Below are 57671 nucleotides of genomic sequence, written 5' to 3' on the forward strand. Positions count from 1 at the left end.
CTGACGCCGGCGTTCTGCTCCGGCACGCTCATCGATGACGACCTGGTGCTGACGGCCGGCCACTGCATCACCAGCGCCTCGGCCTGCACCAGCACGCGCGTGGTGTTCAACTTCTACAAGACGGCGGCGAATACGCTCAAGCAGGTGACGAGCGCGGACATCTTCTCCTGCCAGTCCATCGTGGTGCGCCAGCAGACCTCCGGCACGCCCAACCTGGACTACGCCATCATCAAGCTGGACCGCGCCGCCACGCCGCGCTTCGTGCCCGCGCCCATCCGCGCTGGCAGCGCCGCGCTGCCGGTGGGCACGGGCGTGACGGTCATCGGCTCGGGCAGCGGCATCCCGTTCAAGATCGACGCGGGCGGCAAGGTGCGCGACGCGCGCGCGGGCTCGCTGGACTACTTCGTGGCGACCACGGACACCTTCGGTGGCAACTCCGGCTCCGGCGTGTACGAGAACACCGGCTACACGGTGGCGGGCATCCTGGTGCGCGGCGAGACGGACTACGTGACGAGCGGCAGCTGCCGCATCGTCAACGCGTGCGCGGAGACGGGCTGCCGCGGCGAGGACATCACCTACGTGCGCCCCGCGGTGAACGCGTACTGCGCGGTGGCCGGCAGCCTGCGGCTGTGCGGCACCACCCAGCCCCCGCCGTCCACCACGTTCACCTTCACCGCCACCAACACCAACAACGCGCAGCAGAACACCACCAACCGCACGGTGACGCTGGCGGCGGGCCAGACGATTCGCGTGGGCACCTGCTCGGTGACGGGCGCCTCCGGCACGGGTGACACCTACCTGCGGCTGGCCAACGCGGCCGGCACGTCGGTGGCGAGCAACGACGACTCCTGCGGCACGCTGTCGTTCTTCTCGTACACGGCCACCGCGGCGGGCACGTTCACCATCCGCGCGGGCTGCTACTCGAGCAACAGCTGCAGCGGCACGGTGGCGTACACCATCCAGTAGCCGCTCATGTCCTGGGCACGGGGCCAGCAAGCGCCCGTGCCCCGCGTCACACGCTCGGGCCGTCCCTCTTCGCGAAAGTCGGGAGGGCCCGGGCGTTCGTTTTTCACCCCGGCCCGCGCGGACGGCGGCGCGGGGGTGAGGGCTTCGCTCAGGCGCAGCGGTCGCAGAGGCCGCGCAGCTGCACGTCCACGCTCTTCTGGGCCACCGCGCGAGGCACGCCCTTGGACGCGGCGATGCGGATGGACTCCTCCGGCAGACACGCGACGGTGCCGCAGTCGGTGCAGGTGAAGTGCGGGTGGTTGCCGCTGTGCTCGTCGCCCGAGCGTCGCAGCTCGAAGCGCCACACGTGGTCTCCCAGGTCCGCGCGCACCACCAGCCCGGCCTCCGTGAGGTCCGTGAGGTTGCGGTAGATGGTCACCCGGTCATAGCCCTCGTCACCCAGCGCATCCACCAGGTCGGCGTGGCTCATTGGCGCGGTGGCCGACTCCAGCTCCCGGAGCACCGCCACGCGGGGCGCGGTGCTGCGCAGACCCGACGCGCGGATCCTCTCCTGGAAATCAGCGAGCTTCGGCTGCACGGCGATTCGTTTTGCTCCCATGATGTCTTTTCGCATAACCCATCTGCGGGACACTTTCACCTCGCCCGGAGTACGACGTCCGGTCGTGTGGACTGGAGTGGCTTGCCCGCCGGGTCCCCCCAGACTCCTGGATACGAGAGTGAGCACCAGGAGTCCAGGATACTGGTGCAATCCTTGTGCGTAATGATTCACCGCGCTTCCCGACTTCCGGTCAGTCACGGCTGGACGTCGGTGGACCCCGGACGTGCCCAAGCGGCCACGCCAACGTCGTGAGCCCGCGCGTGGATGTCCGGCGCACGACAGTTGCCACCGGGTGTCCTGGGGACTCCAAGGGCGCGGGGCGGTGTCCGGGAGTCCAGTGATTCCAGGGTGCAGTTGCAACTCATGAGTCACCGGTGACGCGGCGCCCCGAGCGTGGCGATGTCCGGGTGGGTGCTGCCGCTCCCGGGCGCGTCGCGATGGCCCCGGCCGAGTGGAGCGGGGGCTGGCGGAGCGGGCGGTGCCGCGGGGGCGGGGGGGCCGGAGGGGTTTCATTTCGTATCTGGATTGTAAAAGCATCATGGGTGTTGTTGTCGCGAGATTCCGCTGGGAAGAGGAGAGGAGGGCCCCCTGGGGTCGCCTGGAGGGCGGCGGCGGGTGTTGGACCGGCGAACAGTCCATCCCGCGCTCCTTGACTGGGAGCGACGAGTGCCCACACTTGCGCCTTTGTCGTTCGTCGGGGCCTCGCGAAGGCCCTGCTGCTCGTGTCTCCGGGTCCCCTCGCCGTGACGAAGCCCAGCCTGCTGCTCATCGAAGAATCCAGTGTGGCCCGGGAGCTCCAGGTGCTCGCGCTGGAGAGCCAGGGATGGCAGGTCGTGGCCCTGGCGGACGTGGCGGCGGCCGCCTCGGTCCTGGTGACGCAGCCGGTGTTGCTCGTGGTGGCGGCGGCGGGGGTGCTGGCGGCGGGCAGGGAGGCGCTGGAGGCGTTCCGGCGAGCGCTGGAGGCGGCGTCGGTGGGGTTGTACGTGCAGGCCTTCCCCGCCGAGGAGGAGGTGGTGCGCCGGCTGGCGCTGCCGCTCACCGGCTTCTTCTGGCGGCCCCTGTCGCTGGGCGGGCTGGTGGAGAAGGTCCGGCGCGTGGTGCCGGAGGAGGGCCCCCCGGAGGCGCGGCCGCTGGTGCTGGTGGCGGATGACGACCCGGTGTCGCGCAAGCTCTTGCAGTTGATGATGGTGCCCTTCCGCTTCCGGGTGGTGTCCGCGGACGATGGGGCGCAGGCGCTGGAGGTCGCGAGGCGGCGGCGGCCCGACGTGGTGCTGGCGGACGCGCTGATGCCGCGCATGGACGGCTACAAGCTGTGCATGGCGCTGCGGCAGGAGTCCCGCTTCGCGCGCGTGCCGGTCATCCTCACGCACGCGCTGACGCCGGATGAGCTGGATTTGCGCATGGCCCACAACGTGGGGGCCAATGGCTTCGTGCGCCGGGCGCAGGATGGGGACGAGCTGGTGGGCGTGCTGCTGCGCGCGCTGAAGGCCGGGCCGCCCACGCCGCTGGGCGCCGCGCCGCCAGTGGGGTCTCCGACGGAGCTGAACACCGAGGACCACCTGTATCGGATGGTGCGTCAGCTCGAGCGGCGCGTGGGGTTGCTCGAGCAGGCGGAGCGGGGCACGCGCGAGAGCGAGGAGCGCTTCCGGCTGGTGGTGGAGGGCTCCTATGACGGCATCTGGGACTGGGACTTGCGGCGGGGCACGCTGTACTGGAGCCCGCGCCTGTTGGAGATGTTGGGGCTGACGCCCGCGACGTTCGCCGGCACGCACGAGGCCTTCGTGGAGCTCTTGCACCCGGAGGACCGCGCCGGGGTGCTCGCGGCCATGACGGAGCACCTGGAGCGCGGGGCGCCGTACGACGTGGCCTTCCGGCTGCGGCACGCGACGGGCGGCTATCGCTCGTGCGTGGGGCGGGGGCGCGCGCTGCGCGACGAGCAGGGCCGGCCGGTGCGCATGGCGGGCATCATCGGCGACGTGACCGAGCAGCTGCGGCTCTACCGCGAGGCGAACGAGGCGGTGCGCGTGCGCGACGACTTCCTCAGCGTGGCGGCGCACGAGCTGCGCACGCCCCTGGCCGCGCTGCGGCTTCGCGTGCAGGGCGCTCAGGGGGCGCTGCGCATGCTGGGGGCGGCCCAGGCGGCGCCCCGGCTGGAGCGCGCGCTGGAGGCCGCGGACCGTCAGGTGCAGCGGATGTCGGACCTGGTGGAGTCGCTCCTGGACGTGTCCCAGGCGCAGGGGGGACCGCCCCGGCTGCAACTGGAGGTCGTGGACCTGTCCAACGTCGTGCGCGACGCGGTGACGCGCTCGGAGCCGGCCGCGGCGCGCGCCGGGTGTGAGCTGGTGCTCGGGCCCATGCCGCCCATGCCGGGCCGGTGGGACAGCGCCCGGCTGGGGCAGGTGGTGCGCCACCTGTTGTCCAACGCGATGAAGTTCGGCCCCGGCCGGCCCGTGGAGGTGGCGCTGGAGCAGGAGGATGCCATGGCCACGTTGGTGGTGAAGGACCACGGCATCGGCATCGCCCCGGAGCGGGTGGACGGGCTGTTCCGCCGCTTCGAGCGCGCGGTGCCGGTGCGGCACTACGGCGGCCTGGGGCTGGGCCTGTACCGCCTGCGCCGCATCGTCGAGGCGCACGGCGGCCAGGTGTCCGTGGACAGCACGCCGGGCGAGGGCTCCACGTTCCGCGTCCGGCTGCCCCTGGGCGGCCCCCCCGTCGCCCGCGCCTGACTCAGAGCGAGTCGAGGAAGGCCACCAGCGCCTCGCGCTCCACGCGCGACAGCGCCTTCACCTTCTCGCGCGAGGACTCGGCCTCGCCTCCGTGCCAGAGCACGGCCTCCAGCGGCGTGCGCGCGCGCCCGTCATGCAACAGGCGCGAGTGTCCGCTCACCGTTTGCGTCAGGCCCAGGCCCCACAAGGGCGAGGTGCGCCACTCGCGGCCGCTGGCGAGGAAGTCCGGACGTCCGTCCGCGAGCTCGTCGCCCATGTCGTGCAGCAAGAGGTCCGAGTACGGCCAGATGAGCTGATTCGACAGCTCCGGGTAGCCCTCCAGCGCGCCGGTGGTGACCGACGGCTTGTGGCACCGGGCGCAGCCCACGCGGTGGAACACGGCCTTGCCCTGGAGCACCTGGGCGTCGTCGACGCCTTCGCGCGTGGGGAGCGCCACCGTGTGCGAGTAGAAGTCGAGCGCCATCAGCTGCCGGTCCGTCACCTCGGGCTCGCCGCCCTGGGGCGCCGCGAGGCACACGGCCTGCGCCTGTGTGCACGTGTCCTTCGGGAACAGCGTGGTGGTGAGGCCCAGATCTCCGAGCAGCGCGGACGCGTTCTGGTGCTCGATGTCCGGCTGGTTGGCCTTCCAGCCGAAGCGGCCCAGCGCCACCCGGTTCGTGCGCCCGTTCCACACGCGGTTGACCCGGCCGGACACGCCGTCACCGTCCGCGTCGTCCGGGTCCGCCCACGCCAGCAACGTCTCGTTGGGGATGGCCGCCAGCAGGCCCAGGCCCACCATGTTCTGGGCCACGCGCGCGGACGTCATCGTGTCCGCGGACAGGGGCCCGTAGGCCAGGTCGGTCAGCACCAGCGTGGGGGACTGGAGCGTGTAGGGCTCGCCGTCCGCGAAGGTGCCGGAGACTTCGGTCCACTCCATCCGCGCCTGGCCTTCCGCGGGCACGCCGGGGATGCCCCGGGGCTGGAGCTGGTCTCCATAGGTGGGCTCGGGCACGGGCTCGCCGTGGGGGCCGGTGCCCGGAAGGGACAGGCGCACGAGCAGCGTGTCCGCCACCTCGTCGGCCTCGGGGGGGCGGCCGCGGCCGTTGCCCACGTGGCAGGCGAGGCACGAGACGGAGTGGAACAGAGGTCCCAGGCCGTCCCGGTCCTGCTGCGAGTTGCTGGGCGCGCGCACCCAGTCCGCCTCGAAGACGGACTCGCCCACGAAGAACTCGGCGCGCCGGGCCAGGCTGAGATTGGCCGCCGGCTGGGTGAAGGCGCTCGCGCCCGTCACCGTCACGCTGGTGGCTCCACCGGGGTGGTCCTCCCCCTCTTCCACCACGTCGAAGCGGGGCGGAGGGGGCGGCTCGGGAGGAGGCGGCTCCGGGGGCGGCTCACCCGGAGGCGTGAGGGGCGGGGCCCCGGAGTCGCCGCACGCGGCGGCGGCCCCGAGGAGCGCCAGCAACAGACCCAGACCGACGGCGTGTTTCACGGCAGGGGGACCGGGATGGGGTCGGTGTAGGACCAGCGGTCGATGACGCCGTCCGGGCCGAGCGAGCCGTTGAGGTTCCAGCCCCAGGCGAACACGGAGCCGTCCTCGCGCACGGCGATGACGTGGGTGGCGCCCATGCCCATGGCCGTCAGCGGCGTCAGCTTCTCGGAGGAGGCGCGCGCCTCCAGCTCGTTCGTCTCCTTGATGCCCACGCCCAGCTGGCCGTTGAAGTTCTGGCCCCAGCCCATGAGCGAGCCGTTCGCGCGGCGCGCGAAGCTGTAGTTGCCGTTGGCGAAGACGGCCGTCGCGTCGGTGACGCCCTTCACCTTCACCGGGGTGGCGCTCTCGCCGCCCGCGCTGAGCGCGCCCGTGCCCAGCTGGCCGCTGACGTCCAGGCCCCACGAGGACACGGTGCCGTCCTTGTGCACCGCGAGGATGTGGTCGCGGCCGTTGGCGATGTCCACCACGTCCGCGATTCCCGGCACCTGGTTGGGCAGCGGGTGGCTGACGGTGTCGACCACGCCCGTGCCCAGGTTGCCGTAGTCGTTGCGGCCCCACACCCAGACGGTGCCGTCGGCCTTGAGCGCCACCGAGTGCATGGAGCCGCCCAGCACCTTCACCACGTTCGTCAGGCCCTGCACCGGCATGGGGTAGCCACGCGCCACGGTGGTGCCGTCGCCCAGCTGGCCGTTGGCGTTGTTGCCGAAGCTCTGCACGGTGCCGTCCTCCATCAGGATGAGCACATGGCGGAAGCCGTTCGCCACGGACACCGCGCCCGTCAGGTTGGGAATCTTCGTCGCCACGTAGCGCGGGGTGATGTCGGGGATGCCCGGCGTCTCCCCCGAGGGCGGGGTGGACAGGCCCAGCTGGCTGTCGTTGTTCTCGCCCCAGGACCACACGCTGCCGTCGGCCGTCAGCGCCATGGCGAAGTTCTGGTTGAAGGCGATGGCCGTCGCGTTCTCCAGGCCCGGCACCGGCCGGGGCTGGGTCTGGTCCGTGCGCACGTCGTCACCCAGGCCCAGCTGGCCCCGGTTGTTGCGGCCCCACGTGTAGACCCGTCCGTCCTTGAGCGTGCCGCTGTGCAGGCCGCCGGCCGAGGCAATCTGGCCGAAGTGGAACGACACCGTCTGCTCCGCCTCGTTGCCCGCCGCGTCCCGGGCGTGCAGCACCACGGTGTTGCGGCCGGCGCGCGGCGTCACCTCGAAGGACACGGGCTCGCCCGCGGTGGCCGGCAGCGTGAGCGTCTGCGCCGCGCCGTCGTTGAGCGTGTACGTCAGCCCCGTCACCGCCACGTTGTCCGTGGCCACGAACTCCACGTGCATCCGGCGCACCGTGGTGGCCACGCCCTCGCGGGGCGAGCGCACCTCGACCACCGGCGCCTCGTCGAAGCGCAGCGCCAGCGTGCGCTCCGTGCGCGCGCCCGTCTGGTCCACCGCGGCCAGCAGGATTTCGTTGTCACCCTCCACCAGGGTGACTTCCAGCGTGAAGCTCGCGCTGGTGGGCGTGCTCGTCTGGAACTCCACCGCGCGGGGCTCGCCGCCGTTGAGCCGCGCCGTGAGCTCCGCGAGCTTGCCCGGCGCGCTCACCGAGCCCTGCAGCTTCACCACCGCGCTCTCGGCGCTGGCGCCGGAGACGTGGGAGTGCAGCTGGACGTACGGCGCCACGGGGATGCCGGCCGTGGTCTCCACATCCGACCCACACGCCGCCAGCCACACGGCCGCCAGCGCGGGGATACAGGCTCGGAACTTCATCGGGACTCCTGGTTTGTTGGGTTTTGTTGAGATTGATTTGCAGAGTCAGAAAGTGCTGGGGCTCTTACCCCCCGAGCCTCGGGGCACGCAAGCGGCCGGCGGCTCAATTTGACGTTTGCTCCCGGGGATTTCCCGAGGGAGAAGCACCTGCCGGAAAGCCGGTGAAGTGCTTCAGCTTCCACGGGGTGGGGCTGAAGTCGGGGTACACGGGGCTGGGATCAGGAGAAGTTGGTGCCGCACGGGAAGCGTGAGACCTTCCGAGGGCTCGCACTGCCGGTGACTGTCCCAACGTACGATTGTCAGCCACTGGAAGGTGGCGGACGGGGGGCCTCGCCGTTCTCTTTCCAGCCCGAGAAATCGCTCTAGGTTCGCGGTCCGTCTTCAGGGGAATCCATGGCAGAGGTGCTCGTCGTCGATGACAGCAAGGTGATGCGGGACATGGTGGTGGCCTGCCTGAGGCCCTATCCGGGGCTGAACTTCACCCATGCCTCGAGCGGGCTGGAGGCCATCGAGCGCTTGTCGCTGAGCCCGTACGACCTGCTGGTGCTGGACCTGAACATGCCGGACATCGGAGGCATCGAGGTGGTGGAGTTCGTGCGGGGGCAGGACAAGCTGCGCGCGCTGCCCATCATCATCGTGACCACGCGGGGTGACGAGGCGTCGCGCGCGAGGGCGCTGGAGGCGGGCGCCACCCGCTTCATGACCAAACCCTTCACCCCCGACGCCATCCTCGCGGAGGCGCGGGGGCTGCTGGAAGAGAAGCGGGCTTGACCGCTTCCGTGGACCTCGCGGACTTCCTCCCCGCCTATCTGGCGGAGGTGGAGGAGCTGCTCGACTCGGCGCACCGCCACCTGCTCGCGGTGGAGGCCAGCGCGCGCCGTGGCGCGGCCCACCCCAAGGCCGTGCGGGAGCTGTTCCGCGCGCTGCACACCATCAAGGGCCTGTCCGCCATGGTGGACGTGGAGCCCATCGTCTCCATCTCCCACTGGATGGAGACGTCCTTGCGTCAGGCGGACCAGGCCGGCGGGCGGCTCCCCGAGGCCAGCGTGGAGCCGCTCATGGAGGGCCTGCGCGCGGTGGAGCAGCGCATGCGCCAGCTCGCCTCCGGCAAGCCCGCGGCCGCGGTGCCCTCGGGGCTGCTGGAGCGGCTGGAGGCGCTGGAGTCCTCGACGACGGCGCCGGGGACCTCGCGGCCCGTCGCGGCGGTGCTCGACGAGACGCTGGCGCTCGGCTCGAAGCTGACGCCCACCGAGCGCGAGCAGCTCACCGCCTCCGCGGGTGGCCGCCGCCCCGTGCGGGTGGACTTCATCCCTGGCGCCGAGCGCGCCGCCAAGGGCGTCACCATCAACAGCGTGCGCGAGCGGCTGGCGGCGCTGGGGGACCTGGTGAAGGTCGTCCCGCTGTCGGGGCCCGTGCCTGGGGGCGGCTCGCTCACCTTCGTGCTGCTCTTGAGCACCGAGGCCGCGGACGCAGTGCTGCTGGATGCCGCCGGGGGCGAGCCCGCCCTGGTGCGCCCGCTGGCCGGCGAGCAGGCCCCGGCGCCCGTGCCCGCTGTGAGCACCCCGGCGCGGCTCGATGGAGACCTGGACGAGGAGCCGGAGGAGACGCGGCGCGGGAGCGGCACCCTGCGGGTGGAGGTGTCCCGGCTGGACGAGGCGCTGGAGCGGCTGGCGGCGCTCGTCGTCAACCGCTCGCGGCTGCAGCGCGCGGTGGCGGACCTGACGGCGGCGGGCGCGCCCACGCGCGAGTTGCGCGCCATCCTCCAGGAGAATGCGCGCCAGCTGCGCGACATGCGCGCGGCCATCCTCCGGCTGCGCATGGTGCGCGTGGGGGATGTGCTGGAGCGGCTGCCCCTCCTGGTGCGCGGGCTGCGCCGGGCCACGGGCAAGGCGGTGCGGCTGGAGCTGGACGTGGGCGACGCGGAGCTGGACAAGGCGGTGGCGGACCGGCTGATGCCCGCGCTGGTGCACCTGGTGCGCAACGCGGTGGACCACGCGCTGGAGTCGCCCGAGGAGCGCCGCGCGGCGGGCAAGGCCCCGGAGGGGCTGGTGCGCCTGGCGTGTCATGCGCAGGCCAACGGCTTCGTGGAGCTGCTCGTGCGCGACGACGGGCGCGGCGTGGACGGGGCGGCGGTGGCGAAGCGCGCGGGCGCGCCGACGCCGCGCACGGAGGATGACGTGCTGGAGCTGCTCTGCCGGCCGGGCTTCTCCACGCGCGAGTCGGTCACCGCCACCAGCGGGCGCGGCATGGGCATGGACATCGTCCGGCGCATCGTCGTGGACCAGCTGGGCGGGGAGCTGCGCATGGAGACGCGGCCCGGTGTGGGCACCACGTTCCGGCTGCGCGTGCCGCTGACGATTACGCTGCTGGACGCCATCGTCTTCGAGTGCGCCGGCGGGCGCTACGCGGTGGCGGTGTCGTGCGTGGAGGAGCTCTTCGAGGTGGACGCCTCGCGCGTGGTGCGCCCCCCGGGCGGGCGGGGCGTGGCCCTGGTGGAGCGGCGGGGGCAGGCGGTGCCGCTCGTGTGGCTCGAGCGGCTCTTGGGGCAGGGGACGGCCGTCGCGGCGGACGCGGTGCCCGCGCGGGCGCTGTTGGTGCGTCAGCGCGGGGAGCTGGTGGCGTTCGGCGTGGGGCGGCTGCTCGGGCAGCAGGAAATCGTCCTGCGTCCGCTGGAGGACCCGTTGGTGAGGGTGCCCGGAGTGTCGGGCGCCACGGACCTGGGGGATGGCCAGCCCACGCTGGTGCTGGACCTGCCCACGCTCGGCGCGTCGCGCCGGTCGGGGGGCGGGGGACGAGAGGAGCGCGCGACATGAGCGTGCTGCATGTGGTGTTCAAGGTGGACGGCGCCGAGTACGTGCTGCCGGCGTCGAACGTCCTCCAGATGGAGTCCTTCAACGGCGCCACGCCCGTGCCGGGCGCACCCGCGCACGTGGCGGGGCTGGTGCAGGTGCGCGGCCGGGTCATCCCGGTGGTGGACGCGCGGCGCCGCTTCGGGCTGCCGCCCGTGGAGCGCTCGCTGGACACGCGGGTGGTGGTGGGGCAGCTGGGCTCGCGGGTGGTGGGGCTGCTCGTCGACAGCGCGCGCGAGGTGCTGAAGGTGGACCCGGGCCTGTTCAAGCCGCCGCCGCCGCTCGTCACCGAGGGCGCGCAGGGTTTCGTGAAGGCCGTGGCGCAGGTGGGCCCGCGGCTGGTGATGCTCATCGATTTCCCCCGAGTCATCGGGGAGGAGACGCCGGATGGCGACGCAGGACACTAGCGCCCCCCAGGGGCAGGACGACGCGCGGGGGCTGGCCGAGCGCCTGGCCCGGAGCCTTCGCGAGAGCACCACGCTGCTGCAGGAGCTGGAGGCCATGGCCACGCGCGTGGCCGGCACCGGCAACGAGCAGGCCGCCGGCTCCGAGCAGGTGCGCGCCGCCATCGAGGTGGTGGCGACGCACGTGGAGCAGACGGGGCTGGCGGTGCAGTCGCTCGTGCGCACGCAGCGCACGGTGAGCGACTCCTCGCGCCAGCTGCAGCAGGAGTCGGAGGCGACGGCGGGCTCGGTGGAGGAGGTGAGCGCGTCGGTGTCGAGCGTGCGCAAGGACGCCGCCCACCTGTCGGCGGAGGCGGACACCACCGCGGCCACGCTGGAGCAGGTGTCGCGCTCGGTGAAGGGTGTCACCTCCAACGCCGAGGACCTGGCCGCCTCCAGCGAGCAGCTGCTCGCGTCCATGACGGAGATGAGCGCCACCGTCGCGGACCTGGTGACGCGCAACCAGTCCGGCGCGGCCTCCGCGGAGCAGGTGGGCGCCACCATCGAGGAGATGGCCAAGGGCATCTCCCGGCTCGCCTCGGACGCGCAGGTCGTCGGCGAGCGCACCACGCAGGTGGCGAACGCGGTAGGCGTGCTGGGCCGCTCGCTGGGAGAGGTGGCGCGTGACGCGACCTCCATGGCCTCCAGCGTGGAGGAGGTGGCGGCGACGTCGGAGGAGCTGGCGCGCAGCGTGCGCGGCGTGGCGGAGAGCGCGCGCGTGTTGGAGACGCATGCGACGTCCAACGCCTCCACCATGGAGGAGGTGGCCGCCAGCGTGGAGGAGGTGGCCGCCACCGCGGAGAAGAACGCCGCCGTGGTGGACGCCAACGCCTCCACCATCGAGGAGCTCGCGCGCTCGGCCCAGGCGGTGGCCAAGGCCGCCGAGGCCATCAACGCCCAGGCCTCCTCCGGCGCCTCGGCCTCCACCCAGCTGGAGTCCTCCACGCGCCGGGTGGCGCAGATGATGGAGGAGGCTCGCGCCACCGCGGACCGGGTGGGCACCCTGGCGCGCGAGGGCGGCGCCACCGTGGGGCGCTCCATCGCCGGCTTCGGCCGCATCCGCCAGTCCATCGTCGAGTCGTCGGGCGTGATGAAGGAGATGGCCAAGCGCGCCGAGGAGATTGGCGACATCGTCCAGACCATCAACCTCATCGCCGACCGCACCAACCTCTTGTCGCTCAACGCGAGCATCGAGGCGGCGCGCGCCGGGGAGCACGGCCGGGGCTTCGCGGTGGTGGCGGAGGAGATTCGCGCGCTGGCGGACCGGGCGGCGGCGGCCAGCTCGGACGTGGCGAAAATCGTGCGCGGGCTGCAGACGACGGCGCGCGAGGCGGCCACCGCCACCGGCGAGGGCATGCGCGCCTCGGACGAGGGTTCGGCGCTGGCCACCGAGGCCGAGCGCGCGCTGTCCACCATCCTCAAGGGCGTGGACGATTTGGGGCAGAACGTGCGCGAGGTGAGCCGCGCCACGGGCGAGCAGGTGCAGGCGGCGCAGGCGCTCGCGCAGGGCAACGTGCGCATGAGCGAGCAGGGGCGCCTCATCGCCACGTCCGCCACGGAGCAGGCCCAGGCGGCGCAGTCCCTGTCGCAGGGCGGCTCGGAGATGCGGCGCATGGCGCGCCAGACGATGCAGGCCTCCGGGGAGCAGGCGCGCGCGCTGCGCGACGTGGTGCGCGCCAACGGGCAGCTCGCGGAAATCTCCCAGAAGGTCTCTCGCGCGGTGCAGGAGCAGGCCGCGGCGTCCTCGGACATGTCCAAGGGCGCGGCGCAGATGCGCCAGCTGGTGCAGACCGTCAGCAACGTGGTGGGGGCGCAGAGCAAGGAGGTCACCGGCGTGAGCGCCCTGGCGCAGGACATGGCCAGCACCACGCAGCGCACGCTGGCGGGCCTGTCCGAGCAGGCCAAGGCGGCGGCGGAGGTGACGCGGGCCATGGAGGTGACGCGCAAGGAGGTGGCCCAGTCCTCGCGCGGCATGGCGGAGCAGGCCCGGGCGCTCAAGCAGGCCGAGGCGGCCAGCCGGCAGGTGGCGCAGCTGGCGGGCTCGGTGACACGGGCCACCGACGAGCAGGCCCAGGCGCTCGTGGCGCTGGTGAAGGGCGCGGACGAGGTGCGCCGGGTGGCCAAGGGCACGGCACGCGCACTGGACGAGCAGGCGGAGGTGCTGGGCTCGCTGGCGGTGTCCGCGCAGCGGCAGGCCACCGGCATCGCCTCCGTGGCGCGCGCCAGCGCGGAGGCCACCCAGGTGACGGAGGGGCTGGCCCGGGGCGTGGAGGAGATGCGCACGCGGGCGCGGGAAATCACCGTCACCACCGCGCAGCAGGTCCGCGCCGCGGCGAGCAACGCGGCCGAGGTGCGCGAGGTGTCCACCCGGCTGGGGCAGCTGTCGCGGATGCAGGCGGAGCAACTGGAGAGCCTGTCGCGAATGGGGGGCACGAAGCCTCCCGAGTCGACGGGCGCGGAGCTGGCGAGGGAGCGGCAGGCATGACGGCGACGACGTCTTCGGCGGTGGGCGCCTCGCCCCTGTTCCTCTCCGCGGAGGACCGGGCGCAGGTGGACGCGGTGGAGCAGCTGGCGCGCGGCGGCCCGGACAACCTGGCGCGGCTGGTGGCCGGGCTGGACACGCCGAGCTGGGCGGTGCGCCGCGCGGTCGTCGCGGCCCTGGCCCGGCTGGGCACCCAGGCGGTGCCGCCCCTGTGCGAGGTGCTCAGGAGCCGCCGCGACAGCGAGGCGCGGCTGGCCGCGGCGGTGGAGGCGCTGGTGGCCTCCACGGGCGCGGTGGAGGAGTCGCTCGAGGTGCTGGCGGACAACCCCATCGCGGCCATCGTCTGTGACGCCGCGCAGGTGCTGGGCCGCAGGCGCAGCCGGCGCTCGGTGCCGCTGCTCGCCCGGCTCACCGTGCACCCGGACGACAACGTCGCGGTGGCGGCCATCGAGGCGCTGGGCCGCATCGGCGGCGGCGCGGCGGTGGACGCGCTCCTGGCGGCGCTGGGCAGCGGCAACTTCTTCCGCATCTTCCCCGCCATCGACGTGCTGGGGCGCTGCGGCGACCCGACGGTGGTGCCCGCGCTGCTGGGCCTGCTCGCGGACCCCTTCTATTCGCTGGAGGCCGCGCGTGCCCTGGGGCGCACGGGCCAGGACGCCGCGGTGCCCGCGCTGGTGGGGCTCTTGCGCCGGGGCAACGACAGCCTGGTGCGCGTGGTGGCGGTGGCGCTGGTGGACATCCACGAGGCGCAGGTGCAGCGCTTCGGCGGCGCGCGCGCGGTGCAGGCGGCGCTGCGCTCCGGCGGGGACTTGTCCGTGCTGGGCCGCAGGCTGGCGCAGGCCATCAGCAACGCGGACTCGGCGGAGCGGGCCTCGCTGGCGCGGCTGCTCGGCTGGGTGGGCGGGCAGGACGCGGCGATGGGGCTCCTGCGCCTGTTGGACGCGCCGGACCCGACGGTGGCGCGCGCGGCGGCGGCGGCCCTGGCGGAGCTGGGCTCGGACGCGGACGACCAGATCCTGCAGGCGCTGCGCGACGGGGACAGCGCCCGGCGCCGGGTGCTCTTGCCGCTGGTGGGGCGCCGCGTGGCGTCCGTGCCGGAGGTGCTGGTGTGCCTGGAGGACCGGGACGCGTCGGTGCGCGCCATGGCGGCGGACACGCTGTCGCGCATCGGCGACCCGTCCGCGGTGGGCGCGCTCTTCGAGCGCCTGGTGGACGACGACCCGCGCGTGGTGCAGGCGGCCACGGGCGCCATCCAGTCGCTGGGCAGCGACAGCACGGAGGCGCTGGCGCTGCAGGCGGCGCGCTCCCCGGACGCGCGGCTGCGCCGGGCGGCGCTGCGCATCATCTCCTACTTCGGCTATCCCCGAGGCCTGGAGGTGCTGCTGTCGGCCATGCGCGACTCGGACGAGCGGCTGCGCGACGCGGCCATCTACGGCCTGCCCTTCATCGAGGATCCGCGCGCGGTGGACGCGCTGCTGACGGCGGCCACACACGAGTCGGAGCGCACGCGCGCGGCGGCCATGCGCGCCTTGGGACAGACGCAGAAGGAGGCCCGCATCACCAGCCTGCTGCTGGGCGGCCTCAATGACCGCGACCCGTGGGTGCGCTACTACGCGTGCCAGTCGCTGGGGAAGCTCAACGAGGAAGCCGCCGCGGACGCCATCGTCGCGCTGGCGGACGACGACGCGGGCCAGGTGCGCGTGGCGGTGGTGGACGCGCTGGCCCACATGCACACGGAGAGCGCCATGACGGCGCTCCGGCGCGCGGCGGCCAGCGCGGACGCGGACGTGCGGCGCGCGGCGCTGCTGGGCCTGGGCGTGGCGCGCCGTCAGGACGCGCTGCCGGTGCTCCTGGAGGCCGCCTCCTCCGAGGACGCGGCCACGCGGCTGGTGGCCCTGTCCGCGGTGGCCGAGTACGAGGCCCCGGAGACCTTGCCCGCGCTCCTGCGCGCCGCCAGTGACAGGGACGACAGCGTGCGCAGCGCGGCGGTGGGCTTCCTCGCCACGCGGCCGGGCATCCCGTCCACCCAGGCGCTGGTGTCGCTCTTGGGGGATTTGACGGTGCGCGAGCGGGTGGTGAGCGCGCTGGCCCTGCCCATGGAGGGGCGGCTGCCGGGGCTGCTCGCCGCGCTGGACGTGGCGGACGAGGTGACGGCGCCCCTGCTGGTGGCGGCGCTGGCGCGCATGCGCCGGGCGGACGCGCGCGCGGGCCTGCTCCAGGCGCTGGAGACGGCCAGCCCCGCCGGACGCCGCGCGGCGGTGCCCGCCGTGGGGGCGCTGGGCACGGTGGAGGCCCGCGACGCGCTGGAGCGCGCCTCCCTCCGCGACGACGACGAGGAAGTGCGGCGCGCCTGCCTCGTGGCACTGGGGCGGTGACAAGGACGCCATGCCCTCGTTGCCGATGTCTCCCCAGGTGTTCGCCATCCTCGCGGCGCTCATCGAGCAGCGAGCCGGGCTGCACTACTCGCCCGAGGACCGAGAGTTGATGGCGGACAAGGTGTCGGACCGCGCGCTGGAGGCGGGGTTCGACTCGCTGCTCGATTACTACTACTTCCTGCGCTACGACCCGGCGGGCTCCGAGGCGCTGGACGCGTTGGTGGACTCGCTGCTGGTCCACGAGACGTACTTCTTCCGCGAGGCGCAGCCCCTGCTGGTGCTCGTGGAGGACGTGCTGGTGCCCCAGGTGCGTCAGGGGCGCAAGCCCCGCGTCTGGTGCGCGGCGTGCTCCACCGGCGAGGAGCCCCTGACGCTGGCGATGATGCTGGCGGACCGGGGCGTGCTGTCCGGTGTGGAAATCGTCGCCAGCGACTTGAGCCCGCGGGCCCTGGAGCGCGCGCGCTCGGGGGACCACAACCTGCGCTCGCTGCGCGCCCTGCCACCGGGCGTGGAGGGCCGCTGGCTGGAGCGAGGCGTGGAGGGGCGCGTGCGGGTGAAGCCCGAGCTGGTGGACGCGGTGCAGTGGAAGCGCATCAACCTGGTGGACGAGGCCGCCGTGGCGCGGCTGGGCGCCTTCGACGCCATCCTCTGCCGCAACGTGCTCATCTACTTCCAGGACGACACGGCGCGCCGGGTGGTGGCGTCGCTGGCGAGCGTGCTCAAGCCCCGTGGCCAGCTGCTGGTGGGCACTTCCGAGTCGCTCATGCGCTTCGGCACCGCGCTCTCCTGCGAGGAGCGCCGGGGCGTCTTCTTCTACAACAAGGCGGACGCATGATGACCCCAGCCCCCATCCGCGTGCTGGTGGTCGACGACTCGGCCTTCGCGCGCAAGGTGCTCAAGCAGGTGCTGTCGGGCGCCACGGACATCCAGGTGGTGGACACCGCCCGGGACGGCCTGGACGCGCTGGAGAAGGTGGCGGAGCTGTCGCCGGACGTGCTCACCCTGGACCTGGTGATGCCCAACCTGGACGGGCTGGGCGTGCTGCGCGCCCTGTCCTCCATGGAGCACGCGCCGCGCGTCGTCGTGGTCAGCAGCGCGGGCGAGGAGAGCGAGCTGGCGGTGTCCGCCCTCCAGAGCGGCGCGGTGGAGCTGGTGCACAAGCCCACCGCGCTGGCCACGGACCGGCTCTACGAGCTGGGCGCGGAGCTGGTGGAGAAGGTGCGAATCGCGGCCCGCGCCGCGCGGCGCCCCGTGGCCTCGCCCGGCCACCCCCTGTCCTCCGCGTCCCCGGACGCACTCGCGTCCGCCCGGCAGCTGGTGGTGGTGGGCACCTCCACCGGTGGCCCGCAGGCCCTGACGAAGCTGCTGTCGGAGCTGCCCGCGGACTTCCCCGCGCCCATGGCGCTCGCGCTGCACATCCCCCCCGGCTACACGGAGGCGGTGGCGCGGCGGCTGGACGCGCTGTGTCCGCTGGAGGTGCGCGAGGCGGAGGACGGCATGGAGCTGTTCCCCGGGCGCGTCGTGCTCGCCCGCGCCGGCCAGCACCTCAAACTGGAGCGCCACGGCGCGCTCAGCCTGGTGCGCCTGGACCGTCACCCCCTGCGCATGCCCCACCACCCCTCCGTGGACGTGCTCTTCCAGAGCGCCGCCCGCGTCTGGGGCAAGGACGCGGTGGGCGTGGTGCTCACCGGCATGGGGGAGGACGGCCGCGACGGCGCGCGCGCCATCCGCGAGGCGGGCGGCGTGGTGCTCACCGAGTCGGAGAGCTCCTGCGTCGTCTACGGCATGCCTCGCGCCGTCGACGAGGCGGGTTTGACCACCGCGAGCGCGCCCCTGAACGGCATGGTGCAACTCTTGCGCTCCCACTTGCGCTGAATCCCGGGAAGCGCGGGTGGGGAGAGCGTCGCCCGCTCTCCTACACGGCGAGAGGCAGAGGGAGGCCTCGCTGGAGGGCGAGCGATTGATTTGGGCCTTCACTGGGGCGTAGGGCACACTGCGCGCCATGCTCCGTTACAGCGCCGACATCCGCACCCTCCTCTGGTGCCTGGCGATGCCCGTGGTGGCCCTCTCGATGTTCTGGGCCCCGTCGCTCATCCCGTACCTGTGCCCGCTGGCGTGCTACCTGGCGCTGTCGGCGGGTGTCATCGCCCACAACCACAACCACAGCCCCACCTTCCGCAACCGGAAGATGAACGAGGCGATGGGCATGTGGCTGTCGTTGTTCTACGGCTATCCGACCTTCGTCTGGATTCCGACGCACAACCTGAACCACCACAAGTTCGTGAACAAGGCGGGCGACGCCACCATCACCTGGCGCTACTCGAAGAAGCACAACTTCCTCGTCGCCTTCCTCTTCCCCTTCGTCTCCACCTACTGGCAGCAGGAGCCGACCAAGGCCTTCATCGAGAAGGCGCGCGCGCGCAACCCGGCCCTGTTCCGCCAGATTGTCCTCCAGTACATCGTCTGGGGCGGCACCCACGCGGCGCTCGTCGCGCTGGCGATGTATCTGCACGGCATCGGTGGTGGCCTGCGCGTCTGGGTCTTCGCGTTCCTGATTCCGGCGTTCTTCTCGCTGTGGACCATCATGTTCTTCAACTACATCCAGCACGTCCACGCGGACCCCTGGAGCGAGCACGACCACAGCCGCAGCTTCACCGGCCGCCTCATCAACTTCTTCCTCTTCAACAACGGGCTGCACGCGGTGCACCATGAGACGCCGGGGCTGCACTGGAGCCTGCTGCCGGAAGCGCACGCCAAGATTGCCGCCTCCATCGACCCGCAGCTCAAGCCGGTGAGCTTCTTCGGCTGGTGCTTCCGCTCCTATGTGCTGGCGCCCCTGTTCCCCCGCTTCGGCACCACCCAGGTCGGCCGCGCGCCCTATGACCCGCCCCAGGGCGGCGCCGTGGACGTGTCCTTCGGCGATGAGCTGCAGGCGGTGGACTCCGGGGTGAATGTCGCCCGCGTCTGACGTCGCCCGCACCGAAAGGTCGGGCTGATTCTCTCTGTCCTGTATTCCTCATCTCTCCCTGGAATCCGACCAGGGGGAGTATTCACCGTGTAGCTGTTTCCCATATCTCGCCAACAACGCGAGCGGCGGGGCCGGGGGGAACCAGACACGGAGAATCCGCATGAGGATGGCCTCAGGCCCTGTCCGGCCCGTCATCGGCGAGGCGCCCGGGGCGCCCCGTGTCCTGTGGGTGGGCGTGGTGGGCGAGGCGTGGCTGTGTTTGTCGCGCGCCGCCCGGGCGCTGGGGTGTGAGCCGGTGCAGGCGGCCATCGCGGGTGGAGTGGCCCATGAGCCCACCTCGCGAGCGCGGCCCCGGCTGGTGCTGGTCCACTGGCGGCAGGTGCGCGAGCGCGGCCCCGGGGGCCTGGGCGGGCTGAAGGCGCGCGTGGGCGCGTCCGGCGCGCCGCTGGTGCTGGTGGCCGAGCCGGAGACCCCCGCGGAGGTGCTGGAGGCGGCGGACGCCGAGGGCATCGAGGACTGTCTGGTGACGCCGGTGAGCGAGGCGGCCGTGCGCGCCCGGCTGTCCGCGCTGTTGGGCAAGAGCCCCGTGGCCCCTCCGAGCGAGCGCTACAGCCCGCGCGTGGTGCTGCTCGCGGGCGCGGGCGGCGCGCGCACGTGGACGGGGCTGGGCTCGCTGCTGGAGGCCTCTGGCCACCACCTGCTCTACAGCGCCACCGTGGAGGGCGCCGCCACGCGGGTGGAGGAGCACGGCGCCCGGCCCCACCTGCTCGTCGTCGCGGGCGACGGAGCCTGGGGTGGGGTGTGGGCCCGCGCGGGGGTCACGGCGCGCGCGCTCCTGGAGGGAGTGCCGTCCCTGTCGGTGACGCCCGCGGAGTGCGCGCGGGCGGGGGCGCTCCTGCCGCGCGTGCACACGCTCCTGGGCCGCGACGGCGCGTCGCTCCGGGTGGAGGAGCGGGTGCCCTTCTGCTGTCCGGTGGAGTTCGCGGAGGGCGAGAGCAAGGGCGCCGCGTGGACGTCGGGCGTGTCCTTCGCGATGAGCCCCGCGGGCCTCTTCGTGCGCACGCTGGTGCCGGCGCGGCCCGGCGCGGCGGTGACGCTGCGGCTGCACCTGCCCACCACGGGCGAGCGGCTGGAGTCCCATGGCGTGGTGGCGTGGGCCAACCCCTGCGCGCGGCGCGAGGGCCTGTGCGCGCCCCACGGCATGGGGGTGCGCTTCCTGGGCATGGGCCCTCCGCGCCTGATGCACCTGCGGCAGCTCTGCCAGGCCACGTCCCCCGCGTGAGCACCCAGCTCCCCCTCCAGGAGGCGTCATGCGGCGCAAGAAGGTCCTGCTGGTCGACGACTCGCACACGGTGTTGATGCTCCACCAGATGATGATGGTGGAGCGCGGCTACGAGACGCTCATCGCCCGCGACGGGCTGGAGGCGCTGGCGCGCGTGGCGGTGGAGGCACCGGACCTGGTGGTGCTCGACATCCACATGCCGCACCTGGATGGCCTGCAGACCTGCCGCGCGCTGCGCGAGCGTGAGCCCACGCGCCACACGCCCATCATCCTGTGCAGCACGCGCATGGAGCCCGCGAGCGTGCAGGCGGGCTTCGACAGCGGCTGCACCGACTACCTCACCAAGCCCTTCGCGGGCTCGGAGCTGGCGGCGCTGCTCAACCGCTACCTGGGCTCGGAGCGCGGCACGCGCGGCGACTGAGCCTGGGGCCGGGCTGGCAGCGAGCGGCGCGGCAGCGTCACCGTGAAGGACGTGCCGTCGTCCTCGGTGGAGCTCACCTCGATGCCCCCGCCGTGCGCCTGGACGATTTCCCGGACGATGTAGAGCCCCAGCCCGTAGCTCATCTTCAGCGTGCGCGTCGTCTGCGGGCCGCTGCGGAAGGGCTCGAACAGGTGCGGCAAGAGGTGCGCGGGGATGGGCCGCCCGCCGTTGTGCACCTCCAGCACCACCTTGTTGCCGCGCGTGGCCCGGACCTCCATCCGCACCGGCGTGTCCGAGGGGCCGAACTTCAGCGCGTTCTCCAGCAGGTTGCTGGCCACCTGGCCCAGCCGGTCCGGGTCCCACATGCCCTGCGTGTTGCCCTTGTGCTCCACCTCGATGACGCGCTCGGGGTAGGCCACGCGGAACTCGTGCGCCACGCGCAGGGCCAAATCCTTGATGTCCATGGGCCGGGGCTCAATCGCCACGCCGCCCATCAGCCGGGTGCGCGTGAAGTCGAGCAACAGGCGCGTGAGCCGCTCGATTCGCACCGCCGCGGTGGCGATGCGCTGACTGGTGCGCCGGGCGTCCTCGGCGGTGCCGGACTCGGCCATGACGCGCGACCAGTTCATGATGGCGCCCAGGGGGCTCCTGATGTCGTGGCTGACGATGCCCATCAGCTGCTCCTGGAACTCGGAGTGGCGGCGCGCCTCCTCCTCGGCCCACTTGCGCTGGGTGATGTCGCGGCTGATGCCGAACAGCCCCACCACCTTGCCCTCGCCGTCGCGCAGCACGCCCTTGGTGCACAGCCACACGCGCGGGCCCTCCACACCCGGCTGCGCGTCCTCGTAGGTGACGGTGCGGCCGAAGGCGAGCACCTCCCTGTCGTTGGCGGCGTTGACGCGGGCGACCTCGGGCGCGAACAGCTCGTGGTCCGTGCGGCCCACCATCTGCTCCACCTCGTAGCCCACCGCGCGCGCGCCGGAGGCGTTGATGAGCTGGTAGCGGCCCTCCAAATCCTTCGTGTAGACGGAGTCCGTCGTCCCCTCGTGGATGGCGCGGAACACCTCGCTCGCGCGGCGCAGCTCCTCCTTCGCGCGCTTCTCCCCGCTGATGTCCCGGCAGTGGACCAACAGGCCCCCGGGCACCACGCGCGCGCGCACGTCGAACGTCGAGTCCCGCTCCGGCCAGCCGTGCTCGAAGCGCGTGGCGGGCTGCTGGGTGGCGGGCTGCTCGAAGCGCAGGTGGCGGCGCAGCTCCAGCAGCTGGGGGCACGCGCGGCGCACGTCGTCGCCGACCGCGGCGGTGCCTTCCAACAGCTCCGCCATGCGCGGGCTCACGTAGGTGAAGCGCCAGCCGGCGTCGAGCGTGAAGAACGCATCCGGCAGACCCTCGAGGAGCGCATGCAGCGGTACGCCGGACGACGCCTCGGAGGGGAGGGTCGGGGCCGGGGAACGCGGGCGCTTCTTTGCGGGGGTGGAGGGCATGCGTCGTGGTTTTCGCGGGGGGAGCTGGAGGACGAGGAGAGAAGGAGGGGCCGTGTCAGGAAGGAGGACAGGCTGCCTCGGGATTCTCCGGGCTCCTCATCGAGAAGGTGCTCCGCGCAAGGGGGCGCCGTGGCGCGGCGCCCGTCCCCCGCGCACGGGGTGACGTCGTCAGCGCGTGGAGCCCCCGCGCTTCCGCGTGGGCCGAGGCACGGAAGGGGGCGAACTTGAGTGCTGCGGTGAGGCCGAAGCGCATCCGGGCAGAACCATACTCCGCTCCGTGTCTGGCGCGAGCGGCCCCCGCTGCTCCTTCCTCGCTCGGTGCGCTCCAGGTCCCTGCCTGCCGTTCCGAACGGCCGGTTCTTGCAGCGTGACTGCAATTCGGCCGGCCGGATGCGCCCAGGGTGAATGCGGGTTCAGATAACCTGGGAAACTGGGTGGGTCTTGGATGTGGCGTTTTCGTCTGGAGTCCGGAATCCCGGGGAGGTGGGGTTGCCCGGTCCGGACGTGGTGAGGGGCCCTGTCCAGGAGCCCCCGGCTCGCGGGGGCGGGCGGCTCAGGCGGACTTCTTCTGCTCGGCGTCGTCCTGTTCGAACAGGCGCTCCAGCTCCTTCCGGGCGCGGGCGGCGGCCTCCACCAGCCTGGCTTCGTCGCGGTGGAAGCGGGCCGTCTCGCGCAGGAGCTTCTCGTCGTGCTCTCTCAGGCGCTCCATGACGCGGTGGCTCTCGGAGAAGGTGAGCCCCATCGTCTGGAGGATGTCGCCGCCCAGCTCCATGCTGCCGGCGAAGGTCTCTCGCATGACGTGCTCGATGCCCAGGTCCAGCAACTGGTAGGCGTGCACGCGGTTCCTGGCGCGCGCGAAGATGACCAGGTGCGGGAAGTGCTCCTTCACCGTCTTCGCGGTGCGCAGGGAGGCCTCCATGTCGTCGATGGCGAGCACGAAGACGCGGGCCTTGTCGGCGCGGGCGGCGCGCAGCAGGTCCAGCCGGGACGCATCGCCGTAGAACACCTGGCTGCCGAAGCGCTTCATGAAGTCGATGTGCTCGGGGCTCGCGTCGATGGCGGTGAACCCGATGCGCTTGGCGCGCAGGAGCCGGCCCACCACCTGACCCACGCGGCCGAAGCCGGCGATGATGACGGGGTGGTCCTCCTCGGGCGCCACGTCGAACTCGCGCGTCTGGGCCTTCTTCTGGAAGCGGGGACGGACGTAGCGCTCGTAGGCCGCGTAGAGCACGGGCGTCGTGGCCATGGACAGGCCCACGACGACGACGAGCAGGTCCGCTTCGTGCGCGCTCATCACGTGGAAGGACACGGCGAGCGCGAAGAGGACGAAGGCGAACTCGCCGCCCTGGGAGATGACCACGCCCAGGCTGAGCGAGGGCTCGTTCTCCTTGAGGCTGAAGCGTCCCAGGCCGTAGAGCACCGCGCCCTTGAGGGCGACGAGGCCCAGGACGAGGGCGGTGATGAGCACGGGCTGCTCGACGATGAGGCGCAGGTTCACGCTCATGCCCACGGCGATGAAGAACAGGCCGAGCAGCAGGCCCTTGAAGGGCTCGATGTCGGCCTCCAGCTCGTGGCGGTACTCGGACTCGGACAGGAGCACGCCGGCGAGGAACGCGCCGAGCGCCATGGACAGGCCCACGGCGTTGAGCAGGGCGGCGGTGCCCACGACGACGAGCAGCGCGGTGGCGGTGAACAGCTCCTGGCTGTGGAACGAGGCCACGGCGCGGAAGAGGGGACGCAGGAGGAAGCGGCCTGAGAGCACCACGCCCGCGAGCACGGCCACCACCTTGAGGCCGGTGAGCCAGCCGGGCTCGGGGGACGTCGTGTTCGTGTGGCCCAGCAGGGGCAGCAGCGCGAGCAGCGGGATGACGGCCAGGTCCTGGAACAGGAGGATGCCGAAGGCCAGGCGTCCGTAGCCGGTGGTGAGCTGGTTGCGCTCGGCGAGCAACTGCAGGGCGAAGGCGGTGGAGGACAGCGACAGGCCGAAGCCCGCGATGATGGACGCGCCGGGCGACAGGCCGAACAGCCAGCAGACGCCCGCGAGCAGGGCGCCGGTGACGAGCACCTGCGCGCCGCCCACGCCGAAGACGGAGTGGCGCAGGCTCCACAGGCGCGAGGGCTGGAGCTCCAGGCCGATGACGAACAGCAGCAGGACCACGCCCAGCTCGGAGAAGTGGAGCACGTTCTCCACGTCGCCGATGAGCCTCGCGCCCGAAGGACCGATGACGGCGCCCGCGACGAGGTAGCCCAGCACCGAGCCCAAGCCGAGCCGCTTGAACAGCGGGACGGACACCACCGCGGCCGCCAGGAACACCAGCGCCTGATGCAGGAAGGACATGAAGCCGCTTCCTGTCACGGACGCCTGGGACGAGCAATCACAGCCACGTCACGCGCCGATGCTTCGAAGGCAAAGCATCGGCGCCTCTGCGCGGGCCAGCCCTCGTGCGCCTACGCGTCCTCCTGCTGGCCGAAGAGCAGGCGCAGCAGCGGCAGGTCCTCCGCGTGGCCGAAGACATACACGTGGTCGCCGGGCTGGAACACGGTGTCGCCCTTGGGCGCGAGCAGCTCCTGCCCACGCACCAGCAGCATCGCCGCCGAGCCCGGTGGGAAGGGCAGGTCCGCCAGCCGCTCGCCCGCCACCGCGGACGCCTTGTCGATGTAGAACGAGCTCAGCTCACCCTTGAGCAGCTGCGTGGACGCGATCTCCAGCACCGCCTGGGGCGGCTCGGGCACGTTGGCCGCGAGGCCCAGCTTCCTCGTCACCCACGGCACCGTGGCCCCGGGGATGAGCCCGTTCACCACCACGATGAAGAACACGATGTTGAAGATGTCCCGCGAGCCCGGCGCGTTCGCCAGCACGGGGAACGTCGCCAGGATGATGGGCACCGCACCCCTCAACCCCACCCAGCCCGTGTAGACCATCTCCCCGAAGGGGAACCGGAACGGCAAGAGGCACAGGAACACCGCCAACGGCCGCGCCAGGAAGGCGAGCACCAACCCCAACCCCAACCCCTCCCACGCCACCTCCACCAGGTTTCGCGGATACACCAGCAACCCGAGCACCAGGAACATCAGCACCTGGGACAGCCACGCCAGCGCGTCGTGCACCCGCAGCAGGCCCGTGCGGTAGCGGATGGTCTCGTTGCCCAGCGCGATGCCCACCACGTACACCGCCAGGAAGCCGCTGCCGTGCAGCAGCGTGGGCAGGCCGAAGGACAACAGCGCCAGCGCCAGCGTCATCACCGGGTACAGCCCCGCCACGCGCAGCCGCAGGCGCTTGAGCAACAGCCTCGCGCCCAGGCCCATCGCGAGCCCCAGCCCCGCGCCCACCACCATCTGCACCACCGCCTCCACCGCCAGCTCCCACCCCGGCGCCTTGCCGCTCGCCAGCGTGTGCGTCAGGCCCGTGGTGAGGATGACGGCCATCGGGTCGTTCAACCCCGACTCCAACTCCAGGGTCGTGCCCACGCGCTGCTTCAGGTGCAGCCCGCTGCCGCGCAGCACGGAGAACACCGCCGCCGCGTCCGTGGACGACACGATGGCGCCGAGCAGCAACGCCTGCGTCCACCCGAAGCCGAAGAGGAAGTGCGCCGCCGCGCCCATCAACGCCGCCGTGGCCACCACCCCCACCGTCGCCAGCGCCGCCGCCGGACGCAGCGCGGAGCGGATGGCGGACAGCGGCGTGTTCAGGCCGCCGTCGAACAGGATGAGCACCAGCGCCACCGTGCCCAGCCGGAAGGCGAAGCCGTAGTTGTCGAAGGCGATGCCGCCCGGGCCGTCCGAGCCCGCCGCCATGCCCACGCCCAGGAACAGGAGCGCCACGGGGATGCCGAAGCGGCCGGAGGCCCGGCTGAACAAGACGCTGAGCGCCAGCAGCGCTCCGCAGACGGCGAGCAGGAACGCGGTGGGGAGCGGCTCCGTGGTGAGCATGGACGGGCGAGGACTCTAGCCGTCCTCGCTCCGCTTCATGCGTCCAGTCGCGCGCGGGACGTGCCGGAGTGCGGCGCGGTGGACACGCCCGTCAGCGGCAGCGTGAAGGAGAAGGTGCTGCCCTCGCCCTTCGTGCTGCGCGCCTGGATGTGCCCGCCGTGCGCCTCCACCAGTCCCTTGGCGATGGCCAGCCCCAGCCCCGTGCCCCGACTGGCCGCGTCGCGCGCCTGCCAGTACCGGTCGAAGATGTGCGGCAGCGCCTCCGGGTCGATGCCCGAGCCCGTGTCGCGCACGTGGATGCACACCTCGCCGTTGCGCACGGACACGCCCGCCTCCAAGTCTCCACCCGGCGGGGTGAACTTCACCGCGTTGCCCAAGAGGTTGCCCAGGACCTGGAGCACCCGCGTGCGGTCGCACTTCGCGCGCACGTCGTCCTCGGTGGAGCGCGTGTGCAGGTGCAGCCCCTTGGCCTCGGCCAGCGGCCGGATGGCGTCCATCGCCTCCGTGACGAGCGCCGTCACCGAGTGCTCGCCCAGCTCCAGCGGCAGTCCCCCCGCCTCCAGCCGTCCCCAGTCCAGCAGGTCCGAGATGAGCCGCGACATCCGGTCCGTCGCGTCCTGGATGCGCGTGGCCTGCTTGGCCACCATCTCCCCGCCCGGCCGCGCGCCCGGCCCGCGCAAGAGCAGCGCCGAGCCCAGCTGCACCACGCCCAGCGGGTTCTTCAGGTCGTGCGACACCACCGCGAGCAGGTCCTCGCGCGCCCGGGCCGCGCGGCGCGACTCGCCCACCAGCCGCGCGTTGTCGATGGCCAGGCTCGCGCGAAGGCACAGGTCCTCCGCCAGCGCCAGGTCATCCGGCCCGTACCGCCGGCCCGAACCCGAGGCGACGAAGGTCACCGCGCCCAGCGTGTTCCCGCGCGCGCGCAGCGGGATGATCATGTACGAGCGCGCCTGCAGCGTGCGCAGCAGCGCCGGGTGCGCGGGCTCGGCCGCCGCGGCGCGCAGCAGTGAATCCGTCACCGCCGGCACCAGCTCCGGCTCCCCGGTGCGCAGCACGCGCAACAGCCCCACCGGCGCGTCGTCGCGCCGCTCCATGCGCTGGGGCAGCGCCGCCGCGCGCTCCTGCTGCGTCGGGTCCAGGCACGCCACCGCCACGCGCGACACCCAGTTGCCCTGCTCCAGCGCGTCCACCAGACACCAGTCCGCCAGGTCCGGCACCGCCAGGTGCGCCAGCAGCGTGTACATGCCGTGCGGATCCGGCGGGTGGGTGAACAGCGTCGTCATCGCCTGGTAGAGGAACGAGCGTCGCCGCTCGGCCTGCTCCACCTCCGCGCGCGCCACCTGCTCCAGCTCCAGCGCGCGCGAGTACACCGCCTCCGCCTCCGTCAGCGGCCGCGCCGTCACCAGCACCAGGCCCTGCCCGCTCTCCGACGCGGGCAGCGGGGTGAGCACCAGCGCGTGCCGCCGCAGGCCCGAGTCCATGGGCCAGGGCAGCTCCACCGTGACGCTGTCGCCCAGCGACGAGGCCCGCGCTCGCGCGGACTCCAGCCTCGCGGCGTCCTCGACAGGCAGGCCCAGCTCGCTCCAACTCCGACCCACCAGCCCCTCGGGGCCTTGGCCGAACGCCCGCGCGCCGGAGGCGCTCGTCGCGACGAGACGTCCCGCCGCGTCCAGGACGTAGGCCGGGTCGGGGAGCGCCATGAAGGCGGACACGAAGGAAGGCGGGGATGTGCTCATCGGAACGGAGGATTGGACCTGACGGGATATTGACACCCCGTGACGCGAAGGCCATTCCTCCCTGCTCCGTCAGGCTCCAAGTTTCAAGAAGCGGATATTGTGGCTCACCCCGACTGTGAGCCTGCCCGGACGGCGAGCGTCAGTCGGGAGGGCAGGGAGGCCAGGGAGACGACCTCGTCCGCCAGCCCCGCCCCCACCACCACGCCCGGCATGCCGAAGACGACGGAGGACTCCTCGTCCTGCGCCAGCACCCGGCCCCCCGCCTCACGCAGCTCGCGGATGCCCTCCAGGCCGTCCTGGCCCATGCCCGTGAGCACCACCGCGAGCGACTCCGCGCCATGCGCCCTCGCCACCGAGCGGAACAGCCACGTCGCCGAGGGGCGGAAGCCGTTGACGGGCGCCGCCTTGGACACCTGCGCGCGGCCGTCCTGGACGCCGAGGTGCCGGTCGTCCGGCGCCAGATAGACGTTGCCGGGCAGCAGCAGCTCCCCCTCCTCCGCCACCCGCACGGGCAGGGGCCCCGCCGTGGCCAGCCAGGACGCCAGGCCCGGACCGAAGCCGAGCGCGATGTGCTGCACCACCAGCACGGGCGCGGGGAAGTCCGAGGGCAGCTCCGACAGCAGCCGGAACAGCGCGGCCGGTCCTCCCGTCGACGCCGCCAGCGCCACCACCGCCGTGTGCGGCGGCTGCTTGCGGGGCGCGGGCGTGGCGGGGGGCGGCGGCACGGGCGCGGTGCCCCGGTCCGGCCAGCGGCGCACCACCTTCACCTCCGCCATGGCCTTCAAGGTGTCGCGCAGTCGACGGCTCTCCGCGTCGAAGTCCGGGGACTCGGGGCCCAGGGGCTTCTGGAGCACCGCGAGCGCGCCGGCGCGCAGCGCGGCCATGGACGTCTGGATGTCGCGCTCCACCAGCGTGGACACGACGACGACGGGGGTGGGCACCTCCGTCATGATTCGGCGCGTGGCCTCCAGCCCGTCCATGCGCGGCATCTGGATGTCCATCGTCACCAGGTGGGGCCGCAGCCGCTGGGCCAGCTCCACCGCCTCCATGCCGTCCTTCGCCTCGCCCACCACGCTCAGCGCCGGGTCGGCGCGGAGGATTTCCACCAGCAATCGGCGGGCGGTGGGCGAGTCCTCGGCCACCACGATGCGCAACGGTTCAGTCCTCATAGCAGTCGTCTCAGCGTCTCCAGCAGGCTCGTCGGGTCGAACGCGCTTTTCACAAGATAAGCACTGGCCCCCGCTTGAAGCCCGCGTGCTTTGTCCTCGGGCTTGCCCCGGGCGGTGACCAGCACCACCGGCAGTCGCGAGAAGCGGGGGGAGGCGCGCACGGCCTCGGTGAGCGCGATGCCGTCCATGCGCGGCATCTCCACGTCCAGGACCAGCGCCTCGGCGCCGACGGTCTGCAGGCGCTCCCAGGCCTCGGCCCCGTCCGCGCACGCCACCACGTCGTAGCCGGCGCCCTCCAGGATGCTCTGCTCGAGCGCGCGCGTGGTGGGCGAGTCGTCCGCCAGGAGGATTCGCCGCCGCGTCGCCCGGGCGGCCGGGGTGGGGAACAGCGCCGTGGAGGGACGACCCCCCGCGGCCCGCACGAGTGAGACGGGGTTGAGCAGCAGGGACAGCCGTCCGTCCGGCAGCACCGCCGCCGCCGACACGTGACGCGCGCGGCGCACGCGAGGACCCAGCGCGCGGACGAGGGCCTCCTGCTCGGCCAGCACCTCGTCCACCACCAGCGCGGCGCGCGCGGTGCCGGCCGCCAGCACCACCGCTCCCCGGCGCTGACGCGGAGGCCCGGGCGGCAGGCCCAGCACGTCGGACAGGGAGGCCAGGGGCACCAGCGCGTCCTCGGCCACCCACGTGGGGTGGCCCTCCACGTCGCGCACCTCCTCGGGCGCCAGCCGCACCAGTCGCGCCACGCCCTCGCTGGCCAGGGCCAGCGTCTGTCCTCCGGTGGACACCAGCAGCACCCGCAGGGTGCTCAGCGTGAGGGGCACGTCGAGCGTGAAGCGCGCGCCCTTGCCGGGCTGCGTGGCCACCTCCACCGTGCCGCGCATCGTCTCCACCTGGGTGCGCACCACGTCCAGGCCCACGCCGCGCCCGGCGACCTCCGTCACCCGCGACGTGGTGGACAGGCCCGGGTGGAAGGCGAGCCGCGCCGTGTCCGCGTCGTCCTCGGAGACCTCGAGTCCCCGCGCGATGGCGCGCTCGCGCAGCGCTCGCAGGTCCATGCCGCGTCCGTCGTCCTCCACCGTGACTTCCACGCGGCTGCCGCGAAGCCGCGCCGACAGCGTGACGAGCCCCTCCTCGGGCTTGCCCGCGCGCACGCGCTCCTCGGGGAACTCCAGGCCATGCGCCACGGCGTTGCGCACCAGGTGCAGCATCGGCTCGCGCAGGGACTGGAGCAGGGAGCGGTCCAGCTCCAGCGCGCCGCCCTGGATTTCCAGGCGGACCTTCTTGCCCTCGGAGCGGGCGACGTCGCGCGCGGCGCGCTCCAGGCCGCTGCAGCCCTCGACGAAGGGCAGGGTGCGCGCGCGGCGGACCTCGTCATCCATGCCGGTGGCCACGCCGCCGAGCGCGCGTTGGTCGGCGGCCAGCTCGCGCGCCACCCGCGCCAGCTCCGTCTCCGCGCGGCGCAGCGCCGCCTCACCGTCGGTGCCGCGCACGGCGTCGCGCACGCGGGAGAGCTCCTCGCGCACCGTCTCCAGCGTCTCGGCTCGGCCTTCCAGTCGCAGCGCGGCGACGCGCAGCTCCCCACTGCGCGACAACAGCGCGTCCAGCTTCTGCGCGGACACACGCACCGGAAGCGTCGTCTCCAGCACGGCGCCACCGGCCGAGGGCTCCGACGGCTCCGCGCCCGGGGCACGAGAGGACTCCGCGCCGCCGGCTCCTGGCGCGCGTGAACCTCCCCCGTCGCGAGAGGAGTCCTGTCCACCGGAGCCCGACGCGCGTGAACCTCCTCCGTCGCCAGAGGCCTCCGGGCCGCCTGCCCCCGGCGGGCGTGAAGCCCCCGCGTCGCGGGCGAAGTCCGGGCCGCTGGTGCCCCGATTCCCCGCGCTGCCCACGCTCCCGCTCGCCGTCGCGCGCGAGGTCCCCGACTCCACGGGACGCGCCGGTGCCGCCGCGGCCTGGGCCGCGCGCTCCAGGTCCGGCAGCAGCAACTCCAACGGAGAGCCCGTCAGCTCCTGCCGCGACGCCAGCCGCCGCCCCGCGTCGTCCAGCGCGTCCACGGCGGCGAAGCACAACTCATACATCTCCGGGCTCGCGGTGCGCCGGTCGCGCAAGGGCTCGAGCACCTCCTCCAGCCGGTGACAGGCCGTCTCCACCAGCAGCGCACTGGCCGCGCGCGCGGCGCCCTTCACGCTGTGCAGCGTGCGCAAGAGCGCCGACACCCGCTCGGTGGCGGGCGGTGTCCCCTGCTCCCGCTCCAACGCGAGCAAATCGCGGTTGAGCGACGTCACATGCCCCTCGAGCTCCTCGAGGAACGTGGCGAGCAACGCTTGTGCGAGCCTGTCGCGGTCCATCAGCGACCGTACTCTTCGAGCAGGCCCTTGAGCTTCTGGCCCATGCCGTTGATGTCCTGCATGGCCCGCTCCGTCTGACGCGACGACAGCAGGCCCTGCTGCGTGGCCTGGTTGACGTCATGCATGGCCTGTCGGATTTGCGCGATGCCCGTGGCCTGCTGGTTGGCGGACGCGGCGATCTGCGCGGCGGTGAGCGACGCCTGCGCGAGCAGGTCCGACAGCGTCTGGATGGTGGAGCCCGCCTCGGACACGATGCGGGTGGCCGTGGCCACGCTCTTGGTGCCCTCCTCGGTGGTCATCACCGCGCCGTGCGTGGCCTTCTGGATCTGCCCCAGAATCTGGCGCACCTGGCTGGTGGCCTTCTTGGACTGGTCCGCCAGCGCCTTCACCTCGGCGGCGACGACGGCGAAGCCCCGGCCGTTCTCCCCCGCGCGGCTGGCCTCGATGGAGGCGTTGAGCGCGAGCATGTGCGTCTGCTCGGAGATGTCGTTGACGGTGGTGATGATGTCGCCGATGGCCTGCGCCTGCTCGGCGAGCGCGAGGATGCGCTGGGCGATGAACTCCACCTGCTCGCGCACCGTGCCCATGGAAGAGACGGCCTCCTCCACCGAGCGTCGACCCGAGCGGCCCACCTCCTCGGCGTGGCGCGCGGAGTCGCTGACGTTGCGCGCGCGGCCGGCGGCCTCCTCGGACGTCTTGGTGATCTCCTCGATGGTGCTCACCGTCTCCGTCACCGCGCTGCCCTGTTCCTGGGCGCCGGCCACCTGCTCGGTGGTGCTGGCGAGAATCTGGGAGCTGGCGCCCGCGAGCTGATTGACGAACTCCGCCACGGTGCGCAGCGTGTGCTCGCGCTGCTCGGACTGCCGGGCGATCTGCGCCTCGGATTGCTGGCGGCGGTCGGCCATCTCGTTGAAGGCGCGCGCCAGCTCCGCCGTCTCGTCGCGGCCCTTGATGTCGATGCGCTGGGCCAGCTTCCCCGCGCCCAACTGCTCCACGCCCAGCATCAGCCGGCGCAGCGGGACGGTGATGCTGCGGGTGATGACGTAGCTGCCCACGGAGACGATGAGCAATCCCAGCACGGCGCAGATGGCGAGCACCCACATGATCTGCCGCGCCGCTTCCCGGGCGGCCTCGGAGTGCTCGGTCCAGCGCTCCGACTCCTCGGCGAGCATCTCGCTGATGACGCCGCGCACCTGGTCCATCAGCTCCTTGCCGCGGTGGCCCCGGACGATGGGCAGCGAGCCCTCCAGGCCCTTCTCCCGACGCTGACGGATGCCTTCCTCGAGCAGGGCCAGTCGCGCCGTGACCAGCGGCTCCAGGCGGACCATGCGGTTGCGCTGCTGGGGATAGGGGGCCATCGCGTCGCGCATCAGGTTGAGGTCCTGCTGCAGCGTGGCGAGCGCCTGTTGATAGGGCTCCAGGTACGGGTCCTCGCCGGTGAGCAGGAAGCCTCGCTGTCCTGTCTCCGCGTCGACCAGCAGCGCGCGCACCTCGCGCACCAGCTTGTAGTTCTCATGGACCTTGACCAGGCCCTCGGTGGTCTCGTTGAGCTGGCGGGCTCCCTGGAACGCGACGACGGCCAGGATGAGCAGCACCAGCAATGAGAGTCCGAAGCCGACCGCGATGCGGTTCCCGATGTTCATACGACTCCTTCGTCGGACAAATCGAACACGAGGCGACTGTCACTCAGCAGCGAGTCGCCCTCCAGCAAGAGAGTTCCGTCCCTGTCGGCGGCGAACACCAGACTGCCGGCGGTGTCCACGAGGCCCTCGGGGGTGGGCAGCAGGTCCAGGCTGGACACCTGGGCGACCTCCTGCACTTCCTCGGTTCGCACGCCCAGCTCGGCCCGGTGCGTGCCCACGACGAGCAGGGGCCCGGCGGCGTTCGACGGCGCGCGGCCGAAGAGCGGGGCCAGCTCGACGACGGGGAGCACCTCCCCGTGCAGCAGGGTGAGGCCGCGCAGCGCGGCGGGGGCGCCGGGCAGGGGGATGACCTCCGCCGAGCGGACCACCTCGAGCACGAACCGGGACTCCAGGGCGTACGCCTGGCCGGAGGCGCGGAAGCGCACCATCTCGCGCAGGGTGCCTGGGGCGATGTCCGGGGTGAGGGGGCGGCCGAGGGCGCGGGCGCGCTCGTCGAGCAGCGCGGCCTCTTCCTCGGGGGTGAGGTCGCCCTGGGCCTCGCGAGAGGCCTCGAGCTCGGCGAGCCGGGCGCGGACCACGGTCCAGTCGATGTTCTTGGAGTGAGGCATCAGGAGCCTTCCATGCGGACGCGCTCGTCACGGGCGGCGCGCGCCAGCTCGCGTGCGCGCTCGCCCTCGGCGAGGGGCACGGCGGTGTCGGGGGGCAGGGCCTCGCAGAGCGTCTCGGCCTCGCGCAGGGCCTTCTGGGCGCCGGAGTGGTCGCCGAGTCGGCGCAGCACGCGTCCGAGGACGAGCCAGGCGACGGCGAGGGTGGGCTCCAGGTAGAGGGCCTGACGGACGGCGCGCTCGGCGTCGGGGAGGCGGCCCTGGCCGAGGAGGAGGAGGGCCTCGAGGTAGCGCAGGCCGGGCACCAACGGGTGGCGGGTGGCGGCCTCGGCGCTGACGTAGAGGGCGGCCTGGGCATCCAGGTTGGCGATGGCGCGCACGGCGGCGGTGGCGATGTCCGGGTCGGGGTCCAGGGCGCCCAACCGGGTCGCGGCCTCGCGCCATTCACCCCGCTCCAGCGCGCGGCGGGCGGCGGACAGCTCCGCGGGGGTGAGGACGCGCGCGTTGGCGCCACGAGGCGCGGAGCCCTGCGTGTTCGCACCCGCGACACCGGCCTCGTCCGCGGAGCCTGGCCCGCGCTGAGACGCGCCAGCAGCGCCCGTCCCACGGTTGCGCGCCCCGGCTTCGCCGGCCGCGTGTGAGGAGCCCGTCCCGCGCTGAAACGCGCCAGCAGGTTGCGTCAACGAGCCAGCATCGTTCGCGAAGCCCGGCCCACGGTTGAGCGCCCCGGCTTCGCTGGCCTCGTGCGAGGAGCCCGTGCCGCGATGAGCCGTGCCTGACGCCGCGCCCGCATCGTACGGAGCGCCCATCCCGCGATGAGCCGAGCCAGCCGTGCCTGACGGCGAGTTCGCATCGTACGGAGCGCCCATCCCGCGATGAGCCGAGCCAGCAGGGCCTGACGCCACGCCGGTATCGTGCGGAGAGCGAAGCGCGCCGGCAGCGCCCGCGTCGTGAGGAGTGCCCATCCCACGCTGGAACGCGCCGCCCTGTCCCGTGGCGCCCGCCTCGGGATGAAGGCCCGAACCAGGAACCCACGAGCCGCCTCCCGGATGCGACGGCCACGTCTCGTGCGGCGCTCGAGCCCCGTAACCATCATGCGGCGCCCCCGCCGCGTGCGCGCCGAACGGCGCCCCGTCGGGGACGGCCACGGTGGTGCCAGGCGGCAGCCGCCGATAGAACACCCCCCACTCGGTGAGGACGGGCTCCAGCGGAGCGAGTCCTCCGAGCGGCGGGTCCGAGGGACCGGTGAAGAGACACCCTCCCTCCGCGAGCGACGCATGGAGGCGGCGGGCCACGGCCTCGATGGTGGCGTCGTTGAAGTAGATGAGGACGTTGCGACAGAACACGACATCCAGCCGCCAGATGCCGGAGTCGGGCGAGGGCCACGTGTCGAGCGCGAGGTTCAGGTAGCTGAAGCGCACGTGCTGTTTCACCTCGGGCGCCAGGATGTACTGGCGGCCCTCCGGGCGCAGGTGCGCGCGCATCCGCTCAGCCCAGGGGCCCCGCAGGGACCACTCGCCATAATGCGCGCGCCGCGCACGCGCGAGCGCCGTGCGCGACACATCCGTGGCGAGCACCGTCATGTGCTGACTCCAGCCCTCGTTCATCAGCAGGGCCGCCAGCGAGTACGGCTCCTCGCCGGACGAGCACGCCGCGCTCCACAGGCGCGCGCTGTAGTCCTGTCCATGGCGCTCGCGCAGGGTGGGGAGGACGACGCGGCGCAGGTGCTCGAAGTGCTCGGGGGTGCGGAAGAAGTACGTCTCACCGATGGTGAGCTCGGTGAGCAGGTCATCCATCGCGGCCGCGTCATCGGCGATGCGCAGGCGATAGGTCTCGAAGTCCCCGACGCCCGCGCGAGCCATGGCGCGGCTGATGCCTTCCTCGGCGGACGCGGGGCAGGACGGCGGAGCGAGCCCCGCGCGCTCCTCGACGAGCGCGAGCACCGCGGGAAAGCCCGGATGGCTCCACGGCCCTTGCCTCACGCACGCTCCGTCGAGGAGGCGAGCGCCGCGTCCAGGGCCAGGGATTCGGCCTCGGAGAGGAACCCCCGCAGGTCATGGACCAGGACCAGTCCGTCCTCCAGCTTGGCGGCGCCCGCGACGTAGCCGACGCCGGGCAGCTCGCGGGGCGTCTCGTCCCACTCGTCGGGGGCGACCACGCGCAGGCCCTCGGCGCGGTCCACGCGCAGGGCAACCTGTCGGGGGCCGGCCTGGGCGACGATGAGGTGGTCGAAGGCGGACAGGGGCCGGGCGGGGTGACGGAAGCGCCGGCGCAGGTCGAGCACGGGGAGCAGCTGACCGTGCAGGTTGAGCAGTCCCTCGACGACATCCGGCGCTTGGGGCAGGGGCGTCAGGCGCACGGCGCGCACCAGCTCACGCACGTCCTCGGTGGGGAGGCCGTAGCGTTGACCTGCCAGGGTGAACAGCAGCACCTCTCGCGGAGCGGACACCATGCAAGGGAGGACATAGACGCTGGTTTGCGGGCTGTCGAACCCGGCGTGGGCCCCGCACGCCCTCTGTCCACCAGTCCTCACTGGCGCAAGTGCCGCGTGTCACCGGGCGTGACCCCCTGTCTCCCGGAGGAGTGCCGGCGAGCCGCCCGTCCACCGGGAAGGGCCCCCGGGAGCGCCGGACCTGTGAGAGCCTCCTTCGCGCATCCCGTGAGCGAGCCACCCCTGTCCCCGCGCTTCTTCGACGCCCCTCCGTCGCCTCGGGAGGTGCCGTCGCGTCTGCCCAGCCCCTTCGCGCCGGGGCCGCCCGGGGCGCTCGCCCGGAGGGCCGCTGGGCTGCTCCGTCAGCGCCTCGAAGCCGAGGCCCCTCGCTGGGAGTCACTGTGGCGTCCGGGCGGCGGAAAGATGTTCGGCGTCCTGGTCGTCTCCACGGGGGATGGTCCGCTGGGCTTCCTGAGCGCCTTCTCCGGGATGCTCGGGGGCAGCTGGGAGGTGGAGGGCTTCGCGCCGCCCCTCTTCGACCCGAGGGCGCGGGAGACCTTCCTGCCCGAGGGAGAAGCGGAGCTGGCCGAGCTGGGTCACCGCCTGCGCGAGCTCTCCCTGGACCACGAGCGCGCCGTCATGGCGTCGGGAGCCTCCGGCGCCGAGGCACGAGCGCTCGACGAGCGTCGGGACGCCCTGGCACATGCGCGCGCGGAGCGCTCACGGGCCCTGTGGCACCGGCTCACCTGGGACTACGACATCCCCAACGCGAGGGGGAACCGGGTCCCCCTCGCGAGCCTGTTCGACCCCCGCCCCGTTCCCGGAGGCGCGGGAGAGTGCGCGGCGCCGAAGCTCTTGGCCCAGGCCTATCGACAGGGCCTGAAGCCCCTGGCGCTCGCGGAGTTCTGGTGGGGCGCGGAACCCGAGGGCGGTGGCCGTGTCTCCGGGGCGTACTACCCGGCCTGTGACAGCAAGTGCCGCGCGGTCCTCGGGTACATGCTGGAGGGGCTCGACGTGGACCCCGCGCCGCCGCCGGCCAGCGTGGGCGAGGTGAGGGTGGTGTACGAGGACGCGGAGTTGCTCGTGGTGGACAAGGACGCGGGGCTGCTCTCGGTGCCGGGGCGTCATGCGCCGAGCCGGGACTCCGTGCTCGTCCGCCTCCAGTCGCGCTTCCCCGAGCTGACCTCCGCGCACTTCATCCACGCCCTGGACGCGGAGGTCTCCGGCCTCCAACTGATGGCCCGGGACACCGGGACGCGGGCCGCGCTCCAGCGCCAGCTCGCGCGAGGTGAAGCGGAGCACCGCCACGTGGCCTGGGTCGAAGGAAGACTCCCGGGCCCGGAGGGCCGAATCGACCTGCCGCTGCGAGGCACCACCTCCGGCGCGCTCGAGTCCCTGGCGAGCCGGGCCCACGGCAAGCACGCGGTGACGGATTGGCGGGTCGTGGAAGCACAGGAGGGCCGCACGCGCGTGTGGCTCTGGCCCAGGACGCGCCACGCGTGGCAGCTGCGCATCCACACCGCGCATCCCGAGGGGCTCGGCGCCCCCATCCTCGGAGACACCCGCTTCGGGAGCGAAGCCGGGCCCTGGCGACTGCACGCCGAGGGCCTCGTCTTCACGCATCCCCACACGGGGGCGCGTCACGACCTCCGTGTCCCGGCTCCCTTCTGACGGAGCAACACCTCACGGCGAGGCCGGGCTGTGCGTGCCTCGTCGCGGAGCCGTCCACGAGCGCCGGCGACGTCGCATTGTCGCCAGGAGGGAGGTGTCTGTCTTTGTGGATTCCGGGAGACCGACACCGGGCGGGGTGACGAGGGCCTGTCACGCCAGGCCGTCCCCGACGTGCGTGCGGGTGCGCGCGTCCCCAGCGTTACCCGGACCTGCACGCGGCGCGGCGGACGGCCGGGCCGCCTCGGAGGAGTCCGCTCATGGCCAGCAATCGTGGCGTCGTCTATCTCGGTCCCGGCAAAGTCGAAGTGCGCTCCATCGACTACCCGAAGATGGTGAACCCGGAAGGGAAGTCCATCGAGCACGGGGTCATCCTGAAGGTGGTCACCACCAACATCTGCGGCTCGGACCAGCACATGGTTCGCGGCCGCACGACGGCGCCCAAGGGGCTGGTGCTCGGGCACGAAATCACCGGTGAAATCGTCGAGAAGGGCAAGGACGTCGAGTACCTCTCCGTGGGCGACCTCGTCACGGTGCCCTTCAACGTCGCCTGTGGCCGCTGCCGCACGTGCCGCGAGCAGCAGACGGGCGTGTGCCTCAACGTGAACAAGGGGCGCGCGGGCGGCGCCTACGGCTACGTGGACATGGGCGGCTGGGTGGGCGGACAGGCCGAGTACGTCATGGTCCCCTACGCGGACTTCAACCTCATCCGCTTCCCCGACAAGGCGCAGGCGCTGGAGAAGATCCTCGACCTGACGATGTTGTCGGACATCCTGCCCACGGGCTTTCATGGCGCCGTCACCGCGGGCGTCGGCGTGGGCTCCACGGTGTACGTCGCGGGTGCGGGGCCGGTGGGGCTCGCGGCGGCGGCCTCGGCGCAGGTGCTGGGCGCGGCGGTGGTGATGGTGGGGGACATGAACGCGGACCGGCTCGCGCACGCGAAGTCCGTGGGCTTCGTGCCCATCGACCTGAAGAAGAGCGACAAGCTGGAGGACCTCATCGCCGCCGTCGTCAAGGAGCCGGAGGTGGACGCGTCCATCGACGCGGTGGGCTTCGAGGCCCACGGCCACGGCGCGCAGTCCTCGTCGGAGGCGCCCGCCACGGTGCTCAACTCGCTGATGGCGATCACGCGCGCGGCGGGGGCCATCGGCATCCCCGGCCTCTACGTCACCGAGGACCCGGGCTCCAAGGACGAGTCGGCGCGCCAGGGCAACCTGCGCATGCGCTTCGGCCTGGGCTGGGCCAAGTCCCACCGCCTCTACACGGGGCAGACGCCGGTGCTGCGCTACAACCGCCAGCTCATGCAGGCCATCCTCCACGGCCGGCTGAACATCGCGAAGGTGGTCAACGCCACCGTCATCTCACTGGATGACGCGCCCCGGGGCTACCAGGAGTTCGACGCGGGCGTGGCGCGCAAGTTCGTCATCGACCCGCACGGGACGCTCAAGAAGAAGTAGGCCCGGAGCCGACGCCACCGCGCCCGACACACCTGGACGGGCGCGGTGGTGGTGACGGACTACCCTTGCGGAACCTGCGGGCAGACGGACGGGTCCAACTGACAGCCGGGCACGCAGTCCACGAAGCACCATGAGGCCTCGCCGAACTCACACAGGCCATTGCCACACGTGTTGCCGCAGTCGGCCGGGCAGCTGACGGGGCCCTCACCACCGTTGCAGACGCCATCGCCGCACCACGGGGTCGGCATGGCGCAGTCCTGCGGGCACGTCACCCACGTCTCTCCACCGTTGCAGATGCCATCGGTGCAGTACGGCGCCACCGCGCAGTCGTCGGGGCAGTTGGAGACGTTCTCCCCGTTGGCGCCGTCACAGAAGCCGTCGCCACAGATGAAGTGGCACGGCAGACACGAGCCGCCACCCGCGGAGCCACACGGACACGAGTCTCCCAGCGCGGACGCGGACGCCTCCGTCGTCTCCGGCGCGGCCTCCGTGGTGCCACATGCGGCGAAGAACCCCAGCGACAACCCCGCCACGAGAACCAGCAGATGCGACTTCATCGGTGACTCCTTTGAAAGGGAAACCCGGATGCTAGTGCATCCCAGACGCGATGTGACGCGCCCGTGGCGAAAGGATTTTTCGCGAGGGTCCGCCCAAGCAGGGCTTATCGGCGGCGCGTGACGCCCGCAGCCACGGTGTCTCGATGGTTGCCAGTGTGTGCGGGCGCGGGGCACAAGGCGCGTGGCGGCGCTCCTCGGGCGATGGCCGTCCGGATGCGCCGTTCGTCGGAGGGCAGATGTCCCGCACGTGGTGGAGCATGGTGGCGGCCGTGGGTTTCATGGCCTGTGGCACGCAGGAGCCCGTCCCGGAGGCGCCGGAGCCGGTGTCCCGCGAGCAGGCGTGGGAGGGTGAGCTGGAGGTCCGGGTGGTGGACGCGCCTTCGCTCGAGCACGCGTATCAGGAGTACTTCCTGGTCGCCGGCCGCGAGCGTCGTCCGGTGGTGTTCGCGGACGCGGCGCCGAAGGGGCTGGTGAGCGGGCAGCGGGTGAAGCTGCGAGGGCGCGCCTCGGACGGTGCGCTCGTGGCGCACGCGGTGGAGGTGGACACGGAGCACCGCTCCGCGAGCGTCACCCCGGCCTGTGGTGTCACCGGCGTGCAGCGCAGCCTGGTCATCCTGGCGGAGTTCCCGGGCCAGCCCACGCCGTCGCTCCCGCTGTCCACCGTGGAGCAGGCGTTCTTCTCCACCACGCGCCGCTCGCTCGCGGGCTACTGGAGCGAGGTCTCCGAGGGGCGCACCACGACGACGGGCCATGTCGTGGGCTGGTACACGCTGGACCGCGCGTACTCGTGCTCGGAGACGAACGAGATGCGGGACGCGGCGATCGCGGCGGTGGGCGACGACGTGGACTTCACCGCGTATGACCGCATCTTCGTCATCCACCCGCGTCCGCTCTCGGGCTGTTTCTACGGAGGGCTCGCCACGCTGTCGTGCGGTCAGGTCTCGACGCCGTCGGGCACCGTGACGGCCTCCACCGCGTGGCTGGTCGCGGAGTCCATGGACACGTACGACCGCGCCGTGCACCTCATCACCCACGAGGCAGGACACAACCTGTCACTCAACCACTCGCAGTCACGCGACTTCGGCGCGGAGCCGCTGGGATGGTTGAACACGCTGGGCACCCTGGACGAGTACGGGGATTTGTTCTCGACGATGGGCCGCTGGAACCTGGGGCACTACGCGGCGCCGCACAAGGCGCGCATCGGCTGGCTGGACGCGTCCGCGGTGACGCAGGTGGACGGCGTGGGTGGCACCTTCACGCTCGCGCCGGTGCTGTCCTCCACCGGGGTGAAGGCGCTCAAGGTGCGTCGGGGCCAGGGCAGTGACGCGTGGCTGTGGCTGGAGTACCGCCAGCCGACGGGCGGCTACGAGCCGACGCTGCCCGCGCAGGTGTTCGGCGGCGCGCTCGTCCACTACCAGGATGGGGACACGCGGGATGGGACGCACCTGTTGGACTTCACGCCGGGGACGGCGTCCTGGAGCGACCCGGCGCTGCTGCCGGGCATCACCTGGGAGGACCCGTACAGCAACCTGTCGCTGCGCGTGGTGTCCGCGACGCCCGCCGGGCTCACCGTGCAGGTCCAGTACCGTCAGGCCCCCTGCATCCGCGCGGCGCCCGAGGTCGAGGTGACACCGTTCGAGCCGACCGTCTACCCGGGCGCGCGTCCCGAGGTGGAGGTGTTCATCGTCAACCGGGACAGCCCGGCCTGCGGCCCCAGCACCTTCCAGCTCGCGTCCATCATCCCCACGGGTTGGGGCGCGGACCCGCTCTCCCCGCAGCGCTCCATCGCCGCGTCTGGCTCGGTGGCGCTGACGCTCCAGCTCTACACGCCGTATTCGATGACGCCGGGCACGTACACCACGGGCGTGGACGTGACCCGCTCCGGCCACACCGTGCGCGGCACCGCCACCATCGATGTCCTCGCGTCCTGTGTGACGGCCGCGCCCACGCTGACGCTCTCCCCGACGACGGTGACGGCGGCGCCCGGCTCGCTGGTGACGTGGACCGTGTCCGTGGCGAATCACGACTCCCCGTCGTGCAATTGGGTCTGGTACGACTTCTGGAACAACGACACCACGGGCTGGGACACCGAGTTCTCCGAGTGGGGCGTGAACCTCGCGCCGGGCGGTGACTTCACCTTCACGATGACGAAGCGCATCCCGATGAGCGCCCGGGGCTCCCACACGGTGGGCCTGGAGCTCTTCCAGGACGAGGTGGGGACCGTGGGCACGGCGACCGCCACGGTGAACGTCGTCCCCTAGCGTGAAGCAGGGGAGGGGCGTCGTGGTCCGAGGCTCTCCTCCCTCGCGTGCGGACAGGCGACCCGTCGTCCGCGCGCAGGCCCCCGGGTCGCCGCACCGGGCCGCCCGCTTCGAGCCTGTGCAGCTTTCCCTCACACCCCACGGAAGGGAACCCGCCATGTCCCAGAAGCTCCAGCGCATCACCCAGTGCCTCTGGTTCCAGAGCCACGAGCAGACGGAGGCCGCCGTCGCGCTCTACACGTCCGTCTTCCCCCACTCGCGTGTCATCACGCGGACGAAGTACACGGAGCAGAGCTCGGGGCCGAGCGGTCAACCGCCCGGCGCGGTGATGACCGTCCTCTTCGCGCTCGACGGCCAGGAACTGCTCGCGCTCAACGGCGGGCCGCACTTCAAGTTCAACGAGGCGATGTCGCTCATCGTCAACTGCGAGAGCCAGGCGGAGGTGGACCACTACTGGGCCCGGCTGTCCGAGGGCGGCGACGAGAAGGCCCAGCAGTGCGGCTGGCTGAAGGACCGCTTCGGCGTGTCGTGGCAGGTGGTGCCCACCGAGCTGACCCAGCTGCTGGCCAACTCACCTCCCGAGAAGGGCGCCCGGGTGACGGCGGCCTTGTTCAAGATGAAGAAGCTGGACCTGGACGCCCTGCGTCGCGCCGCCGGCTGACCCGTTCGCCAGGGCCCGCGGTGTCTCCCGGCTTCGTGAGACACCGCGCACGAGAGTCCTGGATGACTCAGTTTCTCGACGATGTCTCGTTTTGCTGGTTGGTGTTAGGGTATCGCCACCGGGGCGGAAGACAGACCCGGTGGAGGATACACACGTGCGGAGCAGGAACATCCTGGGTGCGTTGCTGATGGCGGCGGGCTTCATGGTGGGCTGTGGCGGAGCGGAGCCGCTCGAGGAGACGCAGGCGGAGCTCGACACGCGCGAGGACGCGCTGCCCTTCTGCGGAAACCAGTCCTACTGGATTGATTACTACTCCGACGCCACGCTGACGAAGATGGTCGGCTACATGAGCTGTTCCTGCTACGAGACGGCGTGGATTGGCGGCCGGCGCACGGCGTTCGCCGTGACCGAGTTCTCCAACACCTGCGGCTGACCCGTCTGAGTGCTGGAGGTGTCCGCCCGGTGCTCATGACGGAGCGCCGGGCGGTCCCCCTCGCTCACGGACAGATGTTGTAGCAACTGCCCGCGTTGCGGGCCCTGCACTCGAGGGTGCTGGAGCAGGACGAGCAATCCCACGAGCAGTAGCCGAGCGCCCCCGAGGGCTCCTGGACGAACAGGGACGGCTCGACGTCCTGGGCGCCCGACATGAGCCGCTGCTGACGCGCGGCCTCACACGCGGCCGAGTCCGGCGCGCGCTCGGCCCCAGGCCCCTCCTCCTGCGAGAGGGTGGTGACGACCATTCCCACGGCGACGGTCAACGCCAACACGAACCCCGAGGCGGGCTTCAGCATCATGCGCGGCTCCTTGGTGGAGGGACTCGGCACATGATGCCGACGTCTCCCGCGTTGCCCGCATGCGTCACCGCGCAGGCCTGTGTTGTGCTGAACAGCGCTCGATGGACGCGGCCGTTCCGCCCCGTGCTCACGGCGCGCTCTTCGCTCCGCGCTTCGAGGCCTGGCGCTGCTGGATGCTCCGGCGCAGCTTGGCGATGAGCACCTCGGGGCTGGCGGAGCGCACGATGACGTCGTCGGCCCCGGCCTCCAGGCCCGCGGTGAAGACGACGGGGTCGTCCTTGTCGACGATGAGGAAGATGGGCAGGTCCTCGGTGGCGGGCGCCTTGCGCAGCGTCTGGAGCAACGCGTGGAGGTCTCCGTCCGGCAGCGGGTCCGCGAGCACCGCCGCGTGCGCTCCGGCGGCCAGCGCCTTCTCCACCTCCGCCCGGGTCCGCGCGCGCACCGTGGCCATGCCCTCCGCCATCAGGCGAATCTGGAGCGTCAGCGCGTTGGTGCCGTCCGTCTCCGCCACCACGACGCGGAACGCCGCCTTGTCCGTCTGCGCGTTCGACTCCAGCTCCGCGGTGAGCGCCTCCAGCGCGGGCGCGGGGAGCCGCGGGTCCTGACGCAGCGCCTGGAGCGCCTGGGCCGCGCGCGCCGGGGGCGCCTGGGGGTTCTGGACCTCCTGGATGAAGCGCGCCGCGCACAGCAGGGCCCCGGCGGTGCGGCTCGCGGGAGGCGTGCGGTCCTCGCCCTCCGGCAACACGGAGACGAGCAGCTCGTTCACCTCCGGCATCCCGCTGCCCACGAGCGCCAGCACCCGGGCGCGCGAGGGCAGCGCGAAGCGACGTGGCTCCTCCAGCCGCGCGGCCAGGGACAGGGCGCTGGCCGCCGTGGTGACCAGGACCTCCTCCACGCGCCCCGCGCCCATCCGCGCCGCCAGCCGCCGCGCCAGCTTCGTCAGGGCGGGCGCCAGCGTCGCGCTGCCGCCCAGCATCGACAGCACCCCGTCGAGCAGTCGCGCCTGGACCTCGCCCAGCTTCGCCAGCGGGCCGCCCTCGCCCGTCAGCGCCGCGCTGTATGAGGGCAACAGGCGCACCTCGACCTTGGGGTGCGCGGCGCGCAGCTTCTGCGCCAGCGCTCCCGGCTCCGCCACGGTGTCCTCGAGCACCAGCACCAGGTCATAGCCCCCGAGCGCCAGCGCGCGAGGCGCGTCCGCCGCGGGGCTGGTGGCCGCCGCGAGTCCCTGGGACAGGAGCAGCTTCACCGCGGCCTCGCGCGGCTCGGAGGGCTCGGCCACCACCAGCACCATGCGCGCGCGCACGTCGCTCTTCACGGGCGTGGCGCGGCTGACGGGCTCGGCGGGCGCGGGCGTGGGCACGGGGCCCTCCAGCGTCTGCCCGTCGAGCACGCGGCGTCCGGTGAACTGCTCCGCGAACTGGAGCACCCGGGTGTCGCGCTCCTTCGCCTCGGCGGGCTCCTCCAGGGCGATGGGCGAGCGGTCCCGCACCTTGGGGACCTCGTTGTCATAGAAGCGGAGGATGGCCTTGCGGATGGCCTGCTCGGAGGCGAACAGCCCCTGCACGGCCACCACGCCCGCCTTGAACTTCAGGTTGTTGGTGACCTCCACGTCGCGCGGGTCCAGCACCGCGCAGGTGAGCTCGCGGCCCTTGAGTGAGACGGGCAGGGCGCACAGCCGGTCGCACAGCTCGCGCGGCACCAGGCGCAACAGCTCCTCCGGCACCGGCATCGTCATCAGCTGCTGCTCGGTGATGTGCGGCAGCCCGAACTGCTCGGACAGCGCGAGCACGAGGTTGTCGGGCTCCAGCCAGCGCTCGTGGAGGAGCACCTGGCCCAGCCTGCCGCCGCGCTTCTTCTGGATGGTGAGCGCCTCGTTCAGGATGTGCGGCGTCACCATGCCGCGCGTCAGCAGGATGGCGCCCAGCTGTTGCCGTGCCCGGACGACGCGGGTGCCGAGCATCGGGGGCGAGCCCATGCGCGTGGCCGGCTCGGCGCCCTGCGCGGGCTGGCGGACCACGGACGTGGCCTGCGGGCCCGAGGGCGGCGGCGTCACCGGACGCAGCGTGGGCGGCGTGAGCGCGGCGGGCGCGGGACGGCGTGCCTCCCGGGGCGGAGGAGGCGGCGTCCTCACGCGGGCGAGGTCCTCGTCCACCAGGCGAATCTCCTCGCCCGGCGCGCCGGCCAGGTCCGCGAGCGGCGAGCGCCACTCCGGGAGCGCGCGGGCGAAGAGGCTGGCGATGTCGGCGGCGCCCACGCGCAGCCGATGGTCGAAGAGGAAGCTCTGGATGCCCTCGGAGAACTCGCGGGCGGCGGGGCAGCGCGCGTCCGGGTTGGCGGCCAGCGCGCGCAGGAGCAGGTCCCACAGCGGCGCGGGCACGCCCGGCAGCGGCTCCAGGGCGCGCTCGTCGAAGCTGCCCAGCGCGTGGATGATTTGCGGCGTGCTGCCCTCGAAGAGCCGCTTGCCCGCGAGCATCTCGTAGAGCATGAGCCCCAGCAGGAAGATGTCGCTGCGCTGGTTCACGGGGCGGCCGTGCACCTGCTCGGGGGAGAGGTAGTTGATCTTCCCCTTGAGGATGCCGGCCTGCGTCTCCTGGCGCTCCTCGTCGGCCACCTTGGCGATGCCGAAGTCGGCCAGCTTCACGCCGCCGTTGCTGGCCACCATGACGTTGGCGGGGTTGATGTCGCGGTGGATGATGTCGAGCGGAACGCCGGACGGGTCCGTGCGGCCATGGGCATACGCCAGGCCATCCGCCACCTGCTGGGCGATGAAGCATATCTCCCGCAGGCCCAGGGGCACCTGTCGCTTGCGCGCCGCCTTGAGCAGCGCGCTCAGGTTCTCCCCGTCCACGAACTCCATCACCATGTAGTACTGGCCCGCGCTCGTGCCCAGGTCCAGCACCTGCAAGACATTGCCGTGCTGCAGCGTGACGGAGAGCTTGGCCTCGCGCAGGAACAGCTCCACGAAGGAGGTGTCCTGCACGAACGAGGGCAGGATGCGCTTCACGGCGACAGGCTTCTCGAAGCCCTCCGCGCCCACCACCTTGCCGAGATAGACCTCGGCCATGCCTCCCGCGGCGAGCTTCTTGACGATCCGGTAGGTCCCCACGCTGTCTCCGGAAGTTGCAATGGCAGTGCAAGTGTTCCGAAGAGAGGAAAGGCCATATTCCGGCAGGCGTATGGGGGCCCCCGCCGAAAAGCTGTCGGACTGTCCGCTGGTCGACCTTTGGGGGTCTAGGGGTGTCTGGTATTGGAAGACGCGGTCGGTTGACGGATGCCGACGGTGAGGTAGGCATTGAAAGCGACAACCTGTGCTCCAGGACCCAGGTCCTCGGTGACCTTGTGGATCACCGCACTCTCGATGTCTGGCCATTTGTCGGCCAGGGCGCGGCGGGCGAGGGCGATGGGGGCGGCGGCGCGCATCATGGAGTCCACCATGGCGGCGGTGGATGGGTAGTGGGCGGGGACGGCGACCTTGTGGACCTGGACGTCGTCGAAGCCGGCGGCGCCCATCTCCTGCTGGCAGGTGTCCGGGTCGGACAGGGGCATGACGCCGCCGCGGGGGGCGCCCTGGCCGGGGAGCTGTTCGGCGAAGCGCTGGTAGACCAGGTTCATGGCGGGGGAGTGCTCCATGGGTTGCCAGCTGGAGACGACGGCGCGGCCGCCGGGGCGCAGCACGCGATACAGCTCGCGGAAGCCTCGGGGGCGGTCGGGGAAGAACATGAGGCCGAAGAGGGAGAAGGCGGCGTCGAAGGTCTGTTCGGACAGCTCCAGGGCCATGCCGTCGCCGACCTGGGCGTCGATGTCGAGGTTGGCGGCGGTGGCGCGCTCACGCAGGGCGGCGAGCATCTTGGGGGCGAAGTCGATGGCGGTGACGCGCAGGCCCTGACGGGCGGCGAGCAGGGAGAGGGTGCCGGGTCCGGCGGCGACGTCCAGGACGTGGGCGCCGGGGGTGGCGGCCACGCGGGTCAGCGCGTCCTTCGCGAAGTGCTCGAACACGGGGAGCAGCTCGCGCACGTAGTCGGGGGCGACGAGGTTCCAGGGTTCGGGCACGGCGAGCGGCGAAGCGGTCGACGACATGGTGCGGGCCTCCAGGAAGGGGCGCGGATTCCACCCCAAACGGAGCGCGAGCGGGAGACGAAATGCGCCCGGTCACCGCGTGGGCGGAAGCAGTGACTCGAGCCACCCCAGGCCCCAGCAGGAATGTCACTGGAGGCCATGCGACTGCGATGGGGTGGCTGTTGCTCGCGCGCTCTTCTGGGGCCTGGCGTGGTGGGCCGTGGTGTCCCTGGGCGCGCGGCTGCTGCGGCCCAGGGCGAGCATTGCTGCCTGGGACGTCGCGCTCAGGGCGTCGCCGGAGCGGCGCTCTGGCCGAAGTCCGCGCCGCGCAGCTTCGTCACGCAGTCCAGGGGCAGGGGGGCGTCGGGCGCGCGCAGGAAGGCGAGCGTGACTTCTCCGCCGCAGCGATTGAAGGACGCGCCGTGGCTCTGTCCCCGCATCTCGACATAGCGCGCGTGCGGCATCGACTCGAGCAGCTGGCGCCCCCAGTCCGGAGGCGTGTCCGGGTCGAACTCGCCGGCGAACACCAGCGTGGGGACGTCGCTCTTCACCGGCGTGTTCTCCTCGGCGGCAGCGCGCGCCACGTTCCAGACGCGGCAGGTCTCCAGCGAAGCGGTGCCCTGGTCCATCCCCCCGAGCCCCAACGCGGGCGACCGCTGCGCGGCGATGCGCTGGGCGTCCTCGAACGGAAGCTCCTCCGCGCACCAGACCGACAGCCGCAACCCCCACGTCATCGTCGAGGGCCCCAGGTTGTCCTCCACCAGCGGCGTCAGCTCCGAGTAATCCCCCGCCGCCGCCCGCGAGATGATGCGAGGCACCAGCGCGATGCGCCCCGGGTCGTGCAGCGCCGCGTCGATGGCCCGGACGACCTCCGCGCCCCGGACCTCCACCGGCTTGCCCTCCGTCTTCGCCGGGTTCAGCACCAGGGGCAGAGGCTTCCGGTCCGCCGCCGCGACGAGCTGGGCGAAGCGCTTGCGCAGCTCCGGGTGCGCGGCGCCACACTCCCGGTCGAGGGCGCAGCCGTCGAACACCAAGTCGAGCACGCGCTGGAAGTTCGCGGCGGAGACCTCGTCGAAGTTCACCTCGGGAGGCAGCACCGAATCGAGGATGAGCGAGCGCACCGTCCCGGGATGGCGGCGTGCCACCGTGAGCATCAGCCGCGTGCCGTAGGAGAGGCCCTGCAGGTTCATCGTCTTGTAGCCGAACACCTGTCGGAGCGCGTCGATGTCATCCGCGGTGGCGGCCGTGGTGTAGCCATCCAGGTCCACGCCCTCGGAGACCCACTTCGCGCGGCAGCGCCCGGCCTCCTTCGTCAGCGCCTCCTGTGCCTTCTGTCCGCGCAGCCGGCCCGCGGCAATCTCGCCCTTGAGTGTGTTGATGCCCGGGCACTCGAGCGCGGGCTGCGCCATCTTCCCGCCACGAGCCTCGAGGACCAGGAAGTCGCGCTCGTCGAGCAGCGGGTTGCGCTTGCCGGAGCGCATCCCGGCGGTGGCGCTGACGCCCGGTCCACCGGGCATGAAGAGCATGGGGTCCGGGGCCGGCTTCTGGGCGCGGCTTCGCAGGCGCATCGCCGGGAGCTTGATGAGGCGGCTGTCCGCCTTCTGTCGATTCTCCGGGACGACGAGCAGGCCGCAGTCGATGGCCTCGTCGGACGCGACGGTGGAGGGGCAGGGCGTCGGCTCGAAGCGGGGGACCGCTTCCGTGGGGGAGGCGTACGCGGAGAATCCGAGGAACAGCCCCGTCACGAGGCCGAAGAAGCGCGAGGACATGGGGAACTCTAGACCCGGTGCTCGAAGCGGCGTCCAATACGGAAAAATCACCCTGTGATAACGAAGTGAAATCACCTCCCCTCGACACCCGTCGCCTCAGTTGTTTCATCGCCGTCGCGGAGACGCTGCACTTCCGCAAGGCCGCCGAGCGCCTCCACCTCGCGCAGCCGGCGCTCAGTCAGCAGATTCGCCGGCTGGAGGAGGAACTCGGCTGTCAGCTGCTGCGCCGGGACCGGCGGCGCGTGGAGCTGACCCCCGCGGGACAGGCCTTGCTGGAGGCGGGGCGGCGCGCGCTCGTGCACCTCTCCCACGCGACGGAGGCGGCGCAGCGCACGGCGGCGGGGCAGCAGACGCTCTTGCGCGTCGGCTTCCTGAGCCCGGCGTCGTTCTCGCTCGTGCCCGAGGTGCTTCGTCGCTTGCGCGCCGAGCACCCCGAGGTCCACCTGATGCTGCGCGAGGCGGACAGCACGACGTTGCTGGAGGAGGTGCGGTTGGGAGGGCTCGACGTGGCTTTCGTGCGAGGGCCCGTCACGGCGTCGGGGGTGCGCATCGACACGCTCCGCCGCGAGCCGCTGGTCGTCGTGTTGCCCTCGGGGCATCGGCTGGCGCGCAAGGCGCGGGTGCCGTTGGAGCAGCTCGCCGATGAACCGTTCATCGGCTTTCCGCGTGACACGGCGCCCTCGCTGCATGACGCGGTGACGGGGATGTGCCTGGAGGCGGGCTTCACGCCGACCTTCGTGACGGAAGCGGGGGAGTGGTTCACCATCGTCAGTCTGGTCGCCGCGGGGCTCGGCTGCGCCCTGTTACCGGAGTCCGTGCGAACCTTCACGCGCGAGGGCTCTGTCTATCGCGCCATCGCTGGACACGCGCGTCACGTGGAGCTCGCCATCGCGAGAGGCCCCACGCCACCGGGCCCCTCCCTGCGCGCCTGTCTGCGAATCGTCTCCACGTTGACGTCCGTGGACCTGCGCTGAGTCGCGCTGCCCGGGACGCTCGACTTGGGCCCCACGCGTGCTTGGCATTACGGTGCGTGAGCAAGGATGTCCGCGAGGGTTGAATGCGTTCTGGCGTTTGGATTCTAGGCATCGTCCTCGTCGCCACGGGCTGCGCCGGGGGCGACGCGTCTTCTCGCAGGGGAACATTCCAGCAACGCGCCGGGACGGCGGGAGACGCGTGGTCGGATGCGCGCGAGGGCAAGAGGGGTGAGGACTCCTCTCTGGGAAATCCCCGCGCGCGAGGGGCGCGGCAGGATGCATTCGACACCTTGTTGGGAAGTGCTGGGCTGGATGAGCGGGACGCGCTGCCAATCGCGGGGAATTCTCTCACGTCCAGGCATGCCACCCGGCTCCTGAAAACACTTCTGGAGAAGGACGTAACGCTGGGGCAGTTCCCGGCCCGTGTGGCGCTGGGCTTCGTGCTGCGGGAGGTGCTGACCACGGGCGAGGTGTCGCGGACGGGATTGGTGCGCCGGGTGGAGCGCTTCAAACACGTGGCTGTGCTCCGGCCAGATGGGTGCCTGGCATGGGTGCGCACCGGGCGGACGCAGCAACGGGTGGCGCCAGTCGAGTGGAGGGACGGCGCCTTCCGTGCGCACGGCTTCGAGTTGGGTCGTTTCTACGACGGGAGCACGGGTGTCTTCAGATTGCTCGACAATGGGTTGAGGGAAGAGAACGGCTTCCCGCTGGCGGATGTCCACGACGATGCGGATGTCATCAGTCGGACCCTGGATGGGGCTCAAGAGGCGTTCGTGGGGCTGGCCCTCGCGGTGGGGAAGTTCTTCTCGACGTCACCAGCCGACAACCTCACGGCACTCCGTCAGATGCCGGCCGCCGTGGTGGCGCTGCTGGAGTCATCGCCCGAGTACCTGGAGCGCTTCCGGTACATGACGCGAGGCGAGCAGGTGCAGGCCGTCTCCAAGCTGACGACGAACCTCGTCGCGACGTGGGGGACGGTGTCAGCGGCGACGCGCACGTTGCAGGGGACAGCGGTCGCCACGGCGGAGGTGCCAGTGCTCGCGTTGTCCGCCGACGGCGTGGTCGCCATGCGAATCGTGGCGGTTCCCGTGGGGCGTGCGGCGACCGTGCTGAGTGGAGGCCCTGGCGCGGCCATCATCCTTCGACGTGCGGGCCCGGAGTCGAGGCAAGGAGGTCCCTCCGAGGAGCCCGGTCAGTGGGGCCCCTCCCGGGAATCCATGTCTCCCGGGGCGCGGAGCTACCAGGAACAAATCACGGGCCACTCGGCGGACGAGGCATACTGGGTCGGAGGGGTTGGCAGGGACAGTGGTGGAGTGAAGTTCGACGGGTACGACGGGCAAGTGCTGTTGGAGGCGAAGGGCCCGGGCTATGCGAACAAGTTCCTCGATGATCTCAAGCCGAAGGTCTGGTTCGAGAATTCGGGAGCAAAGGCCCTCGTCGAGCAGGCACAGAGACAGTTGGCCAGGGCTCCGGAGGGGGTTCCGATTCGATGGCACATCGCGGAGCGGAAGACCGCGGAAGCGATAAGAGGCTTGTTGAACGGCAAAGGTATCACGGAGATTGAGGTTGTGTTTACTCCGCCGTTGCATTGAGGAAGCAGTCCATGAGTGAGAGCTACTATGCGGGCGCATACTGGGGGGCACGGGCGGAGTCGGCGGAGCAGTGCGCCGCGAGGGCGGAGATATTCCTCAGCACCCTGGCCTCCGCCGATGCATCGTTCTCGCACTGGTTCCGGCAAGGAAAATCGCGCAAGGATGCCTTGAAGCATCCCATCGAAATCAGCCGAGCCGCGCTGGAGCAAATCATCCGTCGTGGCAAGGACCGCGTCGTTGAGGAACTCGGGTTTCGTTTCAGCGCCTGGAACGGCGCGAGCGCCGATGACGAAGCGGTGAGCATCGACGCGACGTGCGGTGGCCACTCCAAGAGGGTGGGCAATTTTTGTTTCCTCCAACTGCCCCACGGCGGGCCGAGCGCGGAGCGGCTCTTGACGGCGCGGAGTCTGGAGGTGCTCGTCAGGGCCATGGCCATGGCCTGGGAGCCCGATTCGGCCGTCGCGACCTCAGCGACTCATCGGGACACGGTGACCTCGACCCCCAAGCCAGGCACCTTCGTCGGGTGGGTGACGTACTTCGCGCGTCATCTGGGCGAGGTGCCGCCGCTTCCTGCTCCCGTGCGCATCGAGCCCGTCGAAGACAAGGGCACGCTCGTCGTGCTGACCCCGGAGAGATTCACGGCCAGCAATCCGGCGCATGTGGCGTTGGCCGAGCAGGTCCGCGAGCTGTGGGTCCGAGCGGGGTTGTTGAAGCCGCTCCAGCGGTAGCCGTAGTGAGCTTGCCCCGGCTCCGTGGACAGCGTGGTGATGTTGCCTGGGCTCCCGGTGAGGCGAGCCGCTCACACTCCACCGGGCTCACGTAGCCCCGCGAGGAGTGGTTGCAGAAGACCCCGATGTACTCGAAGAGCGCGGAGCGGGCCTGCTCTCTCGTAGCGAGGTCCGCGTCATGAACGAGCTCCATCTTCACGGTGCTGAAGAAGCTCTCCGTCACGGCGAGCGGTTTTCGGGAGTTCGAATTCGAAGGTGAGCATGGATGCGCGTCCGGCCTGGACCAACGCACATCCGCGCTGTCGGTTCCCGTCGACGTGCAATCATCCATCGTGGCCGTCGGCGCGAGCCCAAAATAGTTGCCTAGGAAATCAATTGAAGCTACCTCTTCAGCGGTGGGCTGGCTCGTCTCAAGCAAGCGAGTCACGCGACACTCAGGGGAGGACAGAAGGCGATGACCGAGCCATTGACCACGACCGCGCAAGAGTGCCTGGACGCGGCGTACGAAGGCACGATGGACTTTCCCGCCATCGTCCGAGCCCTGATGGATGCGGGGTTCGAGGGGTACGAGGTCGACTATCGACGAGGTACCTCGACGTACTTCACTGCCAGCGGCGAGCACGTGGAATTGACCTTGCCGAGGTCGGACACGCCCATCGCCGCGAAGTTCAACACGAACGAGGTCGAGCAAGCTGTCCGTGAGGCGCAGCGCAAGGCGCCCGGCTACACGTACGCTGGCTTCTGCGCGAAGGTGAAGGCCGCGGGCTGCGCGGGGTACATGGTTTCCTTTCTGGGCAGACGCGTCGTCTACTTCGGCCGCACGGCGGAAACGCATGTCGAGCACTTCCCCAGATAAGATTCCGCGCGCTGGCGAGCGTGGGGAAGGGTCGGTCCGGAGGACGTCGGAACACGACGAGGTCAGTACACTCGAAACCCATCTCGGCTACTGGCTCCGTGCCGTGTCGAACCATGTGTCGCATGCCTTCAAAGCCAAGGTGGAGCGGCAGGACGTCACGGTCGCGGAGTGGGTCGTGCTGCGAGCCCTGTTCGATGGTGACGGAATCAAACCCAGTGAGCTCGCGGTAAAGCTCGGACTGACGCGTGGCGCGATCTCCAAGCTCGTGGACCGGCTGGTGGCGAAGGAGCTGGTGTCGGTCCGCAGCGACGTTCGTGATGGTCGCGCTCAGCGACTCACCCTGAGGGCCTCCGGGCGGCGTCTCGTGCCGAAGCTCGCGGCATTGGCCGACGAGAATGATGCCGAGTGCTTCGGGCAGCTCAACCCAGAGCAGCGAGCGTTTCTGCTCGCGACACTCAAGGGGCTCGTCGAGCACCTCGGGCTCCAGGGAGCGCCTGTCGACTGATGGCAGGAGGCCGTGCGCGGGAGCACGAAGAATGGGACGTCTCTCGCAACGAGGAGTCTCCGGGCTCACGTCCGGGGACTCCTCCGCGGCCGAGCCGAGAGCTCAGTTGACGAGCAGCACCTTGCCCGTGCCGCCCTTCTCCGCGTGCTTCTGGGCATCCTTCGCCTCAGCCATCTTGAACGTCTTGCCAATGGGGATGGTCAACTCACCCCTGGCCACGCTCTCTCCCAGTTGCGCGAGCCGGCGTCCATCCGGGTGCGAGAAGAAGCTGCTCACCTGGAGGCCCTTCTCCTTCGCCCCCTTCGGCTCCCCCACCACGCTGCACACCCGCCCGCCACGCTTCACCTTGTCCAACACCGCCGCCACGGCCTCGCCACCCACCGTGTCCGCCACGCCGTCCAGCGTCGGCAGCTTCGCGACGTCGCTTGCATCATCCAGCGCGACCACCCCGTCCGCGCCGAGCTTCCGGGCCTCCTCCACCTGTGTGGCTCGCACGCCCGCCCAGACCTTCACCCCCCGCGCCTTCGCCGCGAACAGGGCCGCGCGCCCCACCGCGCCCACCGCGCCGGTGACGAGCACCGTGGTCCCCTGGGCCGGCTTCAGCTGCTCCTCAATCAACTGCACGCCCGTCAGCGTCACCAGCGGGAGCGCGGCGGCGTCCTTCAGCTCCAGCGAGTCCGGCACCTGGGCCCAGACCTCCTCGGGGGCGACCACCGTCTCCGCATAGCCCGAGGACACCAGTCCCATCACCCGGTCGCCCTTCTTGAAGCCCTTCACGCTCTGCCCCACCTCGACGACCTCTCCGGAGACGTCCCGCCCGAGGATGGCGGGGAACGTCACCGGCATCAGCTCCTTCATGTCGCCTCGACGAATCTTCCAGTCGACCGGGTTGATGCTCGCGGCGATGACGCGCACCTTCACGTCTCCTGGACCCATCTTCGGCTCAGGCATCTCCGACACGACGAGGTTGTCCGCATCTCCATAGGCCTTCAGCACGACGGCTTTCATGGGTGTCTCCCAGGATGAAGTGGCTCGAAGCGCTCCAACGACGGACCAACGATAAGTACCGACGGAGGGAGTGCCATCGTTCGCGGGCGCCTGACTCCCTGCCTCCCCCCTGGCGAGGACTCCGGGAGGCAACAGGGACGCCAGGCGACGCAGCAACTCCAACCTGGTGAAGAGGAGGTACGTGGTGCCGTCCGGCGGCGGTTGCTTCATCCAATGGGGTCAGCGGACGTAGCACTGCGTGCCATCGACGGCACCGTCGAAGTTGGTGTCCATGAAGACGCAGCTGCCGCGCCTGACGGCCAGATTCGAACGGCCGTCCCCGTCCCAATCGCCAACGAGGTACTGGTCTTCGCCGGCGCCATTGCCGTAGCACTGCGTGGAGTCTGTGGCACCGTCGAAGTTGGTGTCCATGAAGACGCAATGGCCCCGCCTGACAGCCAGGTTCGACCGGCCATCCCCGTCCCAGTCGCCAACGAGATACTGGTCTTCGCTGGCGCCATTGCCGTAGCACTGGGTGTTGTCTGTGACACCGTCGAAGTTGGTGTCCATGAGGACGCAATTGCCCCGCCTGACAGCCAGGTTCGACCGGCCATCCCCATCCCAATCACCAACGAGATACTGGTCTTCGCTGGCGCCATTGCCGTAGCACTGGGTGAGGTCGACCGCGCCGTCAAAGTTGGTATCCATGTGGACACAGTTGCCGCGCCTGACGGCCAGGTTCGACCGGCCGTCTCCGTCCCAATCGCCCGCGAGGTACTGGTCTTCGCTCGCGCCGTCGCCGTAGCACTGCGTGGAGTCTGTGACACCGTCGAAGTTGGTGTCCATGGAGACGCAATTGCCGACGCGCGTCGCCAGGTTTGACCGCCCGTCGTCCTCCCAGTCGCCGACGAGGTACGCATTGGGGGGATACAAGGCCTTCAGCGCGGTGAGGTCCGAGCTGGTCCACTCGCCCGTCTCGGTCGCGCGGAAGCAGGAGTTCATGATGGAGCCGCCGACAATCGCCGTGGTTGGCGTGCCCGGAATGTGAATCACGCCGACGCCGGCTTCGCCCTCGTCGCCGCCATTGCCGCAACTGATGCCGCGGTTGTAGTAGTCCGAATGGCGGAGCCCGAGGGTGTGGCCGATTTCGTGTGTGATGACGTGCTCGATGACATCGACGCCGTACTGGCTGAGCTGTCCACCGATGGTGATTTGCCCATACGGAAGGCCGTTCGATGGGAACCCAGCGACTCCGCCATTTCCGTTCGGATCGATCACGGCATTGATGGTGAAATTGCAGTTGGCGTTCGGCCCTCGTCCCACGACGAACGTGAGCGGGAGTTCGTCGTAGTTCTGGATGGCGAGATCGAGCGCCGTGCTGAACACGCCGGTGAACGTCGAGCCGTTGATGCAGATCTTCGACAGCGATCTGCTGACGAGATTGGTGGTCCGGTACTGCTCGTCGGAGGTGCCGCCGGCCTCAATCATCTCGCGCGACGCCGCCAGGGACACCTCGGCGTCACGCCCCACGTAGACCCTCCCTTCGACGACCATGATGTCGGCGGCGGGGAAGCCCGCCTTGACCAGGTTGCCGACGATCTCCTGCGACTCATGAGGAGGCTCGGCGCACCCGAGCATGAGGGCCGCGCATCCCGCTGCCAATACAATACCTCTCGCAATCATGGAGACTCCTTGCATGCTCTGCTCCCCCGCATGTGAGGTGGGGGGACTCTACGGGCACTCCCGTCTATCTTTCCTCTGAGTATCCCCTGCCTCGGGGAGGTGCTCTTGGACCTCCCAACCCTGGCGCCTGTGGCGCTCCCGGCTGCGGGACCGAGCGGGGTTGTTGAAGAGTGAGCGCCCGAATCCAGGAGAGCGTTGTGCGAGGCCCCGCGGCCGCCTCCTCACCATCCACGGCGCTCGACTCGGCCCGGCTGACTCGTCACTGTACGCGGCGCCTGGCGGCCTGGGGCCGGACCGTCGTGGCGCGCCAGTCCCTCGGCCGCGAAGGAGTCATCATGCAGTACACGAACCTGGGTCGCTCGGGGCTCTCCGTCAGCCGGCTGTGTCTGGGCACGATGAACTTCGGCTGGAACACCGAGGAGCCGGAGTCCCACGCCATCATGGACACCGCGCTGGAGCGCGGCATCAACTTCTTCGACACCGCCAACGTCTACGGCTTCGGCGACAACAAGGGCCGCACCGAGCAGGTCATCGGCAACTGGTTCGCCCAGGGCGGACGGCGCCGCGAGCGCACCGTGCTCGCCACCAAGGTCTACGGCCCCATGGGCGACTGGCCCAACGAGGGCAAGCTGTCCGCCCTCAACATCCGCCGCGCCCTCGACGCCAGCCTCAAGCGGCTGCGCACCGACTACATCGACCTGTACCAGTTCCACCACGTCGACCGCGCCACGCCGTGGGAGGAAATCTGGCAGGCCCTCGAGGTCGCCGTCACCCAGGGCAAGGTGCTCTACGTCGGCAGCAGCAACTTCGCCGGCTGGCACATCGCCCAGGCCCAGGCCGCCGCCGCCAGGCGCGACTTCCTGGGTCTCATCAGCGAGCAATCCCTCTACAACCTGCTGGCGCGCACCGTGGAACTCGAGGTGCTCCCCGCCGCCCGCCACTACGGCCTGGGCGTGCTGCCCTGGTCCCCCCTCCACGGCGGCCTCCTCGGCGGCGTGCTCAAGAAGGAGCGCGAAGGCAAGCGCCGCCTGGAGGGCCGCGCCCGGGAGGCCCTCCAGAAGAACCAGGAGAAGATTGAACGCTACGAGGCCCTCGCCGCCGAGCTCGGCCACGAGCCCGGAGACGTCGCCCTCGCGTGGCTGCTCCACCAGCCCGCCGTCACCGCGCCCATCATCGGACCGCGCGTGGCGGGCCAGCTCGACGCCGCCCTGCGCGCGCTCGACGTGAAGCTCGACGAGAAGGCCCTGGCCCGGCTGGACGAAATCTTCCCGGGCCACCGCCCCGCGCCCGAGGACTACGCCTGGTAAGGCCTCACACCGCCGTCCAGCCGCCGTCGACGTCCAGCACCATGCCGGTCGCATAGGCACACGTCGCCAGGAAGTACGCCGCGTCGGCCATGTCCCGGGGAGCGCCCGCGCGCTTCATCGGGACCTGGGCCGCGAGCG

At 71.6% G+C, this 57671-nt stretch carries 45 protein-coding genes and 1 pseudogene (2 of these 46 cut by a window edge); 24 read left to right on the plus strand and 22 right to left on the minus strand.

All coding sequences use genetic code 11. From position 1 onward, the window contains the following. On the plus strand, window positions 1-966 hold the 3' portion of the coding sequence (locus tag LXT21_RS09620) for a serine protease (protein ID WP_254037822.1). The gene continues 342 nt to the left of window position 1, outside the view; only the last 966 of its 1308 coding nucleotides appear in the window; the start codon falls outside the window, past its left edge; its stop codon occupies window positions 964-966. Between the two features lie 148 nt (window positions 967-1114). On the opposite strand, the gene LXT21_RS09625 is transcribed toward LXT21_RS09620, so the two are convergent. Then, the gene (locus LXT21_RS09625) at window positions 1115-1564 is read right to left on the minus strand and encodes a Fur family transcriptional regulator (RefSeq protein ID WP_046716764.1); all 450 of its coding nucleotides are present in this window, start codon (window positions 1562-1564) and stop codon (window positions 1115-1117) included. A 743-nt stretch (window positions 1565-2307) separates the two neighbouring features. Between LXT21_RS09625 and LXT21_RS09630 the strand changes: the two genes are divergently transcribed. Continuing rightward, the gene (locus LXT21_RS09630; RefSeq protein ID WP_254038525.1) at window positions 2308-4290 is read left to right on the plus strand and encodes a hybrid sensor histidine kinase/response regulator; all 1983 of its coding nucleotides are present in this window, start codon (window positions 2308-2310) and stop codon (window positions 4288-4290) included. A gap of 1 nt (window position 4291) precedes the next feature. On the opposite strand, the gene LXT21_RS09635 is transcribed toward LXT21_RS09630, so the two are convergent. Both LXT21_RS09635 and LXT21_RS09640 read right to left on the minus strand, forming a co-directional pair. Continuing rightward, complete coding sequence (locus LXT21_RS09635) at window positions 4292-5758, minus strand: di-heme oxidoreductase family protein (protein ID WP_254037823.1); 1467 nt, start codon at window positions 5756-5758, stop codon at window positions 4292-4294. Beyond that, window positions 5755-7509, minus strand: coding sequence for an RCC1 domain-containing protein (locus LXT21_RS09640; protein WP_254037824.1), 1755 nt, complete (start codon window positions 7507-7509; stop codon window positions 5755-5757). Before LXT21_RS09640 ends, LXT21_RS09635 begins: the two co-directional genes overlap by 4 nt. Window positions 7510-7902: 393 nt before the next feature. Here LXT21_RS09640 and LXT21_RS09645 point away from each other — a divergent pair, with 393 nt between their 5' ends. From LXT21_RS09645 to LXT21_RS09690, 10 genes are all read left to right on the plus strand, one after another. Beyond that, the gene (locus LXT21_RS09645) at window positions 7903-8280 is read left to right on the plus strand and encodes a response regulator (protein WP_254037825.1); all 378 of its coding nucleotides are present in this window, start codon (window positions 7903-7905) and stop codon (window positions 8278-8280) included. Then, window positions 8277-10322, plus strand: coding sequence for a chemotaxis protein CheA (locus LXT21_RS09650; protein WP_254037826.1), 2046 nt, complete (start codon window positions 8277-8279; stop codon window positions 10320-10322). Before LXT21_RS09645 ends, LXT21_RS09650 begins: the two co-directional genes overlap by 4 nt. Next, a complete protein-coding gene (locus LXT21_RS09655) occupies window positions 10319-10765 on the plus strand; it encodes a chemotaxis protein CheW (protein WP_254037827.1) in 447 nt (148 codons plus the stop codon). Before LXT21_RS09650 ends, LXT21_RS09655 begins: the two co-directional genes overlap by 4 nt. Further along, entirely contained in the window at window positions 10746-13286 is a 2541-nt protein-coding gene (locus LXT21_RS09660; RefSeq protein ID WP_254037828.1) for a methyl-accepting chemotaxis protein, read from the plus strand. The genes LXT21_RS09655 and LXT21_RS09660 overlap by 20 nt, the downstream gene beginning before the upstream one ends. Beyond that, the gene (locus LXT21_RS09665; protein ID WP_254037829.1) at window positions 13283-15658 is read left to right on the plus strand and encodes a HEAT repeat domain-containing protein; all 2376 of its coding nucleotides are present in this window, start codon (window positions 13283-13285) and stop codon (window positions 15656-15658) included. The genes LXT21_RS09660 and LXT21_RS09665 overlap by 4 nt, the downstream gene beginning before the upstream one ends. Window positions 15659-15668: 10 nt before the next feature. Beyond that, window positions 15669-16493 (plus strand): CheR family methyltransferase, encoded by an 825-nt coding sequence (locus LXT21_RS09670; RefSeq protein ID WP_254037830.1) that lies wholly within the window; start codon window positions 15669-15671, stop codon window positions 16491-16493. After that, window positions 16490-17533 carry a chemotaxis-specific protein-glutamate methyltransferase CheB gene (gene cheB / locus LXT21_RS09675; RefSeq protein WP_254037831.1) on the plus strand — a complete coding sequence of 348 codons (1044 nt, stop codon included), beginning with the start codon at window positions 16490-16492 and terminating at the stop codon, window positions 17531-17533. Before LXT21_RS09670 ends, cheB (LXT21_RS09675) begins: the two co-directional genes overlap by 4 nt. 127 nt (window positions 17534-17660) lie before the next feature. After that, window positions 17661-18626 carry a fatty acid desaturase family protein gene (locus LXT21_RS09680; RefSeq protein ID WP_254037832.1) on the plus strand — a complete coding sequence of 322 codons (966 nt, stop codon included), beginning with the start codon at window positions 17661-17663 and terminating at the stop codon, window positions 18624-18626. 160 nt (window positions 18627-18786) lie between these two features. Next, window positions 18787-19908: a PilZ domain-containing protein gene (locus LXT21_RS09685; RefSeq protein ID WP_254037833.1), complete on the plus strand. Its 1122-nt coding sequence runs from the start codon at window positions 18787-18789 to the stop codon at window positions 19906-19908. Between the two features lie 28 nt (window positions 19909-19936). After that, the gene (locus LXT21_RS09690) at window positions 19937-20329 is read left to right on the plus strand and encodes a response regulator (RefSeq protein ID WP_254037834.1); all 393 of its coding nucleotides are present in this window, start codon (window positions 19937-19939) and stop codon (window positions 20327-20329) included. Here the strand turns inward: LXT21_RS09690 and LXT21_RS09695 are convergent. The 10 genes from LXT21_RS09695 to LXT21_RS09740 form a co-directional block, all read right to left on the minus strand. Further along, window positions 20293-21813, minus strand: a complete 1521-nt coding sequence (locus LXT21_RS09695) for a PAS domain-containing sensor histidine kinase (RefSeq protein WP_254037835.1) — start codon at window positions 21811-21813, stop codon at window positions 20293-20295. The genes LXT21_RS09690 and LXT21_RS09695 overlap by 37 nt on opposite strands. 553 nt (window positions 21814-22366) lie before the next feature. Beyond that, on the minus strand, window positions 22367-24151 hold the full coding sequence (locus LXT21_RS09700) for a monovalent cation:proton antiporter-2 (CPA2) family protein (protein WP_254037836.1): 1785 nt from the start codon (window positions 24149-24151) through the stop codon (window positions 22367-22369). Window positions 24152-24261: 110 nt separating this feature from the next. Then, a complete protein-coding gene (locus LXT21_RS09705; RefSeq protein WP_254037837.1) occupies window positions 24262-25743 on the minus strand; it encodes a potassium/proton antiporter in 1482 nt (493 codons plus the stop codon). Window positions 25744-25778: 35 nt separating this feature from the next. Further along, window positions 25779-27443 carry an ATP-binding protein gene (locus LXT21_RS09710; RefSeq protein ID WP_254037838.1) on the minus strand — a complete coding sequence of 555 codons (1665 nt, stop codon included), beginning with the start codon at window positions 27441-27443 and terminating at the stop codon, window positions 25779-25781. 140 nt (window positions 27444-27583) lie between these two features. Then, complete coding sequence (gene cheB / locus LXT21_RS09715) at window positions 27584-28648, minus strand: chemotaxis-specific protein-glutamate methyltransferase CheB (RefSeq protein ID WP_254037839.1); 1065 nt, start codon at window positions 28646-28648, stop codon at window positions 27584-27586. Continuing rightward, entirely contained in the window at window positions 28645-30999 is a 2355-nt protein-coding gene (locus LXT21_RS09720) for a hybrid sensor histidine kinase/response regulator (RefSeq protein ID WP_254037840.1), read from the minus strand. Before LXT21_RS09720 ends, cheB (LXT21_RS09715) begins: the two co-directional genes overlap by 4 nt. Then, window positions 30999-32642, minus strand: a complete 1644-nt coding sequence (locus LXT21_RS09725; RefSeq protein ID WP_254037841.1) for a methyl-accepting chemotaxis protein — start codon at window positions 32640-32642, stop codon at window positions 30999-31001. The genes LXT21_RS09720 and LXT21_RS09725 overlap by 1 nt, the downstream gene beginning before the upstream one ends. After that, a complete protein-coding gene (locus tag LXT21_RS09730; RefSeq protein WP_254037842.1) occupies window positions 32639-33250 on the minus strand; it encodes a chemotaxis protein CheW in 612 nt (203 codons plus the stop codon). Before LXT21_RS09730 ends, LXT21_RS09725 begins: the two co-directional genes overlap by 4 nt. Next, window positions 33250-35229: a CheR family methyltransferase gene (locus LXT21_RS09735; protein ID WP_254037843.1), complete on the minus strand. Its 1980-nt coding sequence runs from the start codon at window positions 35227-35229 to the stop codon at window positions 33250-33252. Before LXT21_RS09735 ends, LXT21_RS09730 begins: the two co-directional genes overlap by 1 nt. Continuing rightward, window positions 35226-35699 carry a chemotaxis protein CheW gene (locus LXT21_RS09740; protein WP_254037844.1) on the minus strand — a complete coding sequence of 158 codons (474 nt, stop codon included), beginning with the start codon at window positions 35697-35699 and terminating at the stop codon, window positions 35226-35228. Before LXT21_RS09740 ends, LXT21_RS09735 begins: the two co-directional genes overlap by 4 nt. Window positions 35700-35906: 207 nt before the next feature. Here LXT21_RS09740 and LXT21_RS09745 point away from each other — a divergent pair, with 207 nt between their 5' ends. Continuing rightward, complete coding sequence (locus LXT21_RS09745) at window positions 35907-37349, plus strand: pseudouridine synthase (RefSeq protein WP_254037845.1); 1443 nt, start codon at window positions 35907-35909, stop codon at window positions 37347-37349. Between the two features lie 257 nt (window positions 37350-37606). Next, window positions 37607-38803, plus strand: a complete 1197-nt coding sequence (fdhA, locus tag LXT21_RS09750) for a formaldehyde dehydrogenase, glutathione-independent (RefSeq protein ID WP_254037846.1) — start codon at window positions 37607-37609, stop codon at window positions 38801-38803. Window positions 38804-38862: 59 nt separating this feature from the next. On the opposite strand, the gene LXT21_RS09755 is transcribed toward fdhA, so the two are convergent. Then, window positions 38863-39360, minus strand: a complete 498-nt coding sequence (locus LXT21_RS09755) for a tenascin-X (RefSeq protein ID WP_254037847.1) — start codon at window positions 39358-39360, stop codon at window positions 38863-38865. 236 nt (window positions 39361-39596) lie between these two features. Between LXT21_RS09755 and LXT21_RS09760 the strand changes: the two genes are divergently transcribed. The 3 genes from LXT21_RS09760 (at window position 39597) to LXT21_RS09770 (ending at window position 42715) form a co-directional block, all read left to right on the plus strand. Then, window positions 39597-41621, plus strand: coding sequence for a hypothetical protein (locus LXT21_RS09760; protein WP_254037848.1), 2025 nt, complete (start codon window positions 39597-39599; stop codon window positions 41619-41621). 157 nt (window positions 41622-41778) lie between these two features. Continuing rightward, on the plus strand, window positions 41779-42282 hold the full coding sequence (locus LXT21_RS09765; protein ID WP_254037849.1) for a VOC family protein: 504 nt from the start codon (window positions 41779-41781) through the stop codon (window positions 42280-42282). Window positions 42283-42436: 154 nt separating this feature from the next. After that, window positions 42437-42715: a hypothetical protein gene (locus tag LXT21_RS09770; protein WP_254037850.1), complete on the plus strand. Its 279-nt coding sequence runs from the start codon at window positions 42437-42439 to the stop codon at window positions 42713-42715. A gap of 64 nt (window positions 42716-42779) precedes the next feature. Here LXT21_RS09770 and LXT21_RS09775 read toward each other — a convergent pair whose 3' ends face one another. The 4 genes from LXT21_RS09775 to LXT21_RS09790 form a co-directional block, all read right to left on the minus strand. Beyond that, window positions 42780-43076 (minus strand): hypothetical protein, encoded by a 297-nt coding sequence (locus LXT21_RS09775; RefSeq protein WP_254037851.1) that lies wholly within the window; start codon window positions 43074-43076, stop codon window positions 42780-42782. Between the two features lie 127 nt (window positions 43077-43203). Beyond that, on the minus strand, window positions 43204-46182 hold the full coding sequence (locus tag LXT21_RS09780) for a protein kinase domain-containing protein (protein ID WP_254037852.1): 2979 nt from the start codon (window positions 46180-46182) through the stop codon (window positions 43204-43206). A 125-nt stretch (window positions 46183-46307) separates the two neighbouring features. Beyond that, complete coding sequence (locus tag LXT21_RS09785) at window positions 46308-47153, minus strand: class I SAM-dependent methyltransferase (protein ID WP_254037853.1); 846 nt, start codon at window positions 47151-47153, stop codon at window positions 46308-46310. A 263-nt stretch (window positions 47154-47416) separates the two neighbouring features. Further along, window positions 47417-48901, minus strand: coding sequence for an alpha/beta fold hydrolase (locus tag LXT21_RS09790; RefSeq protein ID WP_254037854.1), 1485 nt, complete (start codon window positions 48899-48901; stop codon window positions 47417-47419). 65 nt (window positions 48902-48966) lie between these two features. Between LXT21_RS09790 and LXT21_RS09795 the strand changes: the two genes are divergently transcribed. From LXT21_RS09795 to LXT21_RS09805, 3 genes are all read left to right on the plus strand, one after another. Next, a complete protein-coding gene (locus tag LXT21_RS09795) occupies window positions 48967-49875 on the plus strand; it encodes a LysR family transcriptional regulator (RefSeq protein WP_254037855.1) in 909 nt (302 codons plus the stop codon). A gap of 425 nt (window positions 49876-50300) precedes the next feature. After that, a complete protein-coding gene (locus tag LXT21_RS09800; RefSeq protein ID WP_254037856.1) occupies window positions 50301-51467 on the plus strand; it encodes a Tox-REase-5 domain-containing protein in 1167 nt (388 codons plus the stop codon). 11 nt (window positions 51468-51478) lie between these two features. Further along, the gene (locus LXT21_RS09805) at window positions 51479-52195 is read left to right on the plus strand and encodes an immunity 52 family protein (RefSeq protein ID WP_254037857.1); all 717 of its coding nucleotides are present in this window, start codon (window positions 51479-51481) and stop codon (window positions 52193-52195) included. A gap of 43 nt (window positions 52196-52238) precedes the next feature. Here the strand turns inward: LXT21_RS09805 and LXT21_RS45765 are convergent. Continuing rightward, a pseudogene (locus LXT21_RS45765) lies at window positions 52239-52421 on the minus strand (IS3 family transposase); the annotation flags it as partial. Here LXT21_RS45765 and LXT21_RS09815 point away from each other — a divergent pair. From LXT21_RS09815 to LXT21_RS09825, 3 genes are all read left to right on the plus strand, one after another. Continuing rightward, window positions 52396-52554, plus strand: a complete 159-nt coding sequence (locus LXT21_RS09815) for a hypothetical protein (RefSeq protein ID WP_254038551.1) — start codon at window positions 52396-52398, stop codon at window positions 52552-52554. The pseudogene LXT21_RS45765 and the gene LXT21_RS09815 overlap by 26 nt on opposite strands. Before the next feature lie 95 nt (window positions 52555-52649). After that, window positions 52650-53051, plus strand: a complete 402-nt coding sequence (locus LXT21_RS09820) for a DUF1398 domain-containing protein (protein WP_254037858.1) — start codon at window positions 52650-52652, stop codon at window positions 53049-53051. Further along, the gene (locus LXT21_RS09825) at window positions 53029-53556 is read left to right on the plus strand and encodes a MarR family winged helix-turn-helix transcriptional regulator (RefSeq protein WP_254037859.1); all 528 of its coding nucleotides are present in this window, start codon (window positions 53029-53031) and stop codon (window positions 53554-53556) included. Before LXT21_RS09820 ends, LXT21_RS09825 begins: the two co-directional genes overlap by 23 nt. A 102-nt stretch (window positions 53557-53658) precedes the next feature. Here LXT21_RS09825 and LXT21_RS09830 read toward each other — a convergent pair whose 3' ends face one another. After that, complete coding sequence (locus LXT21_RS09830) at window positions 53659-54564, minus strand: NADP-dependent oxidoreductase (protein ID WP_254037860.1); 906 nt, start codon at window positions 54562-54564, stop codon at window positions 53659-53661. A 219-nt stretch (window positions 54565-54783) separates the two neighbouring features. Beyond that, window positions 54784-56226, minus strand: a complete 1443-nt coding sequence (locus tag LXT21_RS45345; RefSeq protein ID WP_323394279.1) for a zinc-dependent metalloprotease — start codon at window positions 56224-56226, stop codon at window positions 54784-54786. 335 nt (window positions 56227-56561) lie between these two features. On the opposite strand from LXT21_RS45345, the gene LXT21_RS09840 reads away from it, so the two are divergent. After that, on the plus strand, window positions 56562-57533 hold the full coding sequence (locus LXT21_RS09840) for an aldo/keto reductase (protein WP_254037861.1): 972 nt from the start codon (window positions 56562-56564) through the stop codon (window positions 57531-57533). A gap of 4 nt (window positions 57534-57537) precedes the next feature. Here LXT21_RS09840 and LXT21_RS09845 read toward each other — a convergent pair whose 3' ends face one another. Further along, window positions 57538-57671 carry the 3' portion of an SDR family NAD(P)-dependent oxidoreductase gene (locus LXT21_RS09845; protein ID WP_254037862.1) on the minus strand. The gene runs 595 nt beyond the window's last position, so only the last 134 of its 729 coding nucleotides appear in the window; its start codon lies beyond the right edge, outside the window; it ends in the stop codon at window positions 57538-57540.

Source organism: Myxococcus guangdongensis (assembly GCF_024198255.1).
GTDB lineage: Bacteria > Myxococcota > Myxococcia > Myxococcales > Myxococcaceae > Myxococcus > Myxococcus guangdongensis.

Bases quoted from the DNA above. Each gene is read 5' to 3' on its own strand.
- LXT21_RS09625 (WP_046716764.1), bottom strand. From the start codon at position 1,564: ATGGGAGCAAAACGAATCGCCGTGCAGCCGAAGCTCGCTGATTTCCAG.
- LXT21_RS09640 (WP_254037824.1), bottom strand. From the start codon at position 7,509: ATGAAGTTCCGAGCCTGTATCCCCGCGCTGGCGGCCGTGTGGCTGGCG.
- LXT21_RS09645 (WP_254037825.1), top strand. From the start codon at position 7,903: ATGGCAGAGGTGCTCGTCGTCGATGACAGCAAGGTGATGCGGGACATG.
- LXT21_RS09655 (WP_254037827.1), top strand. From the start codon at position 10,319: ATGAGCGTGCTGCATGTGGTGTTCAAGGTGGACGGCGCCGAGTACGTG.
- LXT21_RS09660 (WP_254037828.1), top strand. From the start codon at position 10,746: ATGGCGACGCAGGACACTAGCGCCCCCCAGGGGCAGGACGACGCGCGG.
- LXT21_RS09665 (WP_254037829.1), top strand. From the start codon at position 13,283: ATGACGGCGACGACGTCTTCGGCGGTGGGCGCCTCGCCCCTGTTCCTC.
- LXT21_RS09670 (WP_254037830.1), top strand. From the start codon at position 15,669: ATGCCCTCGTTGCCGATGTCTCCCCAGGTGTTCGCCATCCTCGCGGCG.
- cheB (WP_254037831.1), top strand. From the start codon at position 16,490: ATGATGACCCCAGCCCCCATCCGCGTGCTGGTGGTCGACGACTCGGCC.
- LXT21_RS09680 (WP_254037832.1), top strand. From the start codon at position 17,661: ATGCTCCGTTACAGCGCCGACATCCGCACCCTCCTCTGGTGCCTGGCG.
- LXT21_RS09685 (WP_254037833.1), top strand. From the start codon at position 18,787: ATGAGGATGGCCTCAGGCCCTGTCCGGCCCGTCATCGGCGAGGCGCCC.
- LXT21_RS09690 (WP_254037834.1), top strand. From the start codon at position 19,937: ATGCGGCGCAAGAAGGTCCTGCTGGTCGACGACTCGCACACGGTGTTG.
- LXT21_RS09695 (WP_254037835.1), bottom strand. From the start codon at position 21,813: ATGCCCTCCACCCCCGCAAAGAAGCGCCCGCGTTCCCCGGCCCCGACC.
- LXT21_RS09700 (WP_254037836.1), bottom strand. From the start codon at position 24,151: ATGTCCTTCCTGCATCAGGCGCTGGTGTTCCTGGCGGCCGCGGTGGTG.
- LXT21_RS09705 (WP_254037837.1), bottom strand. From the start codon at position 25,743: ATGCTCACCACGGAGCCGCTCCCCACCGCGTTCCTGCTCGCCGTCTGC.
- LXT21_RS09710 (WP_254037838.1), bottom strand. From the start codon at position 27,443: ATGGCGCTCCCCGACCCGGCCTACGTCCTGGACGCGGCGGGACGTCTC.
- cheB (WP_254037839.1), bottom strand. From the start codon at position 28,648: ATGAGGACTGAACCGTTGCGCATCGTGGTGGCCGAGGACTCGCCCACC.
- LXT21_RS09720 (WP_254037840.1), bottom strand. From the start codon at position 30,999: ATGGACCGCGACAGGCTCGCACAAGCGTTGCTCGCCACGTTCCTCGAG.
- LXT21_RS09725 (WP_254037841.1), bottom strand. From the start codon at position 32,642: ATGAACATCGGGAACCGCATCGCGGTCGGCTTCGGACTCTCATTGCTG.
- LXT21_RS09730 (WP_254037842.1), bottom strand. From the start codon at position 33,250: ATGCCTCACTCCAAGAACATCGACTGGACCGTGGTCCGCGCCCGGCTC.
- LXT21_RS09740 (WP_254037844.1), bottom strand. From the start codon at position 35,699: ATGGTGTCCGCTCCGCGAGAGGTGCTGCTGTTCACCCTGGCAGGTCAA.
- fdhA (WP_254037846.1), top strand. From the start codon at position 37,607: ATGGCCAGCAATCGTGGCGTCGTCTATCTCGGTCCCGGCAAAGTCGAA.
- LXT21_RS09755 (WP_254037847.1), bottom strand. From the start codon at position 39,360: ATGAAGTCGCATCTGCTGGTTCTCGTGGCGGGGTTGTCGCTGGGGTTC.
- LXT21_RS09760 (WP_254037848.1), top strand. From the start codon at position 39,597: ATGTCCCGCACGTGGTGGAGCATGGTGGCGGCCGTGGGTTTCATGGCC.
- LXT21_RS09765 (WP_254037849.1), top strand. From the start codon at position 41,779: ATGTCCCAGAAGCTCCAGCGCATCACCCAGTGCCTCTGGTTCCAGAGC.
- LXT21_RS09775 (WP_254037851.1), bottom strand. From the start codon at position 43,076: ATGATGCTGAAGCCCGCCTCGGGGTTCGTGTTGGCGTTGACCGTCGCC.
- LXT21_RS09785 (WP_254037853.1), bottom strand. From the start codon at position 47,153: ATGTCGTCGACCGCTTCGCCGCTCGCCGTGCCCGAACCCTGGAACCTC.
- LXT21_RS09790 (WP_254037854.1), bottom strand. From the start codon at position 48,901: ATGTCCTCGCGCTTCTTCGGCCTCGTGACGGGGCTGTTCCTCGGATTC.
- LXT21_RS09805 (WP_254037857.1), top strand. From the start codon at position 51,479: ATGAGTGAGAGCTACTATGCGGGCGCATACTGGGGGGCACGGGCGGAG.
- LXT21_RS09820 (WP_254037858.1), top strand. From the start codon at position 52,650: ATGACCGAGCCATTGACCACGACCGCGCAAGAGTGCCTGGACGCGGCG.
- LXT21_RS09825 (WP_254037859.1), top strand. From the start codon at position 53,029: ATGTCGAGCACTTCCCCAGATAAGATTCCGCGCGCTGGCGAGCGTGGG.
- LXT21_RS09830 (WP_254037860.1), bottom strand. From the start codon at position 54,564: ATGAAAGCCGTCGTGCTGAAGGCCTATGGAGATGCGGACAACCTCGTC.
- LXT21_RS45345 (WP_323394279.1), bottom strand. From the start codon at position 56,226: ATGATTGCGAGAGGTATTGTATTGGCAGCGGGATGCGCGGCCCTCATG.
- LXT21_RS09840 (WP_254037861.1), top strand. From the start codon at position 56,562: ATGCAGTACACGAACCTGGGTCGCTCGGGGCTCTCCGTCAGCCGGCTG.